We start from the raw sequence: 56,616 nt of genomic DNA, 5'->3' as shown, positions 1-56,616 counted from the left end.
GAAGGCCGCGTTGGAAATATGCATTTTACCTTACACAATGATACGGGTGGGGTGAGACAACGTTCTGCTTTATTTGTGCACTTAGCTCGCCAAGGCAGTACAAAAATAGGGATCTATTTTACGGCTCCTGCAGCACTGCAAAACACCGGTTTTTTGAGTTATGACAACGTCTCGGGTAGTGATGAAAACTGGCTCTATTTACCTGCCACTGATCGGGTTCGTAAGTTACCTGCATCGAGTAAAGGCGATTACTTCATGGGTACTGACCTTACGTACGGTGATATTAAAGATAATTTTAAATTTGCGTTAGATGATTGGAATTTTAGCATGGGGGAGGCACTCGTTATTGAGCATAAAAGCTATTATAGGCTACAGGGAATTGCAATAAATAACGATAAAAAACAAGAGCTTGGATATTCTTCTTTTGTTGCTTTAGTTGACCCTTTGACGTTCTTTCCGATGAAAATTGAATATTCAGATACCGATGGCGTACCGCTCAAAATTATTTCAGTACAAGGCTTGGAATTGATCGCAGAAGCTTGGATCGCAACACATTTTGAGGTGACTAATTCTCAACTGGCGCACAAAACAGAGGTGATATTAAGCGAGGTGCAACATATCCCTGATTTACCCGAGGAGATTTTAACTGCTGATGAGTTGGGCTATGGGGTGCCAAGCATTGCTGGACGTTAGAGAGCATCGCTAGAGCATGTATTAAGGGCTTTGACGTTAGGGTATCCAAGTCGTGTTGGGCGGGTAAATACTGATTTACTGCAGGATAAAATATAAGGGGATCATTATGCGCAATATGTTGTTTACCTATCAATGGGCTTGTTACTGTTTGAGGGCTGTCAGCTTAGTGAGTTTATTTCTGTCATGGGGTATTTTGCCAGTGAACGCTGAGGTGAAACTGCAATCTGGGCGTTTATCATTGGAATATCGCAGCGGGGTCAATCTACAAAACGGGGATTTGGATCTATCACGAGTGACTTTGTCTTCAGCACATAAGTTTAGATTTTCTTCCCAGTGGAGTGGACAAATAGATACGCTGTCCCAGCTGGCGAGTGACAATACAGGTTTAGGCCGAGTTGATAATTTCGCTTCTCTTAATCGGCCAATTTTTGATAACAATAAAGCGCGGGTTGAGTTAGCTAGGGCATCCGTTATGTGGCGTAAGCGTGGGACGAGTGTTGTGATAGGGAAGCAAGTGACCCCTTGGGGAGTACTAGATGGAATACAGGTGACAGATCGTTTCGATCCTGTGCGTCGTCGAGACTTTGTACTGACGGATATGCGCCCTGAACGCATAGCGCGCTGGGGAGTGCGTTGGCGCACAAAAGTCGACGGGTGGCATATAGATACCTCCTTGGCCCTTGATGGCAGCACTTCACAGCAAGCTCGTATGGGTGATGCCTTCTTTCTAACCTCTACCCGCTTTACCGCAGGCTTAACCTTAGATGATGTAAATGTGTCAAATCAAGCTGGGGAGCAAGTTATTAAAAACAATTTTGAAATTGTCACCCCCGAGCGCAGCCATGCACTGGCACACAGCACAGCGGGGCTTAAAGTGGCGCATTCATTGGGTGATGGGGATGTATCACTGATGGTTTTTCGCGGGCCTGATGCGGATCCGGTTCTGGGATTGCACAGCATGCTTAAGGTCAATCAACCGATAAGGGTGAGCTTTGATTATCTGCGCCGTACCGTATTTGGGGCTACATATGATGTCACGCAAGGGGCCACGGTTTGGCGCCTAGAGTTAGCGTATATTCCTGACCAACCGTTAAATATATTAGCAAGCGTGCCGTTGGCGCAAGCGCGCGGTCAGCGAATTTTAACCGGAGTAGGAATGGATTGGCGAGCGCCAAATGACTGGTTTATTAACACACAGTTGGTGGTTGATTACATAGAAAAAGATAATTTGTCGTTAGTCCGGCCGCAAACCGATACCTTGTTAACGCTGCGTGCCCAGCGCAGTTTTTATAATGCTCGGCTAGTGTTTAAAAGCGAGTTATTGGCCAGCGTTAATCAAGGCGATGGTGCAATACGGCCAGCCTTCGCGTTTGACTGGAGCGATAGAATAAAGCTGCAAAGCGGAATCGACTGGCTGTTTGGCGATCCTAATGGCCAGTTTGGCCAGTTCAAAGATGCCTCACGCTGGTGGGCTTCATTTACCTATACGTTTTAACATGTGGTCATACACCCAAAATTACCTATCGAAATGCCTTGTAACTAGCGCGCTTTAACATCTAACGCAGCAAGGTTGTGGCGAATTTCAGAGGCCTGCACTTGGTTTCCCATGTCTTCGTAATGGCTTAATAGAGACGATAATATCCACGGCAGTTCGGGGTGGGGCATGCCTGAGTGCGCTTTTGATATCAGCATGGCGTGTCGCAAATTTTCCGCTCCCAACGCCCGCTCATCGATACGTAAATAAGCTTTCGCTAAACCAATATGGGCCTGATATGCCTCGACGTACTTAATGTGCAGATTATCCACACTCAGTAATTTATTTTGTAGCCGTTCTTTGTCGATACTTTTCTGGCGAGCATCCAATATATTTTGATACAGGATCAGTGCGTCTTGGGCTTGATTGTTTATCGTTAGAGCATCGGCCAGTATTTGTGCACCAAGCAAGGCTTTATAGTGGGATACTCCCCAAAGTTCGTTGGCATTAGTTAGGGTCCGCTGGGCTAATTGAACGGCTTGATTTGCCCGCTCTGTCCTGAGGTACAATTTGGCTAATGCAAACTCAGTTTCGTATCTCAAACCGTGTTCGTCACCGGTTACGGCGGGTAGGGCAAGTAATATTTCATTAAATAGCTGTTCCGCTGGCGGGTATTGACCAAGGCCTACGTATATCCGGCCCCTGCTTAATTTGGCATCCAGTGTATCTTGGTGATGCTCACCCAGTACTTGAGAAATACGTTTTAGGCGCTCGGTTGTGGGCGCTAATGCACGTTGATAAAACCCCATACGCTCCAGTACATAACTCACCCCGGCCAAGTTATATAAGGTTAATGGGTGATTCTCACCAAATGCTGCAGTACAAGCAGCTAAGCCTTGACTGAAATAGTGCTCGGCTTTTTGGTAATCCCCTAGGGCAAAATAGTCTGCTCCAAGACTGGTAATGGCAAGAACGGTGACTATATTACTTTCCCCCAAGGCTAATAGACTCTTGCGGTAGATTTCGTTGTGCAGGTCAATCGCAAGGAGGGAATGACCGGTGTCGTTATATAGGCCAGCGAGGTTAGACATCACACCTAGTGTATTTTCGCTTTTTTCACCAAAAAGGTGTTTGGCTAGCGAAACGGCTTCTTCAAGCACTGGGCGCTGGAGGTCAAACTTATCTGCCCGGTTGTAAGAATTAGCTAGGGCCCTTAGCACGCGGTATCGCTCGGTGTCATCGCCTTGTTGTTGCCTGTGTATGAGCAATGCCTTTTCCAGATGTGCAATGGCGGGAAGAATGACCCCAATTCTAAAATATATGTCGCCTATAGTACGACGTACTGCCGCCTCTACAAGCGGTTGTTCTTGCAGAGCGTGATCAGTGCCCTGATCTAAGTTTTCACTGGCTTTATCGAGGATTTCGCGCACGGTAATGACTTTTCCTTGGGCTTTATCAGGCTCGATGGCAAAAAACATATTGTGTAAAAAACCAGTAATAGCGACAGCTTTGCCTCGTTCTTGTTCAGCAATGTCGCGTTCAAGTGCAATACGCTGGGACTGCATTAATATCGCGGTACTACCGGTTGATACCGCGATTAAAAATAGCGCTGTTAAGGTACTGCTAAGGCGATTACGTCGAAAAAATTTCTTACCCCGGATATACCAAGCGTTGCGATGAGCCTCAATGGGCCAATGACCAAGGTAACGCTCTATGTCATTCGAAAATTGCCCAACGTCTTTATAACGCTGTGAAGCGCGGTTGTGCAAGGCTTTGAGTAAAATGGCATCTAAATCACCCGCAACATCTTTGGCCTGTATGGCCCAATGAGTGGTTTTATCCCTGGGTACAGGTGCTTTACTGTCTCGTAATATTAAGCTTGGTGGCTCGGGTGTGAACTTAACAATGGCATTGGTGATGTTGTTGTCCACATGCTCAAAAGGTAAGCGCGATGTGAGCAATTTATACAAAACGGCACCTAAAGAGTAAATGTCCGTGCGGGTGCTCAAGGTATCACCGCATATCTGTTCTGGACTCGAATAATGCAAGGTAAGTAAACGCGAAATATGGTCAGCGTCCTCTGATGTATTGGGGGCATCGAGTAGGGTCGATATGCCAAAGTCGAGTAATTTTGCTTCACCTTGGGGGCTGATTAAAATGTTTGAGGGTTTTAAATCACAGTGGATCACCAAGTGCTGATGAGCGTACTGCACGGCGTCACATACTTTTTGAAATAAGTGCAGGCGCTGGCGTAAATTAAGAGCATGTTGCTGGCAATATTCATCAATTGGTGTGCCTTCTATATATTCCATCACCAGATAAGGCTTGTTTGATGAGGTGGTACCACCGTCTAGCAAACGCGCAATATTCGCGTGTTCCAAATTAGCCAGTATCTGGCGTTCCGTTTTGAATCTGGCCGCTAATTCGGAGTTGGTTAAGATGTTGCGGCTTATTTTTATGGCCACTTGCTGTGTGTAATGTTCGTCAGCCCGTTCAGCTAGGTAAATATCCCCCATGCCGCCCTGACCTATCACGCCCGTAATGCGATAACGGTCAACGATGTCACCGATTTTCTGTTGAGGCTGACAAAGCACCGCATGGGCTGCGTGATCGATAATGGAATCTATTTCCTCACTCAAGGTGCTGTGTTTGATAAGGGTTTCAATTTCGTGACGTAGTGCTGGATCATTGTGACAGCTAATGTTGAGAAAAGCGGCTCTTTGGGTGTCCGATAACGTCACAGCCAGATGAAAAATCCGTTGCACTTCTTGCCAATCATCGTTCGTCATTTTGCTCTGTTCCTTTGGCGCACTTATATTAACTATATGTTATTTGTGCTTAAAAAATAGTCTATTATTATGATAGCGTTTACCGGAAAAATTTATTATTCGTGAGTGAATTATTAAGTTATGAAAAACGACACAAACATCACAGAGCTGCTACACGCTTGGCAGTCCGGTAGTGAGCAAGCATTTTCTGATTTAAGCGAGCAGGTCTATACCGAATTGCACAGACGAGCGCAAAAGCACATGTCACAAGAAAGGGCTGGCCATACTCTGCAAGCTACGGCATTGGTTAATGAAGTGTTCGTTGATTTGTTGAGCATACAATTAGATTTTTCTGACCGAGCGCATTTTTTTCGATTGGCCAGTACTATGATGCGACGTATTTTAGTCGATCATGCTAGGGCACAGTGCGCAGCGAAACGCGGTGCGGGTGCACGTCATGTGACGTTACTTGACTGGAAGGTCGCTAGCGGATTTCAGAGTCATGATGTTATCGAACTGGATGCCGCATTATCGGCACTGGCAAAACTAGATAAACGTAAAGCAGAGATCCTAGAATTACAGTTTTTTGCTGGCTCAAGTGTGCAAGACATAGCCCAGTTCTATGAGGTGTCGGCTAGGACCATTGAGCGCGATGGTCAATTTGGTAAGGCGTGGTTGCACCGTGAATTGAGCATGGCGAGCTAAATGCCGTATGTTAGGCACAAAAAATCCGCTCTAGGCGGATTTTTTGCTCTGGTGTGTAAAATTTATTTACCGTGCTGCGTGCTTATTAATGTGTGTTCACGCTGGCGATAACACTGTGTGTTTCGCCATACTTTCCGTTCGTTAGAAAGTTATTCATTTTTGCTGATTTATCACCATATTGCTCAATGAAAGCCACTATATTCTGGCCGTTACAGGTTACTTTATCCGTGACATAACGCTTGGTTAATTTGTTTTCTTTTAGTGCTTTATGCATTTTGAACACGTTTCCTGTTGTTGCCGTGATGCACAATTTGCTGCCAGCTTCATTATCGGCAGGAACGAGTTCAGTACCTGCGTGAGCAGCACCAAGAACAGCAAAAGAAAGGGCGGCAGCGGTGATGATTTTAGTCAATTTTTTCATGAGTGTTTTCCTATAAGCAATAAGTATTAACAGTGTGTCGTGTTGTTAATTATTTTATTGCAACTCAGATGCCATTTTTATTATTCTTACAAATCAATTAGATATGATAATTCAAGAATGTGGTGTTGTGAAATTAAAACGTTTTTTTATTAATTGACTAAAAAATGGTTTTTTTAACCAGAATGATTTGTATCGTTAAAGGTGACGCTTTAATCCGTAATGCGTCGAAAGGGAAATGGTGGAATTCGTCATTGGTTACAGGAAGCTGACCTAGCGACTTAGTATCATGGACGACAAATTGCCAAACCCTAAGCTTTAAAAATCAGCCTTGGTTTGCTATATTTTCGACGCTTTTTTTAAGCATCCCTTTAACTGCTCTGGATTTACGATCCAAATCGCAAGGAAAATACAATGCAAAACAAGACTTCTGCGCCTTTCGTAGTGTGCGCCCTATACAAATTTGTCACCCTTGAAAATTTTGAACAGATGCGTCAGCCGCTGCTTACGTTCATGCAGGATAATGCCATCAAAGGTACATTATTGCTGGCCGAAGAGGGGATTAATGGTACGGTTTCTGGTTCTCGTCAGGGGATTGATACACTATTGGCATACTTGAACAACGACCCACGTATTGCTCCCATCTCACACAAAGAATCGTTAGACGAAACTCAGCCTTTTCATCGCACTAAGGTAAAACTTAAAAAAGAAATCGTCACTATGGGGGTGGAAGGTATCGATCCCCTGCGCACTGTCGGTACCTATGTTAAACCGCAGGACTGGAACGCCCTCATCTCTGATCCTGAGGTGACGGTTATCGATACTCGCAACGATTACGAGATTGAAATTGGTACCTTTAAAAATGCTATTAACCCTAATACCGAGTCATTCCGTGAATTCCCTCAGTATGTGAAAGACAATCTCGCGCCGCGTAAAAATAAAAAGGTGGCCATGTTCTGTACCGGCGGTATTCGCTGTGAAAAGTCCACCGCTTATTTAAAGGAACAGGGCTTTGACGAGGTATATCACCTTGAAGGCGGGATCCTAAAGTATCTAGAAGAAGTACCGAAAACCGATACTTTATGGGAAGGGGACTGTTTTGTATTCGATAACCGGGTGGCGGTTAATCATGATTTACAAAAAAGTGAATACGAGCAATGTTATGCCTGTCGCTTACCCATTACTGAAGACGATAAAAAAAGCCCGATGTTTGAGGCGGGCGCGAGCTGCCCTAAGTGTCATGGTAGGCATAGCGAAGAACAAATGAAGCGTTTTCGAGAGCGTGAGAAACAAGTTAATTTGGCTAAGGATCGCAATGAAGCTCATGTGGGGGAAGATGCCACTAAGGCAATAAAATTACGCCGTCAAACAAAAGCCGCCCAGCGCCGAGCACAGCGCACCGCTGCTGGAAAAAGCAACGGTTAACGTCCGTAGGTAATGCACTTCTGCTCGCCAGCGTAGACATTCGGTGATATGAAAGGGTACACTCAAGTTAACTTAACTAATGTGAATTAAACATGGCAGATCAAGAGACGTTAGCGCCAGAAAAGGTCGCTGAAATTCGTAAAGAGTTCGATTATTTTGATACGGATAACAACGGTGAAATAGGATTAACAGAATTTATTGAGTTGTTAACCATAATATCACCCAAGACCAAGGCTAGCCACGTTGAGGAAGGCTTTGGTTTAATTGATAAAAATAATGATGGCTCTATCGATTTTGAAGAATTTTTAGAATGGTGGCAGCAATCTTGGTGGGAATACTAAACTCCACTGACCTTGTTCGAGATTCAAGAGATATTCGAATGTAAAAAGCCCAAGCAAATGCTTGGGCTTTTTGATTTTAGAGCATAGGATATATTTACAATTGCTTGAAGGTTAAGCCTGCGTTATCAACCAAACGTTTGATCAGTTTGTCACCCATTGCGGATGCTGGGGTTAATATGCCGCCTGGTGTATCACCAGCGTCTTTTATTAAGCACAGTGCGGCTTCGGTTATCATGCGTGATGTTGAGCCATAACCAGGGTCAAGGGTCGCACCTACGCTAACCGTTAAGTTTTGGCCTTCTTGATCGTTACCCACAAATAGTACTTCATAAAAGCCATTTTCACGCTCTTCTTTACTCGGCCCTTCGCCTGGTTTCGGGCCTCCATCCTTCATCATACCTTTGTCGCTCGCGACAGCGTTGGCGATGGCTTCACCTTTTTCTCCCAGGCCTGTCATCAGCATTTCATCGTATACAAAATCACTGCCGTACTGATGGCTGAGCAACAAATTACTGCGATGCACGTTGCGGGTGTTTATTGCCGCCATGATGAAAGGGGTAACCCAAGTATTTAACGATTCTTCAAAATACGGTTTATCACCTGCTGGTTGCTCAATACCCGCAAATCCGGGAGTTAACGAGAACGGATTAAGCAATAATTGGAATTGTTTTGGATCTTGCTTAGCCGCCGCTAGTGTGGCTTTTAAGCTTGCCGCCGTGCCCCCAGAGAACGTACCTTGCATCTTTTTAACGCGGCCTTTCACCCGATTAAAGGTATGACCAAATTTTTCTTTGGCAAGTTGCTGCAAGCGGTACACACCTAAATCAAACGGGATAGAGTCAAATCCGCAGGAGAACACAATGCGCGCACCGCTGGCTTTGGCTGCAGCTTCGTTGGCATCGATCATATGACGCATCCACACGGGTTCACCACATAAATCAACGTAATCAACACCAGACTGCGCACACATGGCCACTAATTCAGAACCATATAGTTGATATGGGCCTACCGTGGTGAGGATTAAACGAGTACTGTCGAGCATAGCTTGCATGGATGTGGCATCTTGTGCGTCAGCCACCACGAGTGGTGTATCTTTCGGAGCACCAATCTCATCTCGTACTTGGGCTAGTTTATCGGCGCTGCGTCCGGCCATTGCCCAAGTGAAACTACTGTCATCTTTATATTGCTTTACTAGGTATTCCGCTACTAAGCGGCCGGTGAAGCCCGATGCGCCGTAAACGATAATATCGAATTCTTTATTTTTGCTCATTACATAGTTCTCTTGTGAGTGCCGATAACTTTATAGTAAAACCTGTTTGCCTAACCTTCACTTTATTTGGTTGATGCTTAACTATAGGACCCGCGAATTAAGCAATCGGCTAGGTGCTGGTTTTATGCCAGTCATGGAAATATCTGTGAGTCGAATATCAGTTTGACTATGGCGAGCAATTAAGCCAGCCAATGAGTGGCTGGCTTATGATCGTTGACTCAGGTTAAGTGCAACGGATTGTGACGTTTAAAACTTATAGGTCGCTTGTGCATACACAAAGCGGCCTTGGGAGCTGTGCGTGCCGACGACGTGTCCCATGTAATCATGGTAGCTAAAAGGTGGCTCTTCATTTAACAAGTTGGTGGCGCCCAGTGTCAGGATCGTATTTTCGATGCCTGCATAATTGACCGTGGTGTCTACCGTAATCATTGAGTCAATATCAGGAAGAATGGTGCCGTCCGCTTGTATGCGAACCGACGCATCTTGCTCAAACTCTCCAATATAGTTGACGGCAACATTGGCACTCCAATCGTCTTTCACCCATGAGCCAGCTGTGGTCCAACGAATTTCAGGCTGTTCAAACTGACCTTCCTGTGTATCCACGCGCCCCCCGGTGCGTATGTCTTCGTAATTCAATACATAGTTCATAATGTAATTGAGTTTAAAGTCACCCATGGACGTTTCTGTCTTATAACCGAGATCAAGGTCAAGACCTGATGTTTTAATGTTACCTAGATTTTCAAATTGGTCGAAGATACGCACCACTTCACCTGGATCGCCAGCAATAGTTGACGGCAAGCGTTCGACCACAGCAGGGTTGTTACCTTGGGTGGTGAACTTAAATTGTGTGTCTTTATTAATGACATTTTCGATATCGTAATTGTAATAATCTAACGAAAAATCAACGTTTTGGGTTACTTCATAAATAACACCAAAGTTGTAACTCTTCGACTCTTCCGGCCCTAAGTCTGGATTACCTGACAACACGGCTGTGTATTCTTGTGGTTCACAGGCTTTGTTGACATTGCCGATGGCATCACAGCGCACGTTATCCACTAAGTTAGGTGATTCATCTGTGTTGCCTAATCCCACCTGGTGCAATGATGGTGCACGGAAAGCCGTTCCGTATGAGCCTCGAATCGATAATTCATCCATTGGTGTCCATATAAAAGCAACTTTAGGATCCGTGGTAGTGCCGAAATCGCTATAGTCTTCATGGCGAACCGCCAGTTGAACGTCAAACGTTTCGGTCAGGGGGATCGCAAGTTCCACAAACACTGCGGTATTGTCTCGCTCCCCATTGGCTCGTGTTGCTTCGGTACCAAAAATTTCACCCCGTAAGAATTGATCATCTGGGTTGTCGCTAATCGTTTGTTCACGATATTCGGCGCCCACCGCCAACATTAACTCACCTGCGGGCATTGTCATAACGGGGCCTGATACTTGGGCGTCGAATGATTTGCTGGTGGATTTACCGTAGCGAGTGGTTTGGGTTTCAATGAAATCCAGCGACTCTTGAGAGTTACTAGAAGGTTCAAATGGGTTCCATAAACCGCTGTCGATAGCTTCTTGTGTGCGGCGGGAGTTAGGGAAACCGTCGACGCCGCGTTCAACCGAATCACTCTTTATGTAGCTGTAAGCTACTTCCCAATCCCATTCACCTAAAGCACCTTCTAGGCCAAAAACAGTGCGATAATAGTCAGAATCGACGCGTTTTTCTCTGTTACCAATGTCAACCGTTCTGCGGCGCATGGTCAACTCTTGACCGAAAAATGGGTGGCTTGGGTCATCCGCAAACGGATGATTAATATTATCCCCAGACATAAATAACTCGTTAAAACTTGGGCTACCCGCGCCCTTTACTGTGGTCTTCGAGTTCTGGCCATTTAAGTCTATGAAGGCGCGCACATCGTCGTTGATCTCAAACTTACCCATGTACATGAAGCTAGCTCGCTGAGACGCAGGCACTGACGAACTAAAAGGGGCATAATCGTAGCGACACAAGTCCCCAACGATTTGATCCGCGGGACAAACGTCATTACCGAAGGTGTCTGGTAATCTAACTGTCGAATCAGAGGCAAGTGCAATGGTGCCGGGAAAACCGGCTGAGCTTCTGAAGTCAGTGGCATAGGGGTCGTTGGGCCTCAGAGCCGATTGGTTTGCAGACTTAGCGTAATCTCGGTCGGCGTACATAATTTCTTCACGATCGAAGTAATCCAGAAGAAAGGTGTGACTCGATTTTTCAGAACTGGTACCAAAAAGCAGACTAATGTTAGACTCTTTGCCACCTCCGTCCGCTGTATCGCCATACTTACCTGACAATTCAAGTCCATCATAATCGTCTTTCATTATAATGTTGATTACCCCTGCGATCGCGTCTGAACCATAGGTGGCTGATGCGCCATCTTTCAATATATCGACGCGCTTTATTGCCGCCAGCGGGATGTTGTTGATATCAACAAAAGCGGTGTCTATTCCATTGGCGAAGGGCGAGACAGAAACTCGGCGACCATTGACCAATATCAGTGTTGAATCGGCACCTAATCCACGCAGGGAAACACTGGATCCGCCGTTCCCAGTGCCGTCACTACTGTTTCCTTGGGTTGAAAACGTACCTTGGCCAGCGATAGGTAGTTTGGCAAATAAACCGATTAAATCGGTTACGCCTGTTTTGGTAATATCTGCAGCAGATAACGAGGTGACCGGAGAGGGGCCTTCTAAATCGCCTCGTCTGATATGTGAGCCAGTCACCTGGACTCGCTCAATATTTTGATCTGCTCTGTCTTGTGCTTGTGTGTTCATGCTTGAGGCGACCGCAACGGCGATCACGGTCAGTTTTAAGTGATTAAGTTTCATGTATGTTCCTAGTGTGTTTATTTATTTTTATTTCAGATAGACGCTTGAAAACGCTTTCTCTGCCAGGCAGTAGGTACAAAATTATCCCAATGACGAGAGTTATCCTAGGCGACGTGCAACCATACTTGCAACCTAAATAGGTAAATAACATTATCGAAGAAGCGCTGGTAACTTTACGCACGTTTTTGAACGGAATATAATAAGTCGCTAATTTAAGACCGAAGTGAAAAGCTCGCACTCAATTACCTAGTTAGGCAAGGTTGTGATTCAGAATAAATGGTGCAGTTGTCTAGAAACGTAGGAAACGTTAGCCTGTATAAATATAAAAAGCAGTAGGATACGTGAATGGAAGAAATATCGGAGTTAGCCAATAGGTCATCTTGTAACCAGTGTTCGGAACAGCAAGAGCTAGGCTTTGATTTTACCATGGCCTTTCAGCCGATCGTTAATTTTAGGCAACGCAGGGTATTTGGTTATGAAGCGCTGGCGCGCGGCCTGAATAATGAGTCTGCCTACTCGGTGATATCCCAAGTCAACCAAGACAACCTCTATTTATTTGATCAATTGTGTCGTATTAAGGCCATCGCCTTAGCCGCTAAACTGGAATTGAATTCAATACTCAGCATTAATTTTTTACCCAATGCGGTTTACAAACCTCAGCGATGTATCCGTACCACATTGGCAGCAGCAGAGGAGTACAACTTTCCTATCAATAAAATCATGTTTGAATTTACCGAAGGTGAAAAAATACAGGATTCAGAACATGTCCGAGGAATTGTGGAGTATTACCGAGAGCAGGGGTTTATAACGGCGATTGACGATTTTGGGGAGGGGTATTCAGGACTCGGGTTATTGGCGAACTTTCAGACGACTATTGTCAAACTGGATATGGGGCTCATTCGTGGTATTGATACGGATACGGTTCGCCAATCAATTGTTCGTCATTGTGTAAATATGTTTCGTGAGCTAAATATTGAACCCCTTGCTGAGGGAATTGAAACGCGGGAGGAAGCAAATTGGCTGTTTGCTGCGGGTATTGATTTGCTGCAAGGCTACTTTTTTGCCAGACCTGGTTTTGAATGTTTGCCGTCAGTGGATTTTAACGACTTTTAACTGACTTACCTTGAAAATAAAAAGCTGAGACAAAGTGAAATGTCCCAGCTTTTTAAGCGACGTTAGCTTAATAAATATCTTTAGCTAACGGCCACTATTTTACAAGCGTTGGTGCCACCGACGGTTTCCATTGTGTCGCCGTAGGTCATAATGAAAAGATCGCCTGTTTCAAGTAGGCCCTTTTCTTTCATGATGGCGACAACATCTTTGGTTAGTTCGCCTGGGCTACTGCCGCGAGAATCAAAGAATACCGGTTTAACACCACGATAAAGCGCCATTATATTCAAGGTCGACTCGTGACGTGATAATGCATAAATAGGCAATGAAGTAGTAATACGTGACATCAGGCGTGGCGTACTGCCACTTTCAGTCAAGGCCACAATCGCTTTCACTGTGCTTAAATGATTAGCGGCGTAGACTGCACTTAGGGCTAATGTTTCGCTGACTGAGCTAAAGCTCTCATCCATGCGGTGCTTTGAGATCTTAACGCTTGGGTGGGTTTCTGCCCCCACACAAACTCGTGCCATAGCAGCCACGGTTTCAACTGGGAAGTCTCCGGCAGCCGTTTCAGCAGAAAGCATAACCGCGTCGGTTCCGTCTAATACCGCATTGGCCACATCCATGACTTCAGCACGTGTTGGCATTGGGCTGGTGATCATTGATTCCATCATTTGCGTTGCCGTGATAACCACTTTATTTAGCTGGCGAGAGCGCGCAATCAATTTCTTCTGTACACCAACAAGTTCAGCATCACCGATTTCAACACCCAAATCACCCCGGGCAACCATGACGGCATCAGAAGCTTCAATGATATCGTCAATCGCTTCGTCGGTAGCAACCGCTTCAGCGCGTTCGACCTTGGCGCAAATCATCGCGTGACAACCTGCTTTTTCAGCCAACTGACGAGCATAACGCAAGTCATCACCTGAGCGAGGGAAAGATATAGCCAGATAGTCAACACCAATGATAGCGGCCGTTTTAATGTCTTCTTTGTCTTTTTCAGTCAAAGCTTCAGCTGATAAACCACCGCCTAAACGGTTGATGCCTTTATTGTTAGACAATTTGCCAGCCACAGTCACTTCTGTGTGCACTTTGTTGCCTTGTACATCTAATACTTTAAGCTGAATACGGCCATCATCTAATAATAGAATGTCACCCGTGTTAACGTCTTTAGGCAACGCCTTGTAGTCGATACCCACTGCATTTTGGTCACCGTCATCACGGCCCATGTCAGCATCAAGGATGAATTTGTCACCTAAGGTGAGAATAATCGAACCTTGCTTGAATTTTGATACGCGAATTTTTGGACCTTGCAAGTCACCTAGAATTGCAATGTATTTGCCAAGCTTTTTCGCTACTTGACGAACTTTATCGGCGCGGTCGATGTGGTCTTGCGCGGTACCATGAGAGAAGTTCATGCGTACTACGTTTGCTCCGGCTTGAACTATGGCTTCTATTTGTTCAACTGTGTCAGTTGCTGGGCCTAATGTAGCTAAAATCTTCGTTCGTCTTAACATAGGTAATTTGCTCTGGTTGTGGCGCATACTGTTTCAGGAATGCAGGTAGTGAATAGTGGTTACTGGTGTATCTAAATCTGCCATGACAATATCGAAAGGTCTTATACATTGGCTAAGCGCGTGAAAAGACATTTATTCCATGGCTGTCAGCCAACGATTATAGCAAGTGATGCTGACTTAATAATTACTATTCCGTAATTTAATTACAAAAATACTAGATTAATAAGTCATTATTGTGAAATTTTTTAACAAAAAAAGCCATTAAAGCGCGTTAAATGACGTGAGGTCAGACCAATTCAGGATGAAAAAGCCCTTTTTGTGATGTTTTACCATCACTGCTCGTTGCGTTTGTCGAACCTTGAACCGCGTAACGTATCTTTTACGCGTTTCAAGTTTTCGCGAAATTTTGTGCCTCTGCGTAAGGTGAAACCGGTAGCCAAAATGTCGATAAGGGTAAGTTGTGCGATACGTGATGCCATCGGCATATACATATCCGTGTCTTCAGGCACCTCTAAAGATAACACTAGGCTACATTCTTTCGCCAAGGGGCTATTTTGCGAGGTAATACCCACCACAGTCGCGTCGTTACTGCGTGCTATTTGTGCCACTTCGACCAAACTTTTAGTACGCCCAGTGTGAGAAATTAGTACCACTACGTCATCTTCCGAGGAATTCATACAACTCATGCGCTGCATTAAAATATCTTCAAAATAGACCACGGGTACATTAAAGCGAAAGAACTTATTTAAGGCGTCGTGGGCCACAGATGCTGAGGCACCTAACCCGAAAAATGAAATCTTTTGCGCCTGAGTTAATAAATCAACTACACGATTGATCGTATTGATATCAACAGATTGACGAGCTACTTCAAGGGAAGCCATAGTCGATTCAAAAATCTTTTTGGTATATTCCTCAGGCCCGTCATCTTCTTCCACATGGCGGTTAACATAAGGAGTACCATTAGCCAGACTCTGGGCCAAATGTAATTTAAAGTCCGGATACCCTTTAGTATCTAAGCGTCGACAGAAGCGATTGACCGTAGGTTCACTGACATCAGACATCTTCGCCAATGTGGCTATGCTGCTGTGGATAGCAACTTGAGGATTTGCCAAAATGACTTCGGCGACTTTACGTTCTGACTTACTAAACGCCAGTTTATGCTGAGTTATTTTTTCAAGAATGTTCATATGGCCACAGAATTCTTAACTAAAATCATGAAGTAGCGTTAAGAATAACACTGTCGGTGGCAAACTTGGTAACCTTCTTGTAACTTTTTGACAAAAAGTACCAAAATACCAAGCTGAATCACCAATAAAATCGCAGAATTCTTCGCCTTTCGCTAACAAACGTTGTAAAATTACAACATTTGTTGTTAACTGTGGGCAAAGATAAGTCATGATTGAAGTGTTATTATTAGCCCAATTCCAATCACGCAATTTCATTAATTAGCAGGTTAAACACAATGACGTTAGATAATTCATCCGCTCCGTGCGATTTTGTTCTATTTGGTACTAAAGGCGACTTAGCTCGCCGCAAATTACTTCCGTCGCTTTACCAGTTAGAGAAAGCCAACTTAATGCATGCTGAAACGACTATCTTAGGCGTAGCCCGAGATGACCTTAGTTTGCAAGAATACGTCGCTTTAGTTAAAGAAAACATTGAAAACTTCGGTGGTGAAGCCCTTTGTGACGAAACATGGGAACGTTTTTCCGCGAAACTAGTTTACGTTTGCGTCGACATGAAAAATGCAGATAGCTACAGCGTGTTTGCTGATCATGTTGATTCTGGGCGTACTATGGTGTGTTACTTCGCAACGCCTCCGTCTATCTTTGGTGATATATGTCGTGGCCTTAAAGCGGCTGATGTAATCGATAAAAGTATGCGTGTCGTACTAGAAAAACCAATCGGTCACGATTTAGAGTCATCTAAAGTTATCAATGACCAAGTTGCTGAGTTCTTCGACGAATCACAAATTTATCGTATCGATCATTATCTCGGTAAAGAAACCGTTTTAAACTTAATCGCGTTGCGCTTTGCAAACTCTATTTTTGCGACCAACTGGGATCACAACAGTATTGACCATGTTCAGATCAGTGTTGCTGAATCTGTGGGCATCGAAGGCCGCTGGGGATATTTTGATAACGCCGGTCAAATGCGCGATATGGTGCAAAATCACTTATTGCAAATCTTAACTTTGATCGCTATGGAACCACCTACTACGTTGGATGCGGATAGTATTCGCGGTGAAAAACTAAAAGTACTTAAAGCGCTACGTCCTATTAATTCTAGCAATATATCGAAAAAGAGTGTTCGTGGTCAGTACATTGGTGGTTTTGTCAAAGGCAAAGAAGTGCCTGGGTATTTAGATGAGCCAGACGCTAACCCGCGCAGTGAAACTGAAACCTTTGTCGCCCTTAAAGTGGATATCGATAACTGGCGCTGGGCCGGTGTGCCTTTCTATTTACGTACTGGAAAGCGTTTGCCGAACAAAACCAGTGAAGTGGTGATTTATTTTAAACGTCAGCCTCACAACTTATTCGAAGACAGTTTTGCACAGTTGCCGCCTAATAAATTGACGATCCGCTTGCAGCCCGATGAAGGGGTTGAAGTCACAGTGATGAATAAAGTACCTGGTTTGACAGGTACGGGCGCCATGGACTTGCAAAAATCACGTTTGAACTTGAGTTTCTCTGAAGCTTTCCAGGATGATCGCATTGCGGATGCTTATGAAAAGCTATTGCTTGAAGTCATGTTAGGAAATCAGGCGCTGTTCGTTAGTCGTGATGAAGTTGAATTCGCCTGGAAATGGGTAGACGGCATTATTGAAGCTTGGAAACACACAAATGAGCCGCCAGAGCCATATCAAGCCGGTACGTGGGGCCCAGTTGCCTCTATCGCACTGCTCGCTCGTGAAGACAGAGCTTGGTATGAAAGCAGAATAGGAAAAAAGTAATATGTCATTAACCGAAAGTAATTTTCAGTCTACTGATGAATTAAATATCGCCTTTGCTGAGCGTATTGTGGATATTTTAAAGACGGGCATAACTGAAAACGGTCGTGCAAGCTTAGTGGTTTCCGGTGGTCGAACACCTAAGGCCTTATTCAACGCCTTGTCGAAAGTTGCCTTGGATTGGGCAAAAGTGGACGTGAGTCTTGCTGATGAGCGTTGGGTCGAAACTGACGACGATGCCAGTAACGAAAAAATGTTGCGTCGTGAGTTATTGCAACACAATGCTGCAGTGGCAAATTTCGTCGGTCTTAAAACTGAGCATGCAGATGCTAAAGATGCAGTTGAAACCTGCACGGCTAATTTAGCTCGTTTGCGCACACCTTTTGATGTGTTGATCCTTGGCATGGGAGAAGACGGACATACGGCGTCGTTATTTCCATGCTCTGAACAGATACACCAAGGTTTGGACCAAGGCGCTCGCCGCACTTATATCGCAGTACAGCCTACTACTGCACCTAACCAACGTATGTCGTTAACCTTACCTGCACTGTTAAACAGTAAACATATTTTCTTGCATTTAACGGGCGCAAGTAAAAAGCAGGTATTAGATGAAGCCCTAAAAGGTGGCGACGAGCATGCAATGCCCATTCGCGCTGTGCTTAACAATGCCGACGTCGAATTAATGTGGGCGCCCTAGGAGAAACTAATGAATTCTACCATCCAAGAAGTTACCCAGCGAATTATTGAGCGCAGTCAAGCTTCACGTAAAGCGTATCTTGATAAAATTGAAAAAGCCCGTTTACAAGGGCCACACCGTGGCACTTTGTCGTGCGGTAATTTAGCTCATGGCTTTGCTGCTTGCGGTACAGAAGATAAAGCCGATTTGCGTAGTATGACTAAATCGAATATCGCGATTATCTCGTCTTACAACGACATGTTGTCCGCGCATCAGCCTTACCATGATTATCCTGAAATTTTGAAAAAGGCCATTCATCAGGTTGGCAGCGTCGCACAGTTTGCTGGCGGTGTACCTGCTATGTGTGACGGTGTTACTCAAGGTAACGCTGGCATGGACTTGAGCTTAATGAGCCGGGATGTGATTGCCATGTCAACGGCCGTTGCGCTGTCGCATAATATGTTCGACGGCACCTTGATGCTGGGTATTTGTGACAAAATTGTCCCAGGATTATTAATCGGTGGTTTGAGTTTCGGTCATTTGCCAACAATTTTTGTGCCTGCGGGCCCCATGCCATCAGGTATTCCAAATAAAGAAAAAGCCCGTGTACGCCAAATGTACGCAGAAGGCAAAGTAGGTCGTGAAGAATTGCTCGAGGCTGAGTCGCAATCTTATCACTCAGCAGGTACCTGTACTTTCTATGGTACTGCCAACAGTAACCAGCTAGTGGTTGAAACCATGGGCTTACACTTACCCGGTTCATCTTTTGTTAACCCAGGTACCCCGTTACGTGAAGCATTAACGGATGCTGCGGCCCGTCAAGTGACGCGCATTACCGATTTAGGTGAAGATTATCGCCCAATTGGTCATATTGTGGATGCGAAAGCTATCGTTAATGGCTTGGTTGCTTTGTTAGCGACGGGCGGTTCAACGAACCACACCATGCATTTAGTCGCAGTGGCGCGTGCTGCTGGTTACACCATCAACTGGGATGATTTCTCAGATATTTCTGATGCGGTACCTTTGCTTACGCGAATTTACCCTAATGGTTCAGCTGACATCAACCACTTTACCGCAGCAGGCGGAATGGCGTTGCTGTTTAGAGAATTGTTAAACGCCGGTCTATTGCATAACGACGTGAAAACCATCTGTGGTGATGGACTGGAACGATATACCCAAGAGCCAATGCTTGAGCATGGCGAATTAGTGTGGCGCGATGGGCCTACTGAATCCTTCGATAAAGACGTGGTCGCTACTGTTGCTAAACCCTTTAAACCAGATGGTGGTTTATCTGTGCTAACAGGTAATCTGGGCCGGGCAGTCATGAAAACCTCAGCTTTACGTGAGCCTCATTGCGTGATTAAAGCACCCGCTGTTGTGTTTGAAGATCAATTTGAATTGGCAGCGGCTTTTAAAGCGGGCGATTTAGACAAAGATTGTATCGTCGTGGTGCGTTTCCAGGGGCCTTCTGCTATTGGTATGCCGGAACTGCACAGCCTGACGCCTCCGCTTGGTGTATTACAAGACAAAGGCTTCAAAGTTGCACTTGTGACTGACGGCCGTATGTCAGGCGCATCAGGTAAAGTGCCTGCTGCTATCCACTTGACCCCAGAAGCATTGAAAGGCGGCTTGATCGCTAAAGTAGTCAACGGCGATATCATCGAACTTAATACGCAAACCGGTCATATGACCTTGCATGTTGATGATGCTGAACTAGCGGCGCGTGAAGCAAAAGTAACCGACGTTGCCTCACACCAAGTGGGTATGGGACGTGAAATGTTTGCTGGTATGCGTTCAACCTTAACGGGTGCTGAACAGGGTGCATGTTCACTTTTTGCCGGACAGGAAGATTAATCGTGACGACTAATTTTGTTGCAGATATTGGTGGCACCAACATCCGTTTAGGACAGGTTGTTGACGGTAAAGTGACTGAAATTCGTAAGTATCTGTGTGCCGATTTCGACACCGTCAGTGATGCGATTAAGCAATATTTTTCCGAGTTTCCCGCTACCCAGTTTGCCGCTGGGTGCTTGGCAATTGCCTGCCCAGTTAGCGGTGACTTTGTCAAAATGACCAACCACACTTGGGCTTTTTCTATTAAAGAAGTGCAAAGTGAATTGGGTCTGAAGTGGCTGGGTGTAATCAATGATTTCACCTCGGTAGCCCATTCTTTACCTAAGCTAGATGCGAGCCAGAAGTTACAAATCGGCCCTGGTAACGCTGTCCCTGATGCAAACATTGCGGTGTTTGGGCCAGGTACTGGCTTAGGTGTTGAGCACTTAACCTGTACTGACGGCGTATGGAAAGCGCTTGATGGGGAAGGTGGACACGTTGATTTTTCAGCGGTAGACGAAAATGATATTGCTATTCTGCGCTTTTTAACTAAAAAGCTTGGCCATGCCTCAGCAGAAGAAGTGATGTCAGGTAGAGGTATTGTCCATATCTATCAAGGATTAGCTGCAGCTAAGAATGTACCGCCAGAGTACAGTGACGCAGCGGATATTACCTCAAGAGCAATTGATAACAGCTGCGCACTGTGCCGAGAAACACTAGAGCAGTTTTGTCGCATCATGGGAAGTTTTGCGGGGAATTTAGCCCTGAATTTGTGTACCCGTGGTGGTGTTTATATCGGTGGCGGAATCGCTTCACGTTTCGTTGAATTTATACAACATAGTGAATTTCGTGCGCGCTTTGAAGCAAAAGGCCGGTTTAAAGATTACGTAGCCGGCATACCTACATACATTATTACCGAGCCTGATCATGGTTTGATCGGTGCGATGGCATACCTACAACAGCATTATAAAGGTTAACTACAATGACAAAAAATTGGAAAGTTTCGTCACAAGAAGTCTTCAGTCAAGGGCCTTTGGTTCCCGTATTGGTTATCAAAGACGTAAAGCACGCCGTGCCGTTAGCTAAAGCGCTAATCGCAGGTGGCATACGCGTATTGGAAGTGACTTTGCGTACTGAAGCTGCATTGGACGTGATTAAAGCCATTGCCACAGAAGTACCTGACGCCATTATAGGTGCAGGTACCGTCACCAACGCTAAGCAATTAGCTGAAGTCGAAGCGGCTGGCGCAATGTTTGCCATTAGCCCAGGCATGACATCAGACTTGCTTGATGCAGCGAATAAAGGTGGTATCGCCCTTATCCCTGGTATCTCATCTATCTCTGAATTAATGCGTGGTATTGATTTTGGTTACACTCACTTTAAGTTCTTCCCTGCTGAAGCCTCAGGTGGTGTTAAAGCACTTAAAGCGATTGGTGGTCCTTTCCCTGATATCGCATTCTGCCCTACTGGCGGCATAAGCCCAGCTAACTATCTTGAGTACCTATCATTGCCTAATGTACGCTGTGCTGGGGGCTCATGGTTGGCGCCTGACGATGCAGTCGAGTCAGGTGATTGGGCTCGCATCACTGAGTTAGCTAAGCAAGCGGTGGATGGCGCAGCTGGCATCAAATAACGCTTAGTTATGTGTCTAAAAGGGTCACTGATGTGGCCTTTTTTGTGTCTGCTGCTCAGCGCAAGGCACGTTAATCAAACGCAGGACGACTATCCTCCATCAGTAAATCGAGGCTCTGCTGCGCTTTCTGGGGATCTTTCAGGTCCGCATCTTCAAGCATTTCGCACTCATCGTTTAGCATCTGCTTTATCGTCACGGGATAATACTTACAATCGTCAGGACGATCGTAGTAGATGTCACAGGTGTATATTTCTTTGGCTGCATGGGTATCAGTTGCTGGTACCGGTATTTTGCGTAAGAAAGGGCACAGTGTTAGCTGCTTCTTGCTTTGGGGATCCATCCATATCAAACCGTTTTTAACATATTCCGCTATATCGGGGCGAAATAGCTGCCACATATCGATTTCTTCGTCGCTTGCTGATAAACCACCGTCACTGTATTTGGTACAGCACTTTCCGCATTGGGTACATTCTTTCAATTGAGGTCATCACGATGAAGGAGGCGTAAGGGGGCAGTGTAGCAAGAACCGGAGTAAATCGTTTGAATAACGTCTCGATATGGAACGTAGCAAGGGAATGTAAAGCTATAGCCCATCCCCTTGGTGTAGTAGATATATTAGTCAGTATTGAGTGCAATTAATGCGCTAGCATCGAATTTTATACCTTGCCAACCCGTGGCCATAAAATTACGGATATTACCGTGGTCAGTGCCATCGGGATGTTGCATTACATCTTGGCGATAGAATTTGCCGAATAAAGCCAGAGTCTCGGTTTCGGTCAGTCGGTTTAATTGGGCAAAGTAAAATATTTTACATGAGCCTTCGTTACTGCCTGCTTTATTAGTTAAGTCGCCGTTGCTGAATGCGCTCGCGGTATATTGGTAATCATGATGAATAACGTCAATGACTTGGCTAAATTCAATATTTTCTGGCTCGGTTCGAACGCGTTTGATTAGGTCGTGAGTCGTCATATTTGCTCCTGAATGATGCGCAAAACGGAAAAGTTTATAAAGAAATAACGCTGTAAGGGCTCAATTACAGCGTTAAAATAAATACTTTGGAGTTGCGTTGAAAGTTGTACAACAATTTCTTTTTAGCCGGTAAATCATCCAGTGAAGCGAGCACAAATCCTTGTTCTAGAAACCAATGAGAGGTCACGGTTGTTAAACAGAATATCGATTTTAGTCCTTGGACTTTAGCTTGCTCGCGGATAGCACTCAATAATCTCTCGCCGCGATTACCACCACGATAATCTGAATGGGTAGCGACACATGCTAACTCACCGCACTGTTCTTCTGAGTAAGGATACAAGGCGGCACACGCTATTGTCATACCGTCACGCTCAATAATGGTAAATTGTTCAATTTCTCGTTCGAGGATCTCACGGGAGCGTTTGACCAAAATACCTTTTTCTTCCAATGGATTAATCAGGTTTAAAATGCCACCCACATCTTCAATCGTCGCGCTGCGAAGCTGTTCATAATAGCTTTGAGAAATCAGTGAACCCGCACCGTCACGGGTGAACAACTCTTGTAATAACGCTCCATCTTGGCCATAACTCACGCAATGGCAACGGCTTACACCGGATTCCAGGCTGTCGATAATGGTTTGAATGGTGTGCCTTTCAGTACGGAAATGGGCTTGTTCTAACATGGGGTACAAAGAGTTAAGTTGTATGTTGCGCAGCAAACGCCCCGTTTCGTCTACCAAGCCGTCTTGTTCAGAAAAGATAATCAGCTTGTCGGCATTAAGTGCTTTGACGGCATTAGTGGCCACATCTTCATGGCTTAAATTGAAGACTTCACCTGTGGGGGAGTAACCCATAGGTGGCAGTAACACAATAGAGCCATCGTCAAGGTGATCATTAATACCAGTGACATCAATGCGCCGCACTAAACCGGTATGTTCGTAATCTACGCCGTTGCGCACGCCAATTGGCATAGCAACCACTAAATTACCGGAGCATACCCGTATTTGTGCACCATGCATGGGGGAATTTGCTAACCCCATGGTCAACAATGCTTCAATCTGCGAGCGCACCGAACCCGCCGCATCTTTAACGCATTCCAAGGTTTGCTTGTCGGTGATGCGTAAATCGTCAGAAAAACGCGGCTCAACATGGCGAAGCGCTACACGTTGATCAATCTGTGGACGCGCGCCGTGAACCAAAATTAGGCGTACACCCAAGCTATTGAGCAGGGCGATATCTTGAATGATATTGGCAAAATTTGCGTCTTCAACCGCTTCTCCGCCAAACATCAATACGAAGGTTTTACCCCTGTGAGCATTGATATAAGGCGCTGAGTTGCGAAATAGTTTTACACTGTCGTTGTGTGAAAGTACCACGTGTTTTCCTTACACTTTACACCACTATTTAATCAGCGATGCTTTCGCGTTCGCCAGTGCCGCCAGCACAGGTTTTATCCCTGTTCCGCCAAGAATGTCGCGCTTATTAACCAAGTACTCAAGTTGAAGAACAGGATATACGTCATCCTCTATCACTGGTGAGTAAACCTTAAGCTCGGCAATGCTTAGTTCTTCGATGGCTTTTTTCTTCTCAAGCGCATCGAGTACCACACGGCCTGAAATGTCATGGGCTGTTCTAAATGGAATGCCTTTATCGACTAAATAATCTGCTAACTCAGTTGCATTGGCATAACCTTCACGGGCTGCTTTGGCACAACGCTCACTGTCTAGCTTAATACTGTCGATGACTTCACAGGCGATACGCAAACAGATATGCCATTGATTGGTGGCGTCAAACAAGCCTTCTTTATCTTCTTGCATGTCTTTGTTGTACGCCAGAGGTAAACCTTTCATGGTCACGAGCATGGCTTGTAAGCTGCCAAATACACGACCACATTTACCACGCATTAATTCTAACGCATCAGGATTTTTCTTCTGGGGCATCAAGGATGAACCAGAGGTGACGGCATCACCGAGTTGAATAAAGCCAGCTTCGCCGGAGTTGTAGAAAATCAAATCTTCGGCCATGCGCGACAAATGCATCATGCTAGTACTGGCAACGAACAACAATTCTAATACGTAATCACGATCTGACACAGCATCTAAGCTGTTGATACAGGGGCTATCGAAACCCAATTCTTCAGCGATGGCTTGACGATCGATTGGGTAGGTTGTTCCAGCTAATGCACCACTGCCCAGTGGGCATTGGTTCAAGCGAACCTTTAGATCTTGCAGACGGCTTAAGTCACGCTTTAGCATTTCAACGTAGGCTAAGCACCAGTGCGGGTAACGTACGGGTTGAGCGCGCTGTAAGTGCGTATAACCAGGCAAAATAACATCTTGGTTCGCTTCAGCGTTCCCCACTAAAGAGCCAATCACCGCTTGCACATCTTCAACCAATAACTCAACGTGTTCTCGGGTCCATAAGCGAAAATCAGTGGCAACTTGGTCATTACGACTACGGCCGGTGTGGAGCTTACGTGCCACATCACCGAGTTGTTCAATTAATGTCGCTTCAACGAAACTGTGAATATCTTCTTCACTGCTAGCATCAAAATCCAGTTCACCGGCATCCGCTTTAACTAATAAAGCATTAAGTGCTTCTTCAAGCTGTTGCTGCTCGTCTTGGGTCAGCACACCAGCTTTGGCAATGGCACGAGACCAAGCAATTGAGCCGCGAATGTCTTGGCTCGCTAACACTCTATCGAAAGGTAATGAGTCGTTAACAGTGCGAAACATCGCACTGCTGCCGTCTTGAAAACGTCCGCCCCACAAGCTCATTATTCGATACCTGTATTTTTAAACGGAACGCCTTTTTTATTAAGCGCACTAATACGGCTTGATAAACTGTATAACCGAATAAAGCCTTCTGCATGGCTTTGATCGTATACATCATCAGCGCCGAACGTGGCAAAATCTTCTGAATATAAGCTGTTCGGTGAACGGCGTTGGGTAACAGTGGCTTGGCCTTTGTAAAGCTTGACCACTATGTCGCCGGTTACTTGCTCAGCAAAACTTGCCGCGCCAGCGAGTAGAGCGTCGCTAAGCGGCGTGAACCAGCGTCCGTCATACATAACATGTGAGAATTCTAAGCCAATTTGCTCACGATATTTAAGCGCTGCTTTATCTAATACTAGGCTTTCTAGTGCTTTGTATGCCGTAAGCATTACTGTGCCACCAGGAGTTTCATAACATCCACGGGACTTCATACCGACTAAACGGTTTTCAACGATATCGATACGGCCCACACCATGAGCGCCAGCGAGTTCATTCAATTTAACTAAGCACTGGTAAGGGCTAAGGGCTTCGCCATTTACTTTTACCATACGGCCTTGCTCGAAGCTCACTTCAACTCGCTCTGGGGTATTGGGTGCATCTTCTGGCGAAACCGTCATGGTCCACACTTCTTTACTCGGCTCACACCAAGGATCTTCTAATTCACCACCTTCGTGTGAAATATGCCATGCGTTTGCGTCGCGGCTGTATATCTTAGTTGCTGAAGCGGTGGTTTTGATGTCGCGCTCGGCCAAGTAAGCCAATAGGTCTTCGCGTGAAACCATGTCCCACTCACGCCACGGCGCTATAACGGTCAGCTCAGGCGCTAATGCAGCAAAGGTGCCTTCAAAACGTACTTGGTCGTTACCTTTACCGGTACAGCCGTGACATAGGGCATCCGCGCCGACTTTACGGGCAATTTCAACTTGCGCTTTAGCAATGATTGGGCGAGCCATAGACGTACCAAGCAAGTATTGACCTTCATACACCGCGCCAGTAGTGATAGTGGGGTAGATGTAGTCAGATACAAACTCTTCTTTTAAGTCGACTATGTAGCATTCGCTAGCGCCGGTTTTGATAGCTTTTTCACGTAGCCCTTGTAATTCTTCGTCGCCTTGACCTACATCCGCTGCAAATGCGATCACTTCACAATCGTAGTTTTCTTTTAACCAAGGAATGATGGCTGACGTATCTAAACCACCTGAATAGGCTAGTACCACTTTTTTGATGTTTTTCTTGCTCATTGTCTGTACCTAAAATAAATATTGTTAAATGGGGTTAAACTGCGCCGCCGAGAAGGTGCACTAAAATAGCATTCTGGGCGTGCATTCTATTTTCTGCTTGCTGCATCAAAATGGATTGCTCTGAATCAATCAAGGTGCCGCTAATTTCTAAGTCACGATGGGCAGGTTGACAGTGCATTACGTACTGGGCGCCAGTCGATTGCATCATCGCTTCATCGATTTTGTACTTACCAAACGCCTGCTTGATGGTTTCAAGTGGGGTATCGTCGCCCATTGATAGCCAAGTATCGGTGTAAAGTGCATGAGCACCGTTTGCGGCTTCAACATCATTACTGATAATTAACTTACCACCGTTTTGTTCAGCTTTTTGTTCGGTTAATTTCACTATGGCTGGATCAACTTCGTAGCCAGCAGGGGTGATCACCACTACTTCACAACCAAGTGTGACACCTACTATCATCAAAGAATGGGTCACATTATTACCATCACCGATATACGCGAGTTTAACTTTGCTTAAATCGCCAAAACGTTCGGTTAATGTCAAATAGTCGGCCATGGCTTGGCAGGGATGATACATGTCACATAATGCATTGATGACAGGTACTTTGGCGGCACTGGCTAATTCTTCTAAGGTTGAATGAGCGAAAACCCGCGCAACAATAGCGTCAGCCCAGCATGCCAAATTATTACCCATGTCCTTGGTGTCTTCACGGCCCGCTAATTTGTTCGATTGACTGTCTAAATAAACGAGGTGTCCGCCTAATTTATTAATACCAATGTCAAAACTGACACGGGTACGTAACGATGGCTTTTCGAACAAAGCAACAATTGATTTGCCTGCGAGGGCATGGCGATAATCAGCCGGATTATTCTTAATCGTGATAGCCAGTTGCAATAGTGCATTGAGGTCTTTTGCTGACCAATCAGTGAACGATAGTAGATCCTTTTTCATGGAGGTACCTTAAATATTTGGGATTATGGTAGTGCCAACGGGGTCGCCCGCCAGCAATCCTAAGAGTTGCTCTGGTGTTTGCCAACTCGCAATTGTAATGGGACGCTGTAAACTTGTTGCGGCATCAAGTGCGGCATCAACTTTCACTTGCATACCATCTTTGATCACGCCAGCTGATACTAACCCTTCGATATCGTGGGCCGTCAACTGACTGATCAGCGCTTTGTTGTGATCCAGCACACCAGGTACATTCGACAACAACAACAAATCGGCATTCAATAGCTGCGCAATAACGGTTGCTGCTTGATCGGCATTTACATTGAGTAAGTTACCTTTTTCATCGGCTCCTATTGAGCTGATGATCGGCAGGATATTCGCCTCGAGCAATAAATTCAACATAGTTGGTGAATTTGCTTTCGCTACGCCCACTGCGCCAAGCGCTGGGTCAAGGATTGTACAACTCGTCATAGCGCCATCGGCTAAGCATAAACCAACGGGGGTAGCATTCGCACGAATAGCAAAAGCGCACAGTTGTTTATTTGCAGTACCCGCTAAGGCCCCAGTAATATAAGGCATATGCTCTGGTGGTGTAACACGCAAACCATTGACTTTGGTACTGGTGAATTGCAAGGCTTGCAATAATTGTTCAACCATAGGGCCGCCACCGTGCACAAGAACGACAGGGCGACTTTGTTGAAGCTGTTTAATAACAGCCAACAATTGCAGCGCTTCAGCAGTGGCTTGCATAAATGCGCCACCGACTTTAATTACGAGTGGTTTCATGCCGATACCTCATGCACTAAACCTAGCTGTGATGCGTAACCAAATCGCAAGTTGGCGCATTGTAAGGCTTGAGATGCTGCACCTTTGAGCAGGTTGTCGATAGCGCTAGTAATGACTAGGTAGCCTTTGTGCGTATCTAATTTCCAGAATAAATCGCAATGTGGCGTACCAACGACATCGTCCAGCTTAGGCCAAGTGTTGCGAAGTCTCACAATAGCATGGTTCTTATAGGCCTGATTGAAGGCATTCTCAATGGCTTCTGGGCTGACATCTGCGTTTACTTTAACGGTAATGGTTGCCAAAATACCACGTTTGAAATTACCTAAGTGTGGAGTGAAAATAACGTCGCGACCCAAATAAGCACTGATTTCAGGTTGATGGCGATGACCTAATACACCATAAGCTTGCAGACTGACTTCGCAGTAGCTACTGGCCATGGCCGCTTTACGACCTGCGCCAGACACACCAGATACAGCGTTGATAATCGGTAAATGGCCATCTGCTATAAAACCTGCATCATGCAATGGCTTTAATGCGCTTAGTGAAGCCGTGGGGTAGCAACCCGGCACGGCAACGATGTCGGCAGTCTTAATGTCTTTTGCAAACCAATCCGCCAAACCATAAACCGCTTTTTCTAGGCAAGCGGGTTGTTGATGGGCAAAACCGTAGTACTGTTCGAATACCTGCTGGTCTTTTAGCCTAAATGCGCCTGATAAGTCGAACACCACGGCTTTGCCTGAAGACAAAATGGGCATCCAGTCGTGGCTAGCTTCATGGGGAGTGGCAAGAAAAATGACATCCATTTCATTCGCCAATGAATGCAAAGCGTCATCATTCAAAGGCGTCAGCGGTAAATTCACTTGCGCGAACAAATAACCGTGCACATCACCGAGTTTTTTGCCGGCATCTTGACTTTGTGCTGACACATATAAGGCATTTAATTCAAAGCGTGGGTGGCGTTGCACTAAAGAGGCTAATTCGGCACCGGTATATCCACTGGCGCCGACAATACAAGTTTTGATCATAAAACGTATATCTCTATTAATCGTAATGATTTAATTTGCTAAACAAAGGTGACAAAAATAAAAAAACACCCAAGACCTTTAGCAAATACTAAAGGTCTTGGGTGAGCTAAACGCATCAGACCTCGACTTATCGTCGATACAACATGCTGGCGAAGCTAGGCAGGGAATCAAACTGTGATGTAATAGAATTCATATGCGTAATTAAACCAAATTAAGATATTATGTATGAATAAATTGAGCTAAAAGCGTATTTGCCTAAGTAGCTAAACCATGTTGGCGATAAGTATGCCATGTGTTATATATTTATGCAAATAAAATGAATAATTATTTAAAGGTTTGGTTATGCCATCTTTGTCTTTTTTAGAACGTTATGCACATATCATCAAAACACCGTCTATCAGCGCTTTTAGCGCAGATTTAGACCAATCTAACCGTACTATTATCGATTTGCTTGCAGCATGGTTTAGTGATTACAACTTCGACATAAGTATTCAACAAGTACCAAACGCTCGAAATAAGTACAATATGCTGGCTAAAATTGGTAGCGGAGAGGGCGGACTACTATTATCTGGACATTCTGACACTGTGCCATTTGATGACAACAAGTGGCAATTTGATCCATTTAACGCCCAGCAGGCTGACGGAAAGCTGTATGGTTTAGGTACCTGTGACATGAAAGGCTTTTTTGCCTTTATTTTAGAGGCAATAAAAGACATTCCTCTTAAAAATTTAAAGAAACCGCTTTATATTTTGGCCACAGCTGACGAAGAAACATCCATGGCTGGGGCGCGTTTTTTCGTCGAGCAGCAATTAATTAAACCGGACATGGCGATTATTGGCGAGCCCACCGAACTAAAACCTATATACAAACACAAGGGGCACATGGGCCACAGTTTGAATATTGAAGGAAAAGCCGGGCATTCCAGCGATCCTGCGAAGGGCGTCAATGCGATTGAAATCATGTATCAAGCCATTGGCAAGTTGATCGCATTGAAACAGCAGCTATCGGAGAAATATCGCGATGATGCTTTTAGTGTGCCGGAAGTCACGATGAACCTTGGTCATATTCATGGTGGGGACGGTGAAAATCGTATCTGTGGACACTGCCAGCTAAATTTTGATTTGCGTGCTATTCCTTCGCTAAGTGATATAGAAGCGATTGCCATGATTGATGAGGCTTTGGCCCCGTTGATGCAAAAATATCCCCAGCGAATTACTCGTGAAGCTATGTATGAAACGGCCCCGGCGTTTGGGTGTCGCAATGAGCAAGGGATCTTAGAATTAGCGCAGAAATTGACAGGATTTGAGCCCGTTAGCGCAAATTACGCTACTGAGGCGCCGTTTATCAACCAATTAGGTTGTGACACCATAGTATTAGGACCGGGTAGTATTGAGCAAGCTCATCAACCAGATGAGTTTATTTCCCTGCACTATGTTGACCCAACAGTGACTTTGCTGCGCAATTTCATCAAACAAGTCTGCTTCTGATGGGGTCATTTGAGCGAGGAAATAATACACGCTTGATGTTCATCTGTGCTTTTGGATTCAGTGTATTAGGTTGTGCCGTAAACCCTCAAATCTCTGTTCACCACAGGTCTTCTGACGGCAACATAAACACCGCCAGTGCTTTATCACCGAGTTTAGTCGGTTACCCTGATTTACCTGAGCCGGTAACGAATAATGCGGTGGCAAAAGTGGTGACTTCCCAAGGGCGTTATTTATTGTCTTTTATGGGATTAGGGGCAACGAAAACCGACAAGGCGGTACACAATAAAGCCTGGGCGTTAAACATTGATAAAGCTGATAACACAAGTGTGAATGGAATTGCCTGGCAAGCAAAAAACGCCGTGCCTTCCACATTACCGCAGTCAGGACGGTTAGCCAGTGTCGCAGTCGGGGTCAACGATATGGCCTATCTATTTGGGGGTTATACGGTCGATGAAGCGCACAATGAGGTGTCGAGTCCGGACAATTTCCGTTATGACGTTATCGCTGATGCGTATTATCCTCTTGCCGCTACACCCGTGCCGGTGGATGATGCCGTTGCACTGGTTTATCGCCAGCGGTATATCTATTTAATTAGCGGATGGCATAACGACGGTAATATCAATTTGGTGCAAATTTACGATGTACAAACCGACAGTTGGCAACAAGGTTCGCCTTTTTTAGGGCAACCGGTATTTGGTCATGCTGGCGCTATTGTTGGCGAAAATATATTGCTCTGTGACGGTGTGAAGGTCGATGCTCAGCCAGATAAACGTCGTACTTTTTCTGCTGAGCCGGCTTGTTATCATGGAATGATTGATATGCTTGATAGGAATAAAATTGATTGGCGCACGATCGAGCACCCTACATCTGTTGCGCGTTACCGTATGGCAGCCGTTGGTGATAACGACAGCCATTCCGCGGTCTTTTTGGGAGGCTCAGATAACCCTTATAACTACGACGGTGTCGGTTATAACGGTGAACCAGCCACGCCAAGTAGCGAAATGTGGCGCTATGATTTTGAACGTTCGAAATGGCAGGTCACGGATGTTGGCACTGGCACGATGGATCACCGAGGGCTTTTGCGTATTGGTAAGGGGGCAGATAAACACTTTGTAACCCTTGGCGGAATGGTTGAGCACCAACGAGTGTCTAGCGCAGTTCACCGTGTTGTTTTATAAATGATGCGCAAAAATGAATTTTGAATTTAGGTAAATGGGGTTAAACATGCAAAAGACGGTTGCGCTTGTTGCGCATGATCATAAAAAGCCAGAATTGATCCGCTGGGCGTTAGAACATAAAGCTGAGCTGGAAAAACACGCACTAGTTGCAACAGGGACTACTGGGGGCTTGTTACAAGAAGCCCTTAATTTACCGGTAAAGCGTTTTAAAAGTGGGCCTTTAGGGGGGGACCAGCAAATAGGTGCCTTAATCGCTGAAGGAAAATTAGACAGCCTAATCTTCTTTTGGGACCCTTTGAATCCAGCCCCTCACGATCCTGATGTGAAAGCCTTATTACGTTTATGCTCGGTGTGGAATTTACCTGTAGCCTGCAACACATCCACTGCCGATATGCTGATTACATCGCCTCTATTCATTGAGGGATTGTATGAAAGGGCTATGCCTGAATTCTGATAGGGATAAGCCATGTCTATGTATGCAGTGGTATGGCTTATTATTCAATGCCGCTACTCGCGGGACGTAAATAGCGGCTAAGCGAATATGCACAATGGCCAAGTGCGTAATGTATAGGCAATTAGCTCGGGCTATTTATTGCGACCGTGATGATCATGGGCTTTTTGTTTGGTTTTAGCCTGCATTTTTGCTTGTTGCTCCGGCGTTAATAGCTGCCAAAATTCATATTTTTTCTTTGCTCGGTTAAGCCCATTTTCGAGCTTGTCCTCAAACGTTTCCTGTTGCAGGGCAAGCCAATCACTTTGCGCTAAATCTTCGTTAGTAATGAGGGCCAGAATACGTTTTTCAAACACAAGATGACGTGTTTTATTTTGTTCTCGGTCGGATCTTTCTTCTTGGTTTTGGTTCGCTAATACGACTCTTTGTTTTTCCGTGAGCCCCAAGGCATCGAAGCGATCATCTCGTTTACCCTTAGGACCACTGGGTCGTTCAAACTGACTTTTATCTGTTAATGTTTGAACAAACGTCTGCTTTTGAGTGTCATCAAGCGTTAACCATATTTTATGTTGGCCTTGAATATATTGCCATAGAAGTTGGCTGGCCAATTCCTGCTCTTGCTTAAGAGCAGTGCGTATCTCGTTTTCATTCCAGATGTTGCTCTGGATCAGCAAACGCACTGCTTCTCGGCTAACACGCATATCTTGCATGAGCGTGGCATTATCTGCGTGTTGCTGTTGACGAAGTAATCTTATGTCCTGACGTTGAGTTGTTGTTAAATCAAGATTTTTCAACACGGAATGCATATTTATTGCATCGTTGTGGAGTCTAGGATGAGCCGTCACGGAGGCTTGAATGGCAAGCAATGCCAGTGACAAGGCAATAGGTTTGGATATTAATTTCAAGGTGAGCATGCGTTGTCCCTCGCGCGGGTTAAATGCGGATGTAGAGTAGCAAATCTGGCACAAAGAAATGCAAAGCCAATGTAAAGATTACGTAAATCGACAGTTTGACGGCTAAGATTCCGTTACTATTTTATACCTATAACTGTAACTTTTAATGTTGCAGCCGTTGTAAGGAACGTTGAGATGTTAGAAAAGTCTTTGTTATTGATTGATGACGATCAGGCGCTGAGTGAGTTATTAAAAGAGTACCTGACGGCTCAAGGGTATCGAGTTCAAGTGGCTTGTGACGGTGAGGCCGGTTTGCTTGCTGCGAAATCGGGACAGCATTTTGATTTGATCATTTTGGATGTGATGCTACCTAAAATCGATGGTTTTGAAGTACTCAAGCGTTTGCGTGGCACCCATGTGACACCTGTACTGATGTTAACTGCCAAAGGCGATGATTTTGATCGCATTTTGGGCCTTGAATTGGGCGCCGATGATTATCTCGCCAAGCCTTTTAATCATAGGGAGTTGTCTGCTCGCGTAAAAGCCATCGTGCGCCGGGTTGATATTCAAGCTAGTTTACAAGACGACAAACAAAAGCAAAGCACGATTGAAATTGGTGATGTGCAGTTGCATACAGCAACTCAAACCGTTACTTGTAACAGCTCATTGATAGAACTAACGGGCACTGAATTCGCAGTATTACGCTTATTGATGAGTTGCAGTCCAGACTTGGTGCCCAAACAGGCGATAAGTGAACAAGTATTAGGCCGAAAACTGGCACCTTTTGACCGCAGTATTGATATGCATGTCAGCAATTTACGTAAAAAACTCGGGCAATGTAATGATCAGGACAAGATTAAAACTCACCGCGGTGTGGGTTATGTGTATTTGGGGAACGTATGAGCGGGTGGGTGCACTTGAACCCTTTTCGTAGTTTATACGGGCGGATTTTTTTATGGTTTTGGTTGACCACTATTGTCATGATCGCTGGCTCTGCTTGGGTCGTGCATAGTTTAATGTCTGGATCAAAATATCAGCCAATTTCCGAGACTCAGCAAGGAGAGTTGTACCGGGCTCGCGATGCGATATTACGCAGTAATGGTCGTCCTGAACGGGGGCCGTTATCTGAGAGATTGCGCAGATTTGGTCAGCGTGAGCAAATGACAGTGATATTGCTTGATCTGCAAAATAATGAATTAATCATAAGTGGACCGATGCGCAAGTTACGGGATGAAAAGCCATTTTTAGATTTAATTTCGTCAACGAATCCTCTGCGTATTGTCACACCTTTTGGTGAGTTTAGCGGCCCATTAACGCTTAAACTTAAGCAAAAGGATTATCTCATGTTTGTTGGGGACGCCCGGCCTATAGGCTTTCCCGAAAGACTTCGCGAAGGGCCACCCCTAATATTGATTGGGCTAATGTTGCTTATCAGTGCAGGGCTGTGCTCATTAATCGCCCGATCGTTGGTAAAACCAATAAAACAATTGCAAGCAGCCACGAAATCCATGGCGGACGGGGAGTTAAGTACCCGGGTAGGGTCAGCCAGTTATCGCAGTGACGAGATCGGTCAGCTAGGGCTGGACTTTAATCACATGGCTGAGCAAATAGAAACATTGCTTAATGGTCAAAAGCGCTTACTGGGAGATATTTCTCACGAGCTGCGCACACCGTTAACACGTATGCAATTAGCGATTGGCATAGCCCAGCAACAAGAGAGCCAATGTGGGGCTGGTAATAGTGAGCTGGCGTTGACGCGAATTGAAAAAGAAGCGCATCAGATGGAGCACATGGTGGCGCAAGTGCTCATGTTGTCGCGCCTCGATAGTAACGTCCGTGTATCCCAAAAGCAGGAGATGAGTTTTGATACTTTGCTGACAGGCCTGTTGGCCGATTGTGAATTTGAAGCACAGTCACATAATAAAACGTTATCGGTCGTTATTGATTCTGACGCTAATATTTACGCCGATGGTGATTTACTCACAAGCGGCATCGAAAATGTGTTGCGTAACGCGGTGAAGTACGCCAACGAAAAAGTCGTGTTTGAACTGAAGATCGAAGAGAATATGGCGCAGATAAAGATTTGTGATGATGGCATTGGGATACCTGAATCAGATCTTAGCCATATTTTTCAACCGTTTTATCGTGTTTCTTGTGCGCGAGACCGAGATACGGGAGGCGTTGGGTTAGGTTTGGCAATTGCCAGCCGAGCTATTGCTGTACATCAAGGGGAAATTGTTGCTCATAATCAGGTGAAAGGCGGTCTGTGTGTACATATTAGCCTGCCCACAGTTAGTTGAACGCCGTATATTCAGCATAAGCTGGCTCTGTTAAGCTAGCATTTTATCCTAATCATAGAGTGACCCATGGCTGACAACTATCTGATCAGTAATGAAAAGCAACTTGAACAGACTTACGCAGAGCAAATTAAGCCTTTGATGTCATCAAAGGTTCAGGGCAGCTTTGTTGGTGTGTCGGGTATCACTATTAGTTATGCATTTTTGCAACATCCAAATGCAAAGGGAGCAGTGGCTATATCCACTGGTCGTATCGAATCATGGGTTAAGTACCAAGAAGTCATGTTCGATTTATACCAAAATGGTTATTCGGTGTTTATTCATGATCATCGTGGGCAAGGATTATCGGGGCGCATGACCCGAAATCCCCATATGGGATTTGTATGCGAGTTTGCCGATTATGTGGCAGATTTTAAAGCCTTCTATCAGCAAGTCATTAAGCCTAACTGTCAGCATAAACCTCGCTTACTCTGCCATTCCATGGGCTGTGCTATCGGTGCATTGTATGTATTAAAGCATGCTGAGGATTTTGCTAATGTCGTTTTTTGCGCGCCTATGTTTGGTATTCGTCCCGCTTTGCCTACCTGGCTGGCAAAAATACTCATTGGCGCTAATTTGTTGATCAGCCGTGGCTTTGGCCATGATGCGAGTTATTTTATTGGCCAAAAAAACTATCAGGAAACAGAGTTCACTTTAAACGAGCTGACCCATAGCGAGCAGCGTTATCAGTTATTTAGAGATACCTATACTTTGCAACCAGAAGTTCAACTTGGTGGCGTGACTGGGCATTGGTTGCGCGCGGCCTTGGCCGCCATGAATCAGATTGAAAACTGTGCTAGTCAGATTTCAATCCCTGTTTGGGCGATTCAAGCAGGGGATGACACTGTGGTTGACAATAAAAGACAGAACCGCGTATTGAGCCTAATGCCTGATTGTCAGGTGCAGCGCATTGCGGGGGCACGTCATGAGATGTTACTGGAGCAAGATGAGTATCGCCGCCCGTGTATGCAGGCTATTTTGACTTTCTTGGCTGGGAGCTAATTGTGATAAAGCTTACCGCCCCCGATGCATTTTGCTAGAATTGCGCAAATTTTGAATTATCGCGGCAATATACATGCTGGACATCGTTTTATATCAACCTGAAATTCCCCCTAATACTGGTAACATCATCCGTTTGTGCGCCAATACAGGCTTCGCCTTACACCTAATCGAGCCCTTAGGATTTGAATGGGACGACAAGCGTGTACGTCGTGCCGGTCTCGATTATCATGAATTTGCAAATGTGGTGCGTCACGCTTCATTAGAAGCCTATTTAGCAAGCAGGCAGCCCAAGCGGGTGTTTGCCTGCACCACGAAAGGCAGTACCTTTTTCGCTAAAGCGCAATATCAACAAGGAGATGCATTGTTGTTTGGTCCCGAAACCAGGGGCTTGCCGGAAGATGTAATCAATAGTCTACCAGCGGAGCAACGTGTGCGTATTCCTATGCTACCAGATAGCCGCAGTATGAATTTATCAAATGCGGTATCGGTTTTTGTATATGAAGCCTGGCGTCAACTTGACTTCAAGGGCGCGGTGTAACGCCCATAATGCCTATGTAAATAAAGTCAGGTGATGAGTAAGCTTGTGTATTTAGTTTACGTTGCTAATGGACAACCTGAGCAGATCGTTAAATAAACTCGAATGCATCACCATATAGGTTCTTCAATATTAAGCCTTTCTGGTGGAACTCTTCTCTGGCGACACCAGCCATTTCGAAGCGACCTGCTACGTACACTCGATAAGGCTCAAGACTAACAAAGTCCTCTAATACGGCTTTATGAACCCAGCCTGTTTTGCCCGCCCATTGATGGCCTGGATGTTCAACGACAGGTATAAAGGTAAAATGGGCATGTTGTTTTTCCAACGCAATCAATTCGTCGTAGGCGTACATGTCCGCGGTGGAGCGAGTCCCCCAGTATAAAAATACGGGATCTTTGTGGCCTTTGATATGTTCGGCAGCTGCGAGCATTTCATGCAATATGGCTTGGGTGTAGGAAAACCCTGTTCCACCTGCTAGTAATATCGTTGGCATAGAGGTGTCAGTGCGTGCAAATGCATTGCCGAGCCCACCACTTACCGTTATTTCGTTATCTTGCCGCATTCTGTCGAGTACTTCGCCAGCGTAACTGTTGCCTGGTTCTGCGCCAATATGCAGCTGTATTTTGCCATCTTTTCGTGGGGCAGTTGCAATTGAGAAGGGTCGTTGATCACCTTCATCCATCACCACTTTTAAGTACTGGCCGGCTTGATAAGTAAAAGGCTGTTGTGGTGTAAGCGTAACTAAGCTAACGACCGGGTTAAGAGCAACAATGGAATCAACCTTACATAGGGTGTGATGCATAATAATCTTCTGCGCTTATATCAAATTGCATCTACAGAGATACAAATAATTAAAATATGAATGAAGATATTTGTGAAGCTATTTACTGGGGCTAAACAAACCTTCTTAAGAATTGCAGAATAACGTGTGGTTCAAACTGCTTGCGTGCATTCTTGTTGTTCAAACATAAATTTGAGCATGCATCAAATGCACGGTTTATCAAATTCGAAAATGACGCTTCTATCAGAGTATAAACTGCTGGCTGTCAAGTTACGAGATGGATCGTTAGACCTTGTTATTTTTAGTTATTTTACGTAGATATTAGTTTGCTTGATGGAGCCTTTTTACATTTTTGAGCTTGCATTTATGCGCATCTAGTGGTTTATTGAATTGGCAAGTTATGCAAAATTAATCGGTTGGCTCGACATACTTTTGTAGCGTACTGAGTGGATTTTTATCCGCAAGCTTGGACGCTTATTATAGCGAGTGAAAGTAAGCTGAGCAGACCGAAATGTATTGTCTTTACAACACTCATCGAGGATTGCCTATGTCTCTTACCACTGAAATGGTTGACGAGTTTAATTTGTTATTAAAGTTTCCTACAACCAGTCTAATGCAAGGCCTGAAGATACATCAAGATGCCGAACCTAGTACAATTGATGCGGGTAAACGTTTGTTTGATAAAGGTATTGTTACTATGCCTGATGGGGGGTATTTAACTGATCTCGGCCATGATTTAGTCGAGCACGCACAAGTTGTTCAGTCCGCACTCGCGAGCGAATAACACTTTCAGCAGCACACTGAAAATAGCAATCGGGCAGTTTGAGGTTTATCAATTCTAATAACTGCCGATAACATTGATATGAGCCTTAGCCATTCGATACTATTATGAACCTTTCTTCGCCTAAATATTCTCGTTTTAAGCTAGTCACGGCAATGTTAGCCTTGGCATCTGTATATTCACCTTTAAGTCGCGCGGCTGATGAAATTAAAGCCGTACAAATATACTCACAGGATCAATTGTTAAGACTTATCCAGCGCAATGAACATTTAAGCCAAGTGGTGCTGGATAACTGTCAGTTGGTGCAAGATATTGAAGCGCGTGCGCAAACATTAAAAATGCCTGCCTACCAGTTTTTATGGGGGGACATGCTTGCTTGGGGGGTGTGTGTCAGTCCGGAGCCAGAGCGAGGTATTGATTTTATAAGGCAAGCAGCGGATCAAGGTCTACCTGAAGGGCTCGAGCAACTAGGCCGCTACTACGCACAAGGCAAGTTGGTACAACAAGATAAAGCGCGCGCAGTGGTATTTTTACGTGAAGCTTCAATGCTGGGTAATCAAAAAGCGCAAATAGAACTGGCGGAATTATTTATCGATGGTTACGGTAGCCCTTATGATTATGAGGACGCTTATCATTGGTTATATAACGCTGTGACCAATGACAAAAAGACGCACCAAAAAATTGCCAGTTGCCTAACGAAGTTAGAAAAACTGATGCATCCTAAAGCGGTTCGAAAAGCAAAACGTTCCCTGGATACCTAAATAACTCCGCTTGAATAGGGGTACTTTATTGTATCTGGGTCAACTTGCGCCTCATCGTCATCAATTAAGCGTTTTTAATTGCGCCAGCTTCGTTATACTAGTCGCATAATTTACCTTACTTGGAAACGCCATCACTTATATGAGCGACGATCCCTTTTACCAGCGCGAGAAAGAAAAATACGAAAATCCAGTAGCCAGTCGAGAATACTTACTCGAATTGCTTACCGATGCTAAAAAACCGTTATCCTTTCTTGAATTTTGTCACCTATTAAATGCAGAAGATGAAGATAGCCGAATTGGCATACAACGTCGTTTGCGTGCGATGGAGCGCGAAGGGCAAATCGAATTCAATCGTGATAAAAAATACGCCAAACTGAAATTAGAAGAGCTCATTCAAGGACGTGTGATTGGTCACCGAGACGGTTTCGGTTTCTTAAAACGCGATGATGGTGAGAAAGACTTATTCATTCACAATGCGCAAATGTCTACTGTGTTGCATGGTGATGTGGTGTTAGTTAAAGAGAGTGGTACTGATAATCGCGGGCGTCGTGAAGCGCGTATCGCAAAAATCATTGAGCCACGCAGTGAGCCCATAGTTGGACGCTACTTCTTTGAAAACGGTGTTGGTATGGTTATACCTGATGACAGCCGTATCAATCACGAAATTACTATTCCAGGAGAATATGTTAACGGTGCTCGCCAAGGGTTTATCGTGGTGGTCGAAATTGTCCAACGCCCTAGGCGCCGAGTTAATGCGATTGGTAAAGTTTTAGAAGTGTTGGGGGAGCACATGGCTCCAGGCATGGAAATCGACATGGCATTACGCACATTCGATATTCCTCATGTTTGGCCGAAAGGCGTAACCAAGCAAATTGCTGATCTTAGTGAACAAGTACCTGAAGAAGCAAAAGAAAATCGCATTGATTTACGCCAATTACCACTGGTGACGATTGACGGCGCAGATGCCCGCGATTTTGACGATGCGGTATTCTGTTCCCCACTGGATGATGGCGGATGGCAATTGTGGGTTGCGATAGCGGATGTCAGTTATTATGTTCGTCCAGGCACTGCACTTGACAGCGAAGCGCAAAACCGTGGTAACTCTGTGTACTTTCCGGAGCAAGTGATTCCCATGTTACCTGAAGTGTTATCTAACGGTTTATGTTCGTTGAACCCTCAGGTCGACCGTCTGTGCTTGGTGTGTGAAATGACCATCAGCAGCAACGGTGATCTGATTGAACACCAGTTCTATGAAGCTGTGATGAATTCAAAAGCACGCCTAACCTACACCAAAGTGTGGGACCTCTTGAAAGATGAAGATGCGCAAGGCAACCCAGAGTTACATAAGCGTTATGCCGAACAAGTACCGCATTTAAAGAATTTGCATGATATGTACCGCACCCTCAAGCGCAAACGTAGTCAACGAGGTGCGATTGAATTTGAAACCCAAGAAAGCAAGTTTGTGTTTAATGCCCAGCGCAAGATCGACACCATAGTACCGGTTACGCGCAACGATGCCCACAAACTGATTGAAGAATGCATGATTTTGGCGAACGTGGCAGCAGCTAAAACGCTCAGCAAGCAGAAAGCTGAAGCACTTTATCGTATTCACGATGAACCGGATTCAGATCGTCTAAGCGCGTTTTTATCGTACCTTGGAGAAGTCGGCATCACACATCACATCAGTAAGGATGCGTCGCCGCAAGAATTCACTGAAGTGATTAACAAAATTCAGGGCCGAGCGGATCAAGAACTCATTCAAACCATGCTTCTGCGCTCAATGAAGCAAGCTGTATATAGCCACGAAAATATTGGTCACTTTGGTTTAGCGCTGGATGCCTATGCGCATTTTACTTCGCCTATTCGTCGTTATCCTGATTTGGTGGTCCATCGGGCTTTAAAAGCAACGATAGATAAAAATCAGCAACGCAAGAGTAAAACAGGCGGCAAAGCTTATACGGCAGAAGAAGTCGATTCATTAGGCGAACAATGCTCAATGACTGAGCGGCGCGCAGATGATGCTACTCGAGATGTAGCAGATTGGCTGAAATGCGAGTTTATGCTTGATCACGTAGGCGATAGCTTCGAAGGTGTCATTGCTTCGGTAACCAGTTTCGGATTCTTTGTACGTTTGACGGAATTTCATATCGACGGCTTGGTACATATATCAGCGTTAGATAACGATTTTTATCACTTTGATGAGACTAAACAGCATCTTGCAGGAGAGAATTCTGGGATTGTTTATCGATTAGGTGACCCTTTAGAGGTGAAGGTGGCAGCTGTGAACCTAGATGAACGAAAAATTGATTTTGTGCTAGCGAATGCGCCGCCTAAAGGGCGAGGAAGTAAGCGTGGGACTAAGAAATCTTCGTCAGCGAAAAAAGGCGCACCCAGTAAAGGCAGTCCTGTGTCTAAGGCTGGGGCTGAATCTGCAAATACTAAAGGCGCAGACAAAGCGAGCCCAAGTAAGAAGAAACCGCGTACCCGACGTTCTAAGGCCAAGGGGGCGACTGAATCTAAGCCCACGACTAAATCACGCCGTTCACCGGCAAGTAAAGGGAATAAATAACTATGGCTCAACATGAGTGGTTGTACGGGATCCACGCTTTGGAATCCGTCATTGAGCGTGAACCCGAGCGCTTAATCGAGCTGTTTGTGCTCAAAGGTCGTGATGACAAGCCCATTAACAACATTATTAACCATGCGCGAAAGTTTGGTATTGCAGTGCAGTTTTGCCAACGTAAGACCTTGGACGAAAAAGTAAACGGTGAACAACATCAAGGCGTGGTAGCGAAAGCAAAACCAGGTAAGCAGTTTAATGAAAGTGATTTAGATGAGATCATCAAAAATAGTACTACGCCGTTTATATTAGTGCTTGATGGTGTGACTGACCCACATAATTTAGGGGCGTGTCTGCGCACTGCGGATGCAGCTGGAATTGACGCCATTGTTGTGCCGAAAGATAACTCGGTTGCGTTAACGCCTGTGGTTAGAAAGGTCGCATGTGGTGCTGCGGATTTAATTCCGTTGGTGCAAGTGACTAACCTTGCTCGTACTTTGCGCGAAATTAAAGATGCGGGTGTATGGGTTGTCGGTACTGCGGGTGAAGCCACACAGAGTATTTATGAGTGCAAAATGCAAGGACCGATAGCGTTAGTTATGGGAGCTGAGGGTAAAGGCATGCGTCGTTTAACTCGTGAGCATTGTGACGAGCTAATAAAACTACCCATGGCTGGTTCGGTATCGAGTCTCAATGTATCCGTTGCAACAGGTATTTGCTTGTATGAGATAGTTCGCCAACGGGGAAATTAGTTTTAATTTTTGCGTTTCGGCCTTAACCCTTTCAATTAATTGACATTAAAAGCTGAAATGATTGTTTCTTCTCATACTCATCGGAGTTTGATGAGAAAACCTACAGCCCTTATGTATAGGGGCTGTAGGTGCAAATCATGACTAATACTGCTCTTATTGATATGTATTCTTTAACAACCTTTTTGCGTCTGAGCGGCTTAAACACGCCCTTAGTGGCTTAGTCACGAAATCTTTCTGTTGTGCATCTATTGCCCTACCTATCCAAATTTTCTGGTCTTGGGTTACTTCGGCCCTGCAGCTTATTATTTTGCCATCTTGATGATACAAAATGCGAACTAATTGTGAGCGCTTTACTAGGGGCTCATAGGGGTACCCTGCCTGTGTGTATAGTTTTTCTAATGTGTTTTGTGCGTTAGTTGGCAGGCTTAAGGCTAATGTAAGTATTGTTGTGGTGGCAATTAAGAGATTATTTATTAAATTATTCATCGTTTTTCCTCATATTTAGAGATTTCAAGATAGAACTGAGACTCAATCCTGACAAACGATGAAAACTAAACTACGGTTAAGTAAATCTTAACTGAGTAGAATGTAAACCATGAACAAACTCCCTCCTCTTAATGCATTGCGTTATTTCTTGGCTGCAGCACAAGCTTTGAGTTTTAAAGACGCCGCGGCTCAGATGTTCGTTACTCAGGCCGCTATCAGTCAACATATAAAAACGTTAGAGGTGTTCATGGGGTGCCAATTATTCGAACGGGGACATCGCAATGTTACGTTGACCAGAGCTGGGCAAAGACTTCTGCCCGACATTGCAACCGGGTTTGACTATTTAACGAAAGGGGTGGGCAATGTTGCCTTAGATAGTCGCCCAAATATACTCAACCTCACGGTAATTGAATCCCTATCATCCCGCTGGTTAGTGCCGCGACTGTGTCGTTTTCAGCAGCTGTATCCGCATATCAATGTGCGAATACAACCCACTAATCAACTGTTGAATTTTGATCAAAGTGAACTTGATTTAGCGATACGCTTTGGGACAGGAGAATACAAGCAATTAGAAAGTCGTCGGTTAGTTGGCGATACAATGCATATGGTTTGCCATCCTCTACTTGCCAGCAAAATATTAACGCCTCAAGCTGTGTGTTCCCACCCCACTTTAAAAGAGAATAGCAGTGACGTCATTCCTGCATGGGAACATTTTTATGCCCAGCACTCGATAACACCTAATAATGCGTTGAGTGCATTACAAGTAGATGATTCGAGCATAACGATAATTGAAGCCGCTCTAGCAGGTCAGGGAGTGGCGATGTTACGATACAGCTTGATTTATGAACAATTGGAAAGGGGCCAATTGGTTAAATTATTCAATTTTAGCTTTGCGTGTCAATACGCCTATTATCTTGTCGCCCCCGAAGCCAATTTTGCCAGAGCAAAAGTCAAACAGTTCTCTTCATGGCTCGAAGAAATGTTTGCAGAAGTACCCTAGTTGAATTAAAAAAGAACAATTTGAATAGAAAATAAGCTGCATTCACTTAGTTTATTCGTAGTGATATATCAAATAAATGCTGAAGTCTTATAGTTGTTTGACCTGTGAGCCTACAATCGTTATAACATTGTTATTAAAATGTATATTTAGGTTCGGGAGACGAAATGTCGTTACAGACGCCTTTAGAAATGATGTACCACTGGGAAGATACTACTCCTCAGAAGGTTTATTTGAAACAACCAGTCAACGGAGCTGTACTTAGTCATACGTGGGCGCAAACAGCGGACCAGGTCCGCCGTGTTGCTTCTGGTTTGATTGCGCTGGATTTGCCAGCAGGCAGTCATATCGCATTACTATCAAAAAATTGCGCCGAATGGTTTATTACTGACTTAGCCATTATGTTGGCTGGACACATTTCGGTACCGATTTATTCCACCGCGGGTAAAAAAACAATTCAATACGTGTTAAGTCACGCATCCTGCGCGGCAATTTTTGTGGGTAAGTTAGATGATACCGCCGAACAAGTGGCCGCAATTCCAGATGACGTTATGACATTAGCATTTCCATATCCCGGTATTAAAGCCGACCGAGATTGGGAGTCTTTGTTGTTGAATGAACCTTACATGGAACGTCCTATCCCTGAGATGGACAGCACAATGACCATTATTTATACCTCAGGCAGTACTGGCAATCCTAAAGGTGTCGTGCATACATATTCTTCCATTAGTTGGGCTGCCAGTAATTCTCGCAGAGAACTCGACGTTGATGGAAGCGACCGTATTCTGAGTTATTTACCACTTGCCCATATAACAGAGCGTGTATTAGTAGAAATGGCCAGTTTTTATGCAAACACCCAAATTGGTTTTATTGAATCACTCGATACTTTTAATCGAGACATTTGTCATTTGCGACCGACCTTGTTTATTTCTGTTCCACGCCTGTGGACTCGATTCCAAATGGGTGTGCTAGCGAATATGCCCCAGAAAAAGCTCGACTTACTGTTGAAGATACCTTTTGTCGGGAAAGTGGTTGCAGGCAAAATCAGAGCCAAGCTTGGTTTGGATCAGGCTCGTATGTGCGCAAGCGGTTCTGCACCTATTTCACCTGCAACACTTAAATGGTTTTTAAAAGTTGGGGTGAATATTTCTGAGGGCTGGGGTATGACGGAAAATAGTGCTTATGGCACGTGCTGTGTACCCTTTAGAGAGGATAAAATTGGCAGTATCGGCCGAGCATACGAGGGCGTTGATATTCGTATTGCTGAGGAAGGTGAAATCCAAGTTAAAGGCCCCTGTAACATGAAGGAGTATTACCTCGAGGCTGAAAAAACAGCTGAAGTATTCACTGATGATGGTTATTTAAAAACCGGTGATAAAGGCGCCATTGATAGCGATGGTTATATTAAAATTACCGGACGTTTAAAAGAGATATTTAAAACCGCAAAAGGTAAATACATTGCCCCTGTGCCGATAGAAGCACTTATTATGGGTAACTCGTCTGTTGAACAGGTTTGTGTCACAGGCTCCCAGTTAAAGCAGCCGATTGCCCTAGTGGTTTTGTCCGAGGATGCGCAAAGACAAGATAAAGAACGCTTGGAAAAAAGCTTGCTGGATACCTTAGCGTCAGTCAACAGTGGCTTAGAGAGTCATGCTGTTCTTGACCGTTTAGTGATCATGAAAGACGATTGGACGGTGGAAAACGGCCTATTAACACCGACGCTAAAGATAAAAAGACATTTATTAGAAGATAAATATGAGGCTCTAATCAATACGCCTGATAAAGGTCAATTAATCTATCAAGGCTAGCGCTATTACCGCGTTATACTTCTATCCGCCCCTTCAAGTGTCATCTTTACGTAAAGAGTGTAAAGGTAACGTAAAGGGGCGCTCCTCTATAATTAAACATCCTCATAATGCCGATTAACAATCGCGTTTTAATATGGATGTACAATGATAACAAGATTACTCAAACCGTTTCTCAGCACGACTATTATAGCTGCAACCGCTATAGGCTTAAGTGCGTGTGGTGGTTCAAGCTCGGATGATTCCTCCTACTCAGACTCATATTTACAATTTTATAATGGCTCTGCTAACAGTGCGTCAACCATAATGGCTGAGGTAGACAGCAGTGCTTTGGGCTCAGCTGCGTATGGAGATTCAACCAGTGTCTTTACTCTTGAAAGCGGTAGCATGGATCTTGAGTTTTATCGTACAGATGCCGACGATCAGGAAGTCTCAATTGAAGAGCGTGAAGTCACTCTAAGGGACGGTGAAAAACTGTTGGTGGTACTCAGTGGTGATTACGCGAGTCCTTCATTTGAAGAGTTTCGTATCAAGCGTGAAGACCTAGCTGATCACTTCCGCTTGTTTGTCACCTCAGTGATCCCCGACGGGCAAAGTTATGACCTTTATATGAGCGATGCTGGCGCGCCCTTTAGTGCTGCTAGCTTACTCGGTACCGTCAATTACCAAGGGTTAACAGAAATGACCTATTGGGATCCCGATACAGATAGTGATGATTTTGATGAAGGGGAGTACGTTGTTTATTTGACGTTGCCAGGTGAGCAAACTCCAATTTTCGAAAGTCCGACCATTGACTTCATTTACGCTACCGAATATACGATGGTATTACGTAAAACGACAGGTGCTATTCAGGGCAATGTTGAAATTGATTTAGTTATTAACTCATCGTTAGTGGATAATTACGCTGATGCTGAAGCGACCGCGCAGTATCGTGTCTACAATAGCTTGGATAATTTGGGTAGTGTCACTATTTCATTCGACGGTAATGTAGAAGAAAGTGACACTGTTACGCTACAAGCTAATACTCTAAGCGAATTTAACGCTACGAATTACGGTGATTACCGTTTATCTGCCTCTACCAGTGAAGACGCTAGCGTGGCGTTTAATAATCGTCTTGTGACCTTGAATCAAGGTGAAAGCAAAGCCATCGTGATTTACCAAGACAGTGACAACAAGCTCACCTCGTTATCCTTTACTGAAAGTATCTTACCTCAGGTATACGATCACCAAGTTCAGGTTGCCAATCTGGTTTCAGATTTCTTTGACGTGGACTTTTACTTTGTCCGTAAGGACGAGACCATTGAAACTGCTGAATACCGAGTATTAGGGCTGGACTATGCACAAACAGGCAGGATTACCCTGCCAAGTGACTATTACGAACTTATAGCGGTATATGATGATAACAACGATACCCAAGTGTTATTGGATAGAACGACGTTACTCGGGGTAAATGAAGAAACGAATTATATTATTACCATAGAAAAAGATGTGAACTCAGCGACGGGTTATGTCATCTCACTTCTGCATTAAGAGATGTGCTTACAAACGACATCGATATTGGATTCATTAAGTCAGCTTTCTGGGTGATAAAGCATCGATTGTTGTCGGTATACTGCCAGCCCCCTGATAAAGTGTTGCCTTTCTCAGGGGGCTTTTTTTGTGTCGTGTTTTCAGCCCTCTCTGTATACCTAACTAATTAATTTTAATGGATTTTTCCTGTCTCTTTGTGGTGCGGTGAAAATAACTTCAAACAGAATCACTTTTTTTGCATATTCGACTATCGCAGCTGTATATTTTCTGTTAGTATTTCGCGCCCTTTTAATAGGGGTATGTATAAAAAGTCAGCAATAATGCTGGGTTTTTAGGAGCAAATGACTCGTGAGAGTCTTAATTAACCGCGGAGCACTAACATGATCCAAATGCAAACTAACCTGGACGTAGCCGATAACTCGGGTGCTCGCAGGGTTCAGTGTATTAAGGTTCTTGGTGGCTCGCATCGCCGTTATGCACATATTGGCGACATCATTAAAGTTACCGTCAAGGAAGCAATTCCTCGTGGTAAAGTTAAAAAAGGTGATGTGCTAAATGCAGTGGTGGTGCGTACTAGAAAAGGCGTTCGTCGCTCTGATGGGTCTTCGATCCGTTTTGACAACAACGCAGCTGTTTTGCTTAATGCAAACAAGCAACCGATTGGTACGCGTATCTTTGGCCCGGTCACTCGTGAGCTTCGTGTTAATAACATGAAAATTGTCTCACTGGCCCCTGAGGTACTATAAGGAGTCACGATAATGGCTAGAAAAATTCGTCGTGATGATGAAATCATCGTTTTAGTTGGTAAAGACAAAGGAAAACTAGGCAAAGTGCTTAAAGTTCTTCCAGCGGCTGACCGCCTAATCGTTGAAGGTGTGAACTTGGTGAAGAAGCATCAGAAACCTAACCCTCAATTGGGTGTTACTGGTGGCGTTATTGAGAAAGAAGCATCAATTCATGTGTCAAATGTAGCGATTGTTAACCCTAAAACGGGTAAAGCAGATCGCGTAGGTTTCCGTTTTGAAGACGACAAAAAAGTTCGTATCTTCAAATCTGACGGTGAACTGGTTTAATAATTGGAGAGTACGATGGCGAAACTGCATGATTTCTATAAAGAAACAGTAGTAGCGGAACTTGCGAAGCAGTTCAACTACAAAAGCGTCATGCAAGTCCCTCGGATTGAGAAAATCACTCTAAACATGGGTTTAGGTGAAGCGGTAGCAGACAAAAAGGTGTTGGAAAACGCAACTGCTGACATGCAAGCGATTGCTGGTCAGAAACCTGTTGTTACTGTTGCTCGCAAATCTGTAGCGGGTTTTAAAATCCGTGAAGGTTATCCGATTGGCTGTAAAGTAACCCTACGTGGTGAACGTATGTGGGAATTCTTTGAACGTTTAGTATCAATAGCAATTCCTCGTATCCGTGACTTCCGTGGCTTGAATCCTAAGTCGTTTGACGGCCGTGGAAACTATAGCATGGGTGTTCGTGAGCAAATTATCTTCCCTGAAATCGATTTCGATAAGGTGGATAAAATTCGCGGTATGGATATTACTATCACGACTAGCGCTGAAACCGATGCGGAATCGCATGCACTATTAAGTGCATTCAGTTTCCCATTTAAAAAGTAAGGGTAGGGTTATGGCAAAAGAATCAATGAAAGCGCGCGAAGTAAAACGCGCCAAGCTAGTTGCTAAGTTCGCTACTAAACGTGCTGAACTTAAAGCGACTATCAGCAACGTCAACTCTTCTGACGAAGAACGTTGGGACGCTGTTCTTAAGCTACAACAACTTCCACGTGATTCAGCTCGTACACGTCAACAAAATCGTTGTCGTATAACGGGTCGTCCACATGGTTTCCTACGCAAGTTTGGTCTTAGCCGTATTAAGTTGCGTGAAGCAGCGATGCGCGGTGAAGTACCTGGCCTTAAAAAAGCCAGCTGGTAAGGAGTAGCTAATATGAGCATGCAAGATCCTATCGCGGACATGTTTACACGTGTTCGTAACGGTCAGATGGCTAGCAAAGTTTCTGTATCTATGCCTTCATCTAAATTACGTGTTGCTATCGCAGCCGTACTTAAAGAAGAAGGTTATATTCAGAGCTTCGCAGTAACTGGTGACGTTAAACCTGTTTTAGAAGTGACTCTTAAGTACTTCGAAGGCAAGAAAGTAATTGAAAGCATTGAGCGCGTAAGTCGCCCTGGTCTTCGCATCTATAAGAAAAAAGATGAGTTGCCAAAAGTATTGGGTGGTTTAGGTGTTGCTATCGTTTCTACCTCTAAAGGTGTGATGACTGACCGTGCCGCGCGTAAAGCGGGTATGGGTGGTGAGATCATCGGCTACGTAGCGTAAGGGGATAAAAATGTCACGTATAGCAAAAGCTCCTGTAGACGTTTTATCCGGCGTAGAAATTTCTATCGCTGGTCAAGAAGTCACAGTTAAAGGTAAAATCGGTACATTAGTCCGTGTATTCAACAATGCAGTTGAAGTAGTACAAGAAGAGAATCAACTTAAAGCATTGCCTCGTGAAGGCGCTGTGGATGGTTGGGCTCAAGCTGGTACAGCTCGCTCATTGTTAGACGCAATGGTTATTGGTGTATCTCAAGGTTTTGAGAAAAAGCTTCAGTTGAATGGTGTTGGTTACCGTGCGTCAGCGCAAGGTAAGAAACTCAATCTGACTCTAGGTTTCTCACACCCGGTAGCATACGAAATGCCTGAAGGTATTTCGATTGAAACTCCTAGTCAAACTGAAATCGTCGTCAAAGGCGCCGATAAGCAGTTGGTAGGTCAGGTTGCAGCTAACATCCGTGGATACCGTCCGCCAGAGCCTTACAAAGGCAAAGGTGTTCGTTACGCTGATGAAGTTGTGCGTCGTAAAGAAGCTAAGAAAAAGTAGGTAGGTGATACGATGGATAAGAAATCAGCTCGCTTGCGTCGCGCTACACGTGCACGCAAAAAAATTAGTGAACTGGCCGCGCATCGCTTGGTTATTAACCGCACACCACGCCATATATACGCCCAGTTAATCGCTCCTTGCGGTTCACAGGTATTGGCGGCGGCTTCTACTGTTGAAGCAGATCTTCGCACTACCGTTAAATCAACGGGTAATGCAGAAGCTGCGGTAGCAGTTGGTAAAGCGATTGCAGAACGAGCTATCGAAAAAGGCATTAAGACTGTCGCTTTCGATCGCAGCGGTTTTAAGTATCACGGTCGAGTTAAGGCATTGGCTGATGCTGCTCGTGAAGCAGGTCTTCAGTTCTAGGAGTTAATTATGGCTAAAGTAGAAGTTCAACAACAGGGTGACCTGTTAGAAAAACTAATTGCTGTAAACCGTGTATCTAAAGTAGTTAAAGGTGGTCGTATCTTTAGCTTTACTGCTTTGACAGTAGTAGGTGACGGTAATGGTCGTGTTGGTTTTGGTTACGGTAAAGCACGCGAAGTGCCAGCTGCAATTCAAAAAGCTATGGAAAAAGCGCGCCGCAATCTTGTGGACGTTGATCTAAATGGCAACACGCTACAGCACGCAATTAAAGGTCGTCATTCAGGCTCAAAAGTGTACATGCAGCCTGCATCAGAAGGTACTGGTATTATTGCCGGTGGTGCGATGCGTGCAGTACTTGAAGTCGCTGGCGTTCAAAACGTACTTTCAAAATGTTACGGATCAACTAATCCAATTAACGTTGTGCGTGCAACTATCAATGCGTTGACAGAAATGACATCGCCTGATCAAGTTGCTGCTAAACGCGGATTGTCTGTAACGCAGATTTTGGGGTAATTGAACATGGCTAAGATGATAAAAGTTAAGCAAACCAAAAGCGCTATCGGTCGCCTTCCAAAGCATAAGGCAACTCTTACGGGTCTCGGTTTACGTCGCATCGGTCATGTTCGTGAACTCGAAGATACCCCTTCTGTTCGTGGCATGATCAACCGTGTATTTTACATGGTTGAAGTAGTGGAGGAGTAACAGATGCATTTAAATACTCTTGCTCCTGCACCAGGAGCAAAAAAATCTAGTAAGCGCGTTGGACGCGGTATGGGTTCAGGTCTTGGAAAAACTGGTGGCCGCGGTCACAAAGGTCAAAAGTCTCGCTCAGGCGGTTCTGTAAAACCTGGTTTTGAAGGCGGACAAATGCCAATTCAGCGCCGTCTACCTAAATTCGGTTTCACTTCACGTAAATCTTTGGTTTCTGACCAAGTAACGTTAAGCGAAATTGCAAAGGTAGAAGGTGAAGTGGTTTCACTTGAAACTTTAAAAGCAGCAGGTCTTGTTAAGAAAGAGATGTTGTTCGTTAAAGTGCTTAAGAGCGGTGAAATTTCACGAGCTGTTACTATCAATGGTTTGAAGGTTACAAAAGGCGCGCGCGAATCAATCGAAGCGGCCGGCGGTAAGGTAGAGGAATAAGCTAGATGGCTAAACCAGGATCAAATTCAAGCGCAAAAGGCGGCTTGAGTGAGCTTAAATCAAGATTGTTGTTCGTACTTGGTGCGATAATTGTGTTTAGGCTTGGCTCATATGTGCCTATTCCTGGTATCGACGCCGCGGTGTTGGCTGATTTATTCGACCAGCAAAAGGGTACCATCGTAGAAATGTTTAACATGTTCTCTGGTGGTGCACTTGAGCGCGCCTCGGTTCTTGCCCTGGGTATAATGCCATACATTACAGCGTCCATTATCATTCAGTTGCTTACAGTTATGCATCCACCGATGATGGAACTTAAAAAAGAAGGCGAAGCAGGACGTCGCAAAATTAGCCAATACACACGTTATTTTACGTTGGTGTTAGCTACATTCCAAGCAATTGGAATAGCGACAAATTTACCCAACTTGATTTCAGGTTTGGTGATTAATCCAGGTTTCGGTTTTTACTTCACAGCTGTTGTGAGTTTGGTCACCGGTACCATGTTTTTAATGTGGTTAGGTGAGCAAATTACAGAGAGAGGTATCGGTAACGGTATTTCTATATTGATTTTCGCGGGTATCGTGTCTGGTTTGCCAACGGCTATAGGCCAAACAGCAGAGCAAGCACGTCAGGGTGATTTGAACTTATTGTTCTTATTACTTATCGGCGTAATAATTATTGCTATCACGTACTTTGTAGTATTCGTGGAGCGTGGTCAGCGTCGTATCGTCGTTAATTACGCAAAGCGTCAGCAAGGCCGTAAGGTCTTCGCAGCTCAAAGTACGCATTTACCGTTAAAAGTAAATATGGCAGGCGTTATTCCACCGATCTTCGCGTCTAGCATTATTTTGTTCCCTGGTACCATTGCAAATTGGTTTGGGCAAAATGAGTCATTTTCTTGGTTACAAGAAGTGGCATTAATGTTGTCCCCTGGGCAGCCTCTGTATGTGATGTTCTACGCTGCCGCGATTATCTTCTTTTGTTTCTTCTATACAGCGTTGGTTTTTAACCCTCGCGAAACGGCAGATAACTTGAAGAAGTCTGGTGCGTTCGTTCCTGGGATTCGTCCTGGTGAACAAACCTCACGATACGTTGATAAGGTAATGACTCGCTTAACCCTAGCTGGCGCGCTTTATATAACCTTTATTTGTTTGGTGCCTGAATTCATGTTGATAGCTTGGAACGTACCGTTTTATTTCGGTGGGACCTCACTGCTTATTATGGTAGTGGTTATCATGGACTTTATGGCGCAAGTGCAGACACATTTGATGTCTCATCAATATGAGTCTGTTCTTAAGAAAGCTAATCTTAAAGGCTACGGCCGTTAAGATGGCGATTTACGGAGTGATGAAATGAAAGTTCGTGCATCCGTCAAGCGGATTTGCCGTAACTGTAAAGTCATTAAGCGCAACGGTGTTGTGCGCGTGATTTGCAGTTCTGACCCTAAGCATAAGCAAAGGCAAGGTTAATCGAATGGTTTGCGGAATTGCTAAATACGATAGTGTCCGCAAACCTTAATTTGCAATTTTGTCATCGGGTAAGTATCCTATCGGGCTTTTTAGGCTGATGACATAAACTATGAGGAGTACTGTTAATGGCCCGTATCGCTGGCATTAACATCCCTGAACACAAGCACACTGTAATCGCATTAACTGCGATCTTCGGTGTAGGCTCTACACGTGCTCAAAGCATTTGTGAAGCATCTGGTGTTGCAGAGACAACCAAGATTAAAGATCTTGATGAAGCACAAATTGATAAATTACGTGACGAAGTTGCGAAATTCACTGTTGAAGGTGATCTTCGCCGTGAAGTATCAATGAGTATTAAACGTTTGATGGACCTAGGTTGCTTCCGTGGTATTCGCCACCGTCGTAGTCTTCCTCTACGTGGTCAGCGCACTAAAACTAATGCGCGTACCCGTAAAGGTCCTCGCAAAGCAATTAAAAAGTAAGCGGGGAATAAGATGGCTAAAGCTCCTACTAAAAGCACGCGAAAGCGCGCAAAACGTCAAGTTGCTGACGGTATGGCTCATATCCATGCGTCTTTCAACAACACAATAGTGACAATTACAGATCGTCAAGGCAATGCCTTGTCTTGGGCTACATCTGGTGGTTCAGGTTTCCGTGGTTCACGTAAATCTACCCCTTTTGCTGCTCAGGTAGCTGCTGAACGCGCTGGTATAGCCGCTCAGGATTACGGTTTAAAAAATCTAGAAGTATTCGTTAAAGGTCCAGGTCCAGGTCGTGAATCTGCTATCCGTGCTTTGAATGCTGCTGGTTATAAAATCACTAATATTACCGATGTGACGCCTATTCCTCACAACGGTTGTCGTCCACCGAAGAAACGTCGCGTTTAATCGACGGACTGTTGGAGAAAGATAATGGCAAGATATTTGGGTCCAAAACTCAAACTTAGCCGCCGTGAAGGAACAGATTTGTTCCTGAAAAGTGGCGTTCGAGCAATCGAATCAAAATGTAAAATTGATAACCCACCTGGTCAACACGGCGCACGTCGTGGACGTTTGTCTGACTACGGTGTTCAATTACGTGAAAAGCAAAAAGTACGTCGTATGTACGGTGTTCTTGAAAAGCAATTCCGTAACTATTACAAAGAAGCGGCACGCTTAAAAGGCAATACAGGTGAAAACTTGTTGCAACTTTTAGAGCAACGTTTAGACAATGTTGTTTACCGCATTGGTTTTGCTAGCACTCGTTCTGAAGCGCGTCAACTAGTTAGCCATAAAGCCATTTTGGTTAACGGTCAAGTTGTTAACGTTCCTTCTTTTAATGTTTCTGCTGATGATGTTGTATCTGTTCGCGAAAAAGCAAAAAAACAAGCTCGTATTGTTTCTGCTTTAGAACTTGCTGAGCAACGTGAGAAACCAACTTGGATTGAAGTGGACAGCAAAAAGATGGAAGGCACATTTAAACGTGTTCCTGAAAGAACTGATTTGTCTGCGGAAATAAACGAACAGTTGATTGTCGAACTTTACTCTAAGTAAAGCTTAAAGAAGAGAGGTAACAATGTCGGGTTCTGTAACTGAATTCTTAAAACCAAGGTTAGTTGAAATTGATAACGTTTCGCCTACACGTGCAAAGGTAACTTTAGAGCCCTTAGAACGTGGTTTTGGTCATACATTGGGTAACGCGCTACGTCGTATTCTTTTGTCATCTATGCCAGGTTGTGCAGTGACTGAAGTTGAAATCGATGGTGTGTTGCACGAGTACAGCACCAAAGAAGGCGTTCAAGAAGACGTTATTGAAATATTGCTTAACCTTAAAGGTTTGGCGGTACGTCTAGAAGGCAAAACCGAAGCAACACTAACATTAGTGAAGTCCGGTGCGGGCCCAGTATTAGCTGGAGACATCCAGCATGATGGTGATGTTGAAATCGTTAACCCTAGTCATGTCCTTTGTACTTTAACTGGCGAAGCTGAACTCAGCATGCGTATTAAAGTGGAAATGGGTCGTGGGTACGTTCCAGCGTCAACTCGTCGCTCTTCTGAAGAAGATGATCGCCCAATTGGTCGTTTATTGGTTGATGCTTCATTTAGTCCAGTATCACGTATTTCGTACAATGTTGAGTCTGCTCGTGTTGAACAACGCACAGATTTAGACAAGCTAATTATCGATATGGAAACCAACGGTACTATCGATCCCGAAGAAGCGATTCGTCGCTCAGCTACTATTTTAGCTGAGCAGTTAGACGCATTTGTTGAACTTCGTGATATGTCAGAGCCTGTTGAGAAAGAAGAGAAGCCGGAATTCGATCCGATTCTTCTTCGCCCAGTAGATGACTTAGAACTAACCGTACGTTCTGCAAACTGTCTTAAGGCAGAAGCAATACAGTATATTGGTGATCTAGTACAACGTACCGAAGTTGAGTTGTTAAAAACTCCAAACTTAGGTAAAAAATCTCTTACTGAGATTAAAGACGTACTAGCTTCTCGTGGACTTTCACTAGGCATGCGCTTAGAGAACTGGCCACCAGAAAGCATCGCAGAAAAAGATTAATCAGATTTTATTTAAACTGATTTTTAAAGAAGGATAGGACTATGCGCCATCGTAAGAGTGGTCGTCAGTTGAATCGTAATAGTAGTCACCGTCAAGCGATGTTTCGCAATATGGCTGGCTCATTAGTGAAGAGTGAGTTGATTAAAACAACTCTTCCTAAAGCGAAAGAACTACGTCGCGTAATTGAACCTCTTATCACACTTGCTAAGCAAGATAGTGTTGCAAATCGCCGTTTGGCTTTTGCTCGCACTGGTGATAAAGAAGTTGTAGGTAAGTTATTTAATGAACTTGGCCCACGCTATGAAGAGCGTCCTGGTGGATATATTCGCATTTTAAAATGTGGTTTCCGTACTGGTGACAATGCTCCTATGGCATATGTTGAATTAGTAGACCGTCCAGAAGTAGAAGAAGTCGTAGAGACTGAAGATGCAGCTGCGGAATAGTAATGTAGAC

General features: G+C 44.7%; 60 protein-coding genes (1 of these 60 only partly in view). 42 read left to right on the top strand and 18 right to left on the bottom strand.

All coding sequences use genetic code 11. From position 1 onward, the window contains the following. Together GPLA_RS08005 and GPLA_RS08000 are read left to right on the top strand one after the other, a co-directional pair. Positions 1-693, top strand: partial view of an outer membrane lipoprotein-sorting protein gene (locus GPLA_RS08005; protein WP_040514203.1) — the 3' portion only. It extends 180 nt beyond the left edge of the window; 693 of the gene's 873 nt are visible here — the last part of the coding sequence; its start codon lies off the left edge, out of view; it ends in the stop codon at positions 691-693. Between the two features lie 106 nt (positions 694-799). Then, entirely contained in the window at positions 800-2,188 is a 1,389-nt protein-coding gene (locus tag GPLA_RS08000) for a hypothetical protein (RefSeq protein ID WP_007104358.1), read from the top strand. 44 nt (positions 2,189-2,232) lie between these two features. Here GPLA_RS08000 and GPLA_RS07995 read toward each other — a convergent pair whose 3' ends face one another. Beyond that, the gene (locus GPLA_RS07995) at positions 2,233-4,956 is read right to left on the bottom strand and encodes a serine/threonine-protein kinase (protein ID WP_007104357.1); all 2,724 of its coding nucleotides are present in this window, start codon (positions 4,954-4,956) and stop codon (positions 2,233-2,235) included. Between the two features lie 120 nt (positions 4,957-5,076). Between GPLA_RS07995 and GPLA_RS07990 the strand changes: the two genes are divergently transcribed. After that, on the top strand, positions 5,077-5,640 hold the full coding sequence (locus GPLA_RS07990; RefSeq protein ID WP_007104356.1) for an ECF-type sigma factor: 564 nt from the start codon (positions 5,077-5,079) through the stop codon (positions 5,638-5,640). Between the two features lie 85 nt (positions 5,641-5,725). Here the strand turns inward: GPLA_RS07990 and GPLA_RS07985 are convergent, their stop codons facing one another. Next, positions 5,726-6,061 carry a DUF3718 domain-containing protein gene (locus GPLA_RS07985; protein ID WP_007104355.1) on the bottom strand — a complete coding sequence of 112 codons (336 nt, stop codon included), beginning with the start codon at positions 6,059-6,061 and terminating at the stop codon, positions 5,726-5,728. 411 nt (positions 6,062-6,472) lie between these two features. On the opposite strand from GPLA_RS07985, the gene trhO reads away from it, so the two are divergent. Together trhO and GPLA_RS07975 are read left to right on the top strand one after the other, a co-directional pair. Next, on the top strand, positions 6,473-7,483 hold the full coding sequence (trhO, locus tag GPLA_RS07980; protein WP_007104354.1) for an oxygen-dependent tRNA uridine(34) hydroxylase TrhO: 1,011 nt from the start codon (positions 6,473-6,475) through the stop codon (positions 7,481-7,483). 92 nt (positions 7,484-7,575) lie between these two features. Continuing rightward, positions 7,576-7,824, top strand: coding sequence for an EF-hand domain-containing protein (locus GPLA_RS07975; protein WP_007104353.1), 249 nt, complete (start codon positions 7,576-7,578; stop codon positions 7,822-7,824). A gap of 94 nt (positions 7,825-7,918) precedes the next feature. Here the strand turns inward: GPLA_RS07975 and GPLA_RS07970 are convergent, their stop codons facing one another. Beyond that, positions 7,919-9,094, bottom strand: coding sequence for a saccharopine dehydrogenase family protein (locus tag GPLA_RS07970; protein WP_007104352.1), 1,176 nt, complete (start codon positions 9,092-9,094; stop codon positions 7,919-7,921). 246 nt (positions 9,095-9,340) lie between these two features. Beyond that, positions 9,341-11,950 (bottom strand): TonB-dependent receptor plug domain-containing protein, encoded by a 2,610-nt coding sequence (locus GPLA_RS07965; RefSeq protein ID WP_007104351.1) that lies wholly within the window; start codon positions 11,948-11,950, stop codon positions 9,341-9,343. A 345-nt stretch (positions 11,951-12,295) separates the two neighbouring features. On the opposite strand from GPLA_RS07965, the gene GPLA_RS07960 reads away from it, so the two are divergent. Next, positions 12,296-13,063 carry an EAL domain-containing protein gene (locus GPLA_RS07960; RefSeq protein ID WP_007104350.1) on the top strand — a complete coding sequence of 256 codons (768 nt, stop codon included), beginning with the start codon at positions 12,296-12,298 and terminating at the stop codon, positions 13,061-13,063. Between the two features lie 80 nt (positions 13,064-13,143). On the opposite strand, the gene pyk is transcribed toward GPLA_RS07960, so the two are convergent. From pyk to GPLA_RS23430, 3 genes are all read right to left on the bottom strand, one after another. Then, the gene (gene pyk, locus GPLA_RS07955; RefSeq protein WP_040514214.1) at positions 13,144-14,580 is read right to left on the bottom strand and encodes a pyruvate kinase; all 1,437 of its coding nucleotides are present in this window, start codon (positions 14,578-14,580) and stop codon (positions 13,144-13,146) included. 332 nt (positions 14,581-14,912) lie between these two features. Then, positions 14,913-15,767 carry a MurR/RpiR family transcriptional regulator gene (locus tag GPLA_RS07950; protein WP_007104348.1) on the bottom strand — a complete coding sequence of 285 codons (855 nt, stop codon included), beginning with the start codon at positions 15,765-15,767 and terminating at the stop codon, positions 14,913-14,915. A gap of 15 nt (positions 15,768-15,782) precedes the next feature. Then, positions 15,783-16,022, bottom strand: a complete 240-nt coding sequence (locus GPLA_RS23430; RefSeq protein ID WP_007104347.1) for a hypothetical protein — start codon at positions 16,020-16,022, stop codon at positions 15,783-15,785. A gap of 20 nt (positions 16,023-16,042) precedes the next feature. Here GPLA_RS23430 and zwf point away from each other — a divergent pair, with 20 nt between their 5' ends. Genes zwf through GPLA_RS07925 form a run of 5 tightly spaced genes read left to right on the top strand, consistent with a single transcriptional unit; the run spans position 16,043 to position 21,672 of the window. Further along, the gene (gene zwf / locus GPLA_RS07945) at positions 16,043-17,533 is read left to right on the top strand and encodes a glucose-6-phosphate dehydrogenase (protein WP_007104346.1); all 1,491 of its coding nucleotides are present in this window, start codon (positions 16,043-16,045) and stop codon (positions 17,531-17,533) included. Position 17,534: 1 nt separating this feature from the next. After that, a complete protein-coding gene (gene pgl, locus GPLA_RS07940) occupies positions 17,535-18,227 on the top strand; it encodes a 6-phosphogluconolactonase (RefSeq protein ID WP_007104345.1) in 693 nt (230 codons plus the stop codon). Between the two features lie 9 nt (positions 18,228-18,236). Next, entirely contained in the window at positions 18,237-20,060 is a 1,824-nt protein-coding gene (edd, locus tag GPLA_RS07935) for a phosphogluconate dehydratase (RefSeq protein WP_007104344.1), read from the top strand. 2 nt (positions 20,061-20,062) lie between these two features. After that, positions 20,063-21,016 carry a glucokinase gene (locus GPLA_RS07930; protein ID WP_007104343.1) on the top strand — a complete coding sequence of 318 codons (954 nt, stop codon included), beginning with the start codon at positions 20,063-20,065 and terminating at the stop codon, positions 21,014-21,016. Between the two features lie 5 nt (positions 21,017-21,021). After that, entirely contained in the window at positions 21,022-21,672 is a 651-nt protein-coding gene (locus GPLA_RS07925) for a bifunctional 4-hydroxy-2-oxoglutarate aldolase/2-dehydro-3-deoxy-phosphogluconate aldolase (RefSeq protein ID WP_007104342.1), read from the top strand. Positions 21,673-21,742: 70 nt separating this feature from the next. Here GPLA_RS07925 and GPLA_RS07920 read toward each other — a convergent pair whose 3' ends face one another. From GPLA_RS07920 to argC, 8 genes are all read right to left on the bottom strand, one after another. Continuing rightward, complete coding sequence (locus GPLA_RS07920) at positions 21,743-22,150, bottom strand: zinc/iron-chelating domain-containing protein (RefSeq protein ID WP_040514199.1); 408 nt, start codon at positions 22,148-22,150, stop codon at positions 21,743-21,745. A gap of 137 nt (positions 22,151-22,287) precedes the next feature. Further along, positions 22,288-22,641: a HopJ type III effector protein gene (locus tag GPLA_RS07915; protein WP_007104340.1), complete on the bottom strand. Its 354-nt coding sequence runs from the start codon at positions 22,639-22,641 to the stop codon at positions 22,288-22,290. 64 nt (positions 22,642-22,705) lie between these two features. Then, a complete protein-coding gene (argA, locus tag GPLA_RS07910) occupies positions 22,706-24,016 on the bottom strand; it encodes an amino-acid N-acetyltransferase (protein WP_007104339.1) in 1,311 nt (436 codons plus the stop codon). Positions 24,017-24,040: 24 nt separating this feature from the next. Next, complete coding sequence (gene argH, locus GPLA_RS07905; RefSeq protein ID WP_007104338.1) at positions 24,041-25,417, bottom strand: argininosuccinate lyase; 1,377 nt, start codon at positions 25,415-25,417, stop codon at positions 24,041-24,043. Next, entirely contained in the window at positions 25,417-26,655 is a 1,239-nt protein-coding gene (locus tag GPLA_RS07900) for an argininosuccinate synthase (protein WP_007104337.1), read from the bottom strand. Before GPLA_RS07900 ends, argH begins: the two co-directional genes overlap by 1 nt. Before the next feature lie 34 nt (positions 26,656-26,689). Further along, complete coding sequence (locus GPLA_RS07895; protein WP_007104336.1) at positions 26,690-27,607, bottom strand: ornithine carbamoyltransferase; 918 nt, start codon at positions 27,605-27,607, stop codon at positions 26,690-26,692. A 9-nt stretch (positions 27,608-27,616) separates the two neighbouring features. Further along, positions 27,617-28,390: an acetylglutamate kinase gene (argB, locus tag GPLA_RS07890; protein WP_007104335.1), complete on the bottom strand. Its 774-nt coding sequence runs from the start codon at positions 28,388-28,390 to the stop codon at positions 27,617-27,619. Continuing rightward, complete coding sequence (gene argC, locus GPLA_RS07885) at positions 28,387-29,415, bottom strand: N-acetyl-gamma-glutamyl-phosphate reductase (RefSeq protein ID WP_007104334.1); 1,029 nt, start codon at positions 29,413-29,415, stop codon at positions 28,387-28,389. Before argC ends, argB begins: the two co-directional genes overlap by 4 nt. 342 nt (positions 29,416-29,757) lie before the next feature. Here argC and argE point away from each other — a divergent pair, with 342 nt between their 5' ends. From argE to GPLA_RS07870, 3 genes are read left to right on the top strand one after another with little or no spacing between them, the layout of a single operon-like run. Continuing rightward, on the top strand, positions 29,758-30,903 hold the full coding sequence (gene argE, locus GPLA_RS07880; RefSeq protein WP_007104333.1) for an acetylornithine deacetylase: 1,146 nt from the start codon (positions 29,758-29,760) through the stop codon (positions 30,901-30,903). Between the two features lie 35 nt (positions 30,904-30,938). Continuing rightward, the gene (locus tag GPLA_RS07875) at positions 30,939-32,081 is read left to right on the top strand and encodes a Kelch repeat-containing protein (protein WP_007104332.1); all 1,143 of its coding nucleotides are present in this window, start codon (positions 30,939-30,941) and stop codon (positions 32,079-32,081) included. A 46-nt stretch (positions 32,082-32,127) separates the two neighbouring features. After that, positions 32,128-32,535, top strand: a complete 408-nt coding sequence (locus GPLA_RS07870) for a methylglyoxal synthase (RefSeq protein WP_040514196.1) — start codon at positions 32,128-32,130, stop codon at positions 32,533-32,535. Positions 32,536-32,666: 131 nt separating this feature from the next. Here GPLA_RS07870 and GPLA_RS07865 read toward each other — a convergent pair whose 3' ends face one another. Further along, positions 32,667-33,446, bottom strand: a complete 780-nt coding sequence (locus GPLA_RS07865) for a Spy/CpxP family protein refolding chaperone (RefSeq protein WP_007104330.1) — start codon at positions 33,444-33,446, stop codon at positions 32,667-32,669. 174 nt (positions 33,447-33,620) lie between these two features. Between GPLA_RS07865 and GPLA_RS07860 the strand changes: the two genes are divergently transcribed. The 4 genes from GPLA_RS07860 to trmL all read left to right on the top strand — a co-directional run bounded on the left by GPLA_RS07860 (position 33,621) and on the right by trmL (position 37,301). Beyond that, on the top strand, positions 33,621-34,328 hold the full coding sequence (locus tag GPLA_RS07860; protein ID WP_007104329.1) for a response regulator transcription factor: 708 nt from the start codon (positions 33,621-33,623) through the stop codon (positions 34,326-34,328). Beyond that, positions 34,325-35,725, top strand: a complete 1,401-nt coding sequence (locus GPLA_RS07855; RefSeq protein ID WP_007104328.1) for an ATP-binding protein — start codon at positions 34,325-34,327, stop codon at positions 35,723-35,725. The genes GPLA_RS07860 and GPLA_RS07855 overlap by 4 nt, the downstream gene beginning before the upstream one ends. 66 nt (positions 35,726-35,791) lie before the next feature. Continuing rightward, positions 35,792-36,763, top strand: a complete 972-nt coding sequence (locus GPLA_RS07850; protein ID WP_007104327.1) for an alpha/beta fold hydrolase — start codon at positions 35,792-35,794, stop codon at positions 36,761-36,763. Between the two features lie 73 nt (positions 36,764-36,836). Next, positions 36,837-37,301 (top strand): tRNA (uridine(34)/cytosine(34)/5-carboxymethylaminomethyluridine(34)-2'-O)-methyltransferase TrmL, encoded by a 465-nt coding sequence (gene trmL / locus GPLA_RS07845; protein WP_007104326.1) that lies wholly within the window; start codon positions 36,837-36,839, stop codon positions 37,299-37,301. 88 nt (positions 37,302-37,389) lie between these two features. Here the strand turns inward: trmL and fre are convergent, their stop codons facing one another. Beyond that, the gene (gene fre / locus GPLA_RS07840) at positions 37,390-38,103 is read right to left on the bottom strand and encodes an NAD(P)H-flavin reductase (protein ID WP_007104325.1); all 714 of its coding nucleotides are present in this window, start codon (positions 38,101-38,103) and stop codon (positions 37,390-37,392) included. Between the two features lie 526 nt (positions 38,104-38,629). On the opposite strand from fre, the gene GPLA_RS07835 reads away from it, so the two are divergent. The 4 genes from GPLA_RS07835 (at position 38,630) to rlmB (ending at position 42,936) form a co-directional block, all read left to right on the top strand. Beyond that, positions 38,630-38,866: a TIGR02647 family protein gene (locus tag GPLA_RS07835; RefSeq protein WP_007104324.1), complete on the top strand. Its 237-nt coding sequence runs from the start codon at positions 38,630-38,632 to the stop codon at positions 38,864-38,866. 152 nt (positions 38,867-39,018) lie between these two features. Then, positions 39,019-39,624, top strand: a complete 606-nt coding sequence (locus GPLA_RS07830) for a tetratricopeptide repeat protein (protein ID WP_051997655.1) — start codon at positions 39,019-39,021, stop codon at positions 39,622-39,624. A 139-nt stretch (positions 39,625-39,763) separates the two neighbouring features. Beyond that, entirely contained in the window at positions 39,764-42,193 is a 2,430-nt protein-coding gene (gene rnr / locus GPLA_RS07825; protein ID WP_007104322.1) for a ribonuclease R, read from the top strand. A 2-nt stretch (positions 42,194-42,195) separates the two neighbouring features. Then, on the top strand, positions 42,196-42,936 hold the full coding sequence (gene rlmB, locus GPLA_RS07820) for a 23S rRNA (guanosine(2251)-2'-O)-methyltransferase RlmB (protein WP_007104321.1): 741 nt from the start codon (positions 42,196-42,198) through the stop codon (positions 42,934-42,936). A 153-nt stretch (positions 42,937-43,089) separates the two neighbouring features. On the opposite strand, the gene GPLA_RS07815 is transcribed toward rlmB, so the two are convergent. After that, a complete protein-coding gene (locus GPLA_RS07815; protein WP_040514193.1) occupies positions 43,090-43,422 on the bottom strand; it encodes a hypothetical protein in 333 nt (110 codons plus the stop codon). A 109-nt stretch (positions 43,423-43,531) separates the two neighbouring features. On the opposite strand from GPLA_RS07815, the gene GPLA_RS07810 reads away from it, so the two are divergent. From GPLA_RS07810 to rplQ, 20 genes are all read left to right on the top strand, one after another. Beyond that, positions 43,532-44,422: a LysR substrate-binding domain-containing protein gene (locus GPLA_RS07810; RefSeq protein WP_007104320.1), complete on the top strand. Its 891-nt coding sequence runs from the start codon at positions 43,532-43,534 to the stop codon at positions 44,420-44,422. A gap of 164 nt (positions 44,423-44,586) precedes the next feature. Next, complete coding sequence (locus GPLA_RS07805; protein ID WP_007104319.1) at positions 44,587-46,227, top strand: AMP-binding protein; 1,641 nt, start codon at positions 44,587-44,589, stop codon at positions 46,225-46,227. 144 nt (positions 46,228-46,371) lie between these two features. Continuing rightward, complete coding sequence (locus GPLA_RS07800) at positions 46,372-47,754, top strand: hypothetical protein (RefSeq protein ID WP_051997654.1); 1,383 nt, start codon at positions 46,372-46,374, stop codon at positions 47,752-47,754. 380 nt (positions 47,755-48,134) lie between these two features. Continuing rightward, complete coding sequence (gene rplN / locus GPLA_RS07795; RefSeq protein ID WP_007104317.1) at positions 48,135-48,500, top strand: 50S ribosomal protein L14; 366 nt, start codon at positions 48,135-48,137, stop codon at positions 48,498-48,500. Positions 48,501-48,512: 12 nt separating this feature from the next. Beyond that, positions 48,513-48,827 (top strand): 50S ribosomal protein L24, encoded by a 315-nt coding sequence (gene rplX / locus GPLA_RS07790; RefSeq protein WP_007104316.1) that lies wholly within the window; start codon positions 48,513-48,515, stop codon positions 48,825-48,827. A 15-nt stretch (positions 48,828-48,842) separates the two neighbouring features. After that, positions 48,843-49,382 (top strand): 50S ribosomal protein L5, encoded by a 540-nt coding sequence (rplE, locus tag GPLA_RS07785; protein ID WP_007104315.1) that lies wholly within the window; start codon positions 48,843-48,845, stop codon positions 49,380-49,382. A 10-nt stretch (positions 49,383-49,392) separates the two neighbouring features. After that, positions 49,393-49,698, top strand: coding sequence for a 30S ribosomal protein S14 (rpsN, locus tag GPLA_RS07780; RefSeq protein WP_006990569.1), 306 nt, complete (start codon positions 49,393-49,395; stop codon positions 49,696-49,698). 12 nt (positions 49,699-49,710) lie between these two features. Then, entirely contained in the window at positions 49,711-50,103 is a 393-nt protein-coding gene (rpsH, locus tag GPLA_RS07775) for a 30S ribosomal protein S8 (protein WP_007104314.1), read from the top strand. A 10-nt stretch (positions 50,104-50,113) separates the two neighbouring features. Then, positions 50,114-50,647: a 50S ribosomal protein L6 gene (rplF, locus tag GPLA_RS07770; protein ID WP_007104313.1), complete on the top strand. Its 534-nt coding sequence runs from the start codon at positions 50,114-50,116 to the stop codon at positions 50,645-50,647. A 12-nt stretch (positions 50,648-50,659) separates the two neighbouring features. Continuing rightward, the gene (gene rplR, locus GPLA_RS07765) at positions 50,660-51,013 is read left to right on the top strand and encodes a 50S ribosomal protein L18 (RefSeq protein ID WP_006990566.1); all 354 of its coding nucleotides are present in this window, start codon (positions 50,660-50,662) and stop codon (positions 51,011-51,013) included. Between the two features lie 9 nt (positions 51,014-51,022). After that, complete coding sequence (gene rpsE, locus GPLA_RS07760) at positions 51,023-51,526, top strand: 30S ribosomal protein S5 (RefSeq protein WP_007104312.1); 504 nt, start codon at positions 51,023-51,025, stop codon at positions 51,524-51,526. A gap of 6 nt (positions 51,527-51,532) precedes the next feature. After that, complete coding sequence (gene rpmD / locus GPLA_RS07755) at positions 51,533-51,715, top strand: 50S ribosomal protein L30 (RefSeq protein ID WP_006990564.1); 183 nt, start codon at positions 51,533-51,535, stop codon at positions 51,713-51,715. 3 nt (positions 51,716-51,718) lie between these two features. Beyond that, positions 51,719-52,153, top strand: a complete 435-nt coding sequence (rplO, locus tag GPLA_RS07750; protein ID WP_007104311.1) for a 50S ribosomal protein L15 — start codon at positions 51,719-51,721, stop codon at positions 52,151-52,153. A 5-nt stretch (positions 52,154-52,158) separates the two neighbouring features. Next, positions 52,159-53,478 carry a preprotein translocase subunit SecY gene (secY, locus tag GPLA_RS07745; protein ID WP_007104310.1) on the top strand — a complete coding sequence of 440 codons (1,320 nt, stop codon included), beginning with the start codon at positions 52,159-52,161 and terminating at the stop codon, positions 53,476-53,478. Between the two features lie 24 nt (positions 53,479-53,502). Further along, the gene (gene rpmJ / locus GPLA_RS23160) at positions 53,503-53,619 is read left to right on the top strand and encodes a 50S ribosomal protein L36 (protein ID WP_007104309.1); all 117 of its coding nucleotides are present in this window, start codon (positions 53,503-53,505) and stop codon (positions 53,617-53,619) included. Between the two features lie 125 nt (positions 53,620-53,744). Continuing rightward, positions 53,745-54,101 (top strand): 30S ribosomal protein S13, encoded by a 357-nt coding sequence (gene rpsM, locus GPLA_RS07740; protein ID WP_007104308.1) that lies wholly within the window; start codon positions 53,745-53,747, stop codon positions 54,099-54,101. Positions 54,102-54,113: 12 nt separating this feature from the next. Further along, the gene (gene rpsK / locus GPLA_RS07735) at positions 54,114-54,506 is read left to right on the top strand and encodes a 30S ribosomal protein S11 (RefSeq protein ID WP_007104307.1); all 393 of its coding nucleotides are present in this window, start codon (positions 54,114-54,116) and stop codon (positions 54,504-54,506) included. A gap of 24 nt (positions 54,507-54,530) precedes the next feature. After that, positions 54,531-55,151 carry a 30S ribosomal protein S4 gene (gene rpsD, locus GPLA_RS07730; RefSeq protein ID WP_007104306.1) on the top strand — a complete coding sequence of 207 codons (621 nt, stop codon included), beginning with the start codon at positions 54,531-54,533 and terminating at the stop codon, positions 55,149-55,151. 22 nt (positions 55,152-55,173) lie between these two features. Next, positions 55,174-56,163 carry a DNA-directed RNA polymerase subunit alpha gene (locus GPLA_RS07725; RefSeq protein ID WP_006990558.1) on the top strand — a complete coding sequence of 330 codons (990 nt, stop codon included), beginning with the start codon at positions 55,174-55,176 and terminating at the stop codon, positions 56,161-56,163. A gap of 41 nt (positions 56,164-56,204) precedes the next feature. After that, positions 56,205-56,606, top strand: coding sequence for a 50S ribosomal protein L17 (gene rplQ, locus GPLA_RS07720; protein WP_006990557.1), 402 nt, complete (start codon positions 56,205-56,207; stop codon positions 56,604-56,606). The last annotated feature ends 10 nt before the right edge of the window (positions 56,607-56,616 follow it).

The sequence above is a fragment of the Paraglaciecola polaris LMG 21857 genome, assembly GCF_000315055.1.
In the GTDB taxonomy this organism is placed as follows: domain Bacteria; phylum Pseudomonadota; class Gammaproteobacteria; order Enterobacterales; family Alteromonadaceae; genus Paraglaciecola; species Paraglaciecola polaris.
Note: the sequence above shows the minus strand (reverse complement) of the source record. Positions and strands in the feature narration are given on the sequence as shown.

Excerpts from the sequence above, each read along its gene's own strand:
- GPLA_RS08000 (WP_007104358.1), top strand. The coding sequence starts at position 800 with ATGCGCAATATGTTGTTTACCTATCAATGGGCTTGTTACTGTTTGAGG.
- GPLA_RS07995 (WP_007104357.1), bottom strand. The coding sequence starts at position 4,956 with ATGACGAACGATGATTGGCAAGAAGTGCAACGGATTTTTCATCTGGCT.
- GPLA_RS07990 (WP_007104356.1), top strand. The coding sequence starts at position 5,077 with ATGAAAAACGACACAAACATCACAGAGCTGCTACACGCTTGGCAGTCC.
- GPLA_RS07985 (WP_007104355.1), bottom strand. The coding sequence starts at position 6,061 with ATGAAAAAATTGACTAAAATCATCACCGCTGCCGCCCTTTCTTTTGCT.
- trhO (WP_007104354.1), top strand. The coding sequence starts at position 6,473 with ATGCAAAACAAGACTTCTGCGCCTTTCGTAGTGTGCGCCCTATACAAA.
- GPLA_RS07975 (WP_007104353.1), top strand. The coding sequence starts at position 7,576 with ATGGCAGATCAAGAGACGTTAGCGCCAGAAAAGGTCGCTGAAATTCGT.
- GPLA_RS07970 (WP_007104352.1), bottom strand. The coding sequence starts at position 9,094 with ATGAGCAAAAATAAAGAATTCGATATTATCGTTTACGGCGCATCGGGC.
- GPLA_RS07965 (WP_007104351.1), bottom strand. The coding sequence starts at position 11,950 with ATGAAACTTAATCACTTAAAACTGACCGTGATCGCCGTTGCGGTCGCC.
- GPLA_RS07960 (WP_007104350.1), top strand. The coding sequence starts at position 12,296 with ATGGAAGAAATATCGGAGTTAGCCAATAGGTCATCTTGTAACCAGTGT.
- pyk (WP_040514214.1), bottom strand. The coding sequence starts at position 14,580 with ATGTTAAGACGAACGAAGATTTTAGCTACATTAGGCCCAGCAACTGAC.
- GPLA_RS07950 (WP_007104348.1), bottom strand. The coding sequence starts at position 15,767 with ATGAACATTCTTGAAAAAATAACTCAGCATAAACTGGCGTTTAGTAAG.
- GPLA_RS23430 (WP_007104347.1), bottom strand. The coding sequence starts at position 16,022 with ATGAAATTGCGTGATTGGAATTGGGCTAATAATAACACTTCAATCATG.
- zwf (WP_007104346.1), top strand. The coding sequence starts at position 16,043 with ATGACGTTAGATAATTCATCCGCTCCGTGCGATTTTGTTCTATTTGGT.
- pgl (WP_007104345.1), top strand. The coding sequence starts at position 17,535 with ATGTCATTAACCGAAAGTAATTTTCAGTCTACTGATGAATTAAATATC.
- edd (WP_007104344.1), top strand. The coding sequence starts at position 18,237 with ATGAATTCTACCATCCAAGAAGTTACCCAGCGAATTATTGAGCGCAGT.
- GPLA_RS07925 (WP_007104342.1), top strand. The coding sequence starts at position 21,022 with ATGACAAAAAATTGGAAAGTTTCGTCACAAGAAGTCTTCAGTCAAGGG.
- GPLA_RS07915 (WP_007104340.1), bottom strand. The coding sequence starts at position 22,641 with ATGACGACTCACGACCTAATCAAACGCGTTCGAACCGAGCCAGAAAAT.
- argH (WP_007104338.1), bottom strand. The coding sequence starts at position 25,417 with ATGAGCTTGTGGGGCGGACGTTTTCAAGACGGCAGCAGTGCGATGTTT.
- GPLA_RS07900 (WP_007104337.1), bottom strand. The coding sequence starts at position 26,655 with ATGAGCAAGAAAAACATCAAAAAAGTGGTACTAGCCTATTCAGGTGGT.
- GPLA_RS07895 (WP_007104336.1), bottom strand. The coding sequence starts at position 27,607 with ATGAAAAAGGATCTACTATCGTTCACTGATTGGTCAGCAAAAGACCTC.
- argB (WP_007104335.1), bottom strand. The coding sequence starts at position 28,390 with ATGAAACCACTCGTAATTAAAGTCGGTGGCGCATTTATGCAAGCCACT.
- argC (WP_007104334.1), bottom strand. The coding sequence starts at position 29,415 with ATGATCAAAACTTGTATTGTCGGCGCCAGTGGATATACCGGTGCCGAA.
- argE (WP_007104333.1), top strand. The coding sequence starts at position 29,758 with ATGCCATCTTTGTCTTTTTTAGAACGTTATGCACATATCATCAAAACA.
- GPLA_RS07875 (WP_007104332.1), top strand. The coding sequence starts at position 30,939 with ATGTTCATCTGTGCTTTTGGATTCAGTGTATTAGGTTGTGCCGTAAAC.
- GPLA_RS07870 (WP_040514196.1), top strand. The coding sequence starts at position 32,128 with ATGCAAAAGACGGTTGCGCTTGTTGCGCATGATCATAAAAAGCCAGAA.
- GPLA_RS07865 (WP_007104330.1), bottom strand. The coding sequence starts at position 33,446 with ATGCTCACCTTGAAATTAATATCCAAACCTATTGCCTTGTCACTGGCA.
- GPLA_RS07860 (WP_007104329.1), top strand. The coding sequence starts at position 33,621 with ATGTTAGAAAAGTCTTTGTTATTGATTGATGACGATCAGGCGCTGAGT.
- GPLA_RS07855 (WP_007104328.1), top strand. The coding sequence starts at position 34,325 with ATGAGCGGGTGGGTGCACTTGAACCCTTTTCGTAGTTTATACGGGCGG.
- GPLA_RS07850 (WP_007104327.1), top strand. The coding sequence starts at position 35,792 with ATGGCTGACAACTATCTGATCAGTAATGAAAAGCAACTTGAACAGACT.
- trmL (WP_007104326.1), top strand. The coding sequence starts at position 36,837 with ATGCTGGACATCGTTTTATATCAACCTGAAATTCCCCCTAATACTGGT.
- fre (WP_007104325.1), bottom strand. The coding sequence starts at position 38,103 with ATGCATCACACCCTATGTAAGGTTGATTCCATTGTTGCTCTTAACCCG.
- GPLA_RS07835 (WP_007104324.1), top strand. The coding sequence starts at position 38,630 with ATGTCTCTTACCACTGAAATGGTTGACGAGTTTAATTTGTTATTAAAG.
- GPLA_RS07830 (WP_051997655.1), top strand. The coding sequence starts at position 39,019 with ATGTTAGCCTTGGCATCTGTATATTCACCTTTAAGTCGCGCGGCTGAT.
- rnr (WP_007104322.1), top strand. The coding sequence starts at position 39,764 with ATGAGCGACGATCCCTTTTACCAGCGCGAGAAAGAAAAATACGAAAAT.
- rlmB (WP_007104321.1), top strand. The coding sequence starts at position 42,196 with ATGGCTCAACATGAGTGGTTGTACGGGATCCACGCTTTGGAATCCGTC.
- GPLA_RS07815 (WP_040514193.1), bottom strand. The coding sequence starts at position 43,422 with ATGAATAATTTAATAAATAATCTCTTAATTGCCACCACAACAATACTT.
- GPLA_RS07810 (WP_007104320.1), top strand. The coding sequence starts at position 43,532 with ATGAACAAACTCCCTCCTCTTAATGCATTGCGTTATTTCTTGGCTGCA.
- GPLA_RS07805 (WP_007104319.1), top strand. The coding sequence starts at position 44,587 with ATGTCGTTACAGACGCCTTTAGAAATGATGTACCACTGGGAAGATACT.
- GPLA_RS07800 (WP_051997654.1), top strand. The coding sequence starts at position 46,372 with ATGATAACAAGATTACTCAAACCGTTTCTCAGCACGACTATTATAGCT.
- rplN (WP_007104317.1), top strand. The coding sequence starts at position 48,135 with ATGATCCAAATGCAAACTAACCTGGACGTAGCCGATAACTCGGGTGCT.
- rplX (WP_007104316.1), top strand. The coding sequence starts at position 48,513 with ATGGCTAGAAAAATTCGTCGTGATGATGAAATCATCGTTTTAGTTGGT.
- rplE (WP_007104315.1), top strand. The coding sequence starts at position 48,843 with ATGGCGAAACTGCATGATTTCTATAAAGAAACAGTAGTAGCGGAACTT.
- rpsN (WP_006990569.1), top strand. The coding sequence starts at position 49,393 with ATGGCAAAAGAATCAATGAAAGCGCGCGAAGTAAAACGCGCCAAGCTA.
- rpsH (WP_007104314.1), top strand. The coding sequence starts at position 49,711 with ATGAGCATGCAAGATCCTATCGCGGACATGTTTACACGTGTTCGTAAC.
- rplF (WP_007104313.1), top strand. The coding sequence starts at position 50,114 with ATGTCACGTATAGCAAAAGCTCCTGTAGACGTTTTATCCGGCGTAGAA.
- rplR (WP_006990566.1), top strand. The coding sequence starts at position 50,660 with ATGGATAAGAAATCAGCTCGCTTGCGTCGCGCTACACGTGCACGCAAA.
- rpsE (WP_007104312.1), top strand. The coding sequence starts at position 51,023 with ATGGCTAAAGTAGAAGTTCAACAACAGGGTGACCTGTTAGAAAAACTA.
- rpmD (WP_006990564.1), top strand. The coding sequence starts at position 51,533 with ATGGCTAAGATGATAAAAGTTAAGCAAACCAAAAGCGCTATCGGTCGC.
- rplO (WP_007104311.1), top strand. The coding sequence starts at position 51,719 with ATGCATTTAAATACTCTTGCTCCTGCACCAGGAGCAAAAAAATCTAGT.
- secY (WP_007104310.1), top strand. The coding sequence starts at position 52,159 with ATGGCTAAACCAGGATCAAATTCAAGCGCAAAAGGCGGCTTGAGTGAG.
- rpmJ (WP_007104309.1), top strand. The coding sequence starts at position 53,503 with ATGAAAGTTCGTGCATCCGTCAAGCGGATTTGCCGTAACTGTAAAGTC.
- rpsM (WP_007104308.1), top strand. The coding sequence starts at position 53,745 with ATGGCCCGTATCGCTGGCATTAACATCCCTGAACACAAGCACACTGTA.
- rpsK (WP_007104307.1), top strand. The coding sequence starts at position 54,114 with ATGGCTAAAGCTCCTACTAAAAGCACGCGAAAGCGCGCAAAACGTCAA.
- rpsD (WP_007104306.1), top strand. The coding sequence starts at position 54,531 with ATGGCAAGATATTTGGGTCCAAAACTCAAACTTAGCCGCCGTGAAGGA.
- GPLA_RS07725 (WP_006990558.1), top strand. The coding sequence starts at position 55,174 with ATGTCGGGTTCTGTAACTGAATTCTTAAAACCAAGGTTAGTTGAAATT.
- rplQ (WP_006990557.1), top strand. The coding sequence starts at position 56,205 with ATGCGCCATCGTAAGAGTGGTCGTCAGTTGAATCGTAATAGTAGTCAC.